Source organism: Pseudomonas sp. SJZ074, assembly GCF_007828215.1.
GTDB lineage: Bacteria > Pseudomonadota > Gammaproteobacteria > Pseudomonadales > Pseudomonadaceae > Aquipseudomonas.
The window spans coordinates 54,939-111,384 of record NZ_VIUE01000008.1 but is presented as its reverse complement, the minus strand read 5'-3'; the positions used below and the strand labels follow the sequence as shown (position 1 = coordinate 111,384).

At 60.6% G+C, this 56,446-nt stretch carries 51 protein-coding genes (1 of these 51 running past the window's edge); 27 read left to right on the top strand and 24 right to left on the bottom strand.

All coding sequences use genetic code 11. From position 1 onward, the window contains the following. Positions 1 to 96: 96 nt before the first annotated feature. The 3 genes from FBX99_RS11935 to FBX99_RS11925 all read right to left on the bottom strand — a co-directional run bounded on the left by FBX99_RS11935 (position 97) and on the right by FBX99_RS11925 (position 2,615). Complete coding sequence (locus FBX99_RS11935; RefSeq protein ID WP_144930016.1) at positions 97 to 867, bottom strand: MetQ/NlpA family ABC transporter substrate-binding protein; 771 nt, start codon at positions 865 to 867, stop codon at positions 97 to 99. Between the two features lie 78 nt (positions 868 to 945). Then, the gene (locus FBX99_RS11930) at positions 946 to 1,608 is read right to left on the bottom strand and encodes a methionine ABC transporter permease (RefSeq protein WP_053149304.1); all 663 of its coding nucleotides are present in this window, start codon (positions 1,606 to 1,608) and stop codon (positions 946 to 948) included. Continuing rightward, positions 1,608 to 2,615, bottom strand: a complete 1,008-nt coding sequence (locus tag FBX99_RS11925) for a methionine ABC transporter ATP-binding protein (RefSeq protein WP_144930014.1) — start codon at positions 2,613 to 2,615, stop codon at positions 1,608 to 1,610. Before FBX99_RS11925 ends, FBX99_RS11930 begins: the two co-directional genes overlap by 1 nt. A gap of 414 nt (positions 2,616 to 3,029) precedes the next feature. On the opposite strand from FBX99_RS11925, the gene FBX99_RS11920 reads away from it, so the two are divergent. Then, positions 3,030 to 4,916, top strand: a complete 1,887-nt coding sequence (locus FBX99_RS11920) for an RICIN domain-containing protein (RefSeq protein WP_145131684.1) — start codon at positions 3,030 to 3,032, stop codon at positions 4,914 to 4,916. Between the two features lie 204 nt (positions 4,917 to 5,120). After that, positions 5,121 to 7,259: a catalase HPII gene (gene katE, locus FBX99_RS11915; protein WP_144930012.1), complete on the top strand. Its 2,139-nt coding sequence runs from the start codon at positions 5,121 to 5,123 to the stop codon at positions 7,257 to 7,259. A gap of 252 nt (positions 7,260 to 7,511) precedes the next feature. Here katE and FBX99_RS11910 read toward each other — a convergent pair whose 3' ends face one another. From FBX99_RS11910 to zur, 4 genes are read right to left on the bottom strand one after another with little or no spacing between them, the layout of a single operon-like run. After that, the gene (locus FBX99_RS11910; protein ID WP_144930011.1) at positions 7,512 to 8,225 is read right to left on the bottom strand and encodes a PA5502 family lipoprotein; all 714 of its coding nucleotides are present in this window, start codon (positions 8,223 to 8,225) and stop codon (positions 7,512 to 7,514) included. Between the two features lie 37 nt (positions 8,226 to 8,262). Next, a complete protein-coding gene (gene znuB, locus FBX99_RS11905; protein WP_024778402.1) occupies positions 8,263 to 9,051 on the bottom strand; it encodes a zinc ABC transporter permease subunit ZnuB in 789 nt (262 codons plus the stop codon). After that, entirely contained in the window at positions 9,044 to 9,826 is a 783-nt protein-coding gene (gene znuC, locus FBX99_RS11900) for a zinc ABC transporter ATP-binding protein ZnuC (protein ID WP_144930010.1), read from the bottom strand. Before znuC ends, znuB begins: the two co-directional genes overlap by 8 nt. Beyond that, complete coding sequence (gene zur, locus FBX99_RS11895; RefSeq protein ID WP_144930009.1) at positions 9,826 to 10,308, bottom strand: zinc uptake transcriptional repressor Zur; 483 nt, start codon at positions 10,306 to 10,308, stop codon at positions 9,826 to 9,828. The genes znuC and zur overlap by 1 nt, the downstream gene beginning before the upstream one ends. A gap of 66 nt (positions 10,309 to 10,374) precedes the next feature. On the opposite strand from zur, the gene FBX99_RS11890 reads away from it, so the two are divergent. Continuing rightward, complete coding sequence (locus FBX99_RS11890) at positions 10,375 to 11,298, top strand: zinc ABC transporter substrate-binding protein (protein ID WP_144930008.1); 924 nt, start codon at positions 10,375 to 10,377, stop codon at positions 11,296 to 11,298. A 180-nt stretch (positions 11,299 to 11,478) separates the two neighbouring features. On the opposite strand, the gene FBX99_RS11885 is transcribed toward FBX99_RS11890, so the two are convergent. Together FBX99_RS11885 and FBX99_RS11880 are read right to left on the bottom strand one after the other, a co-directional pair. After that, complete coding sequence (locus FBX99_RS11885; protein ID WP_144930007.1) at positions 11,479 to 12,429, bottom strand: homoserine kinase; 951 nt, start codon at positions 12,427 to 12,429, stop codon at positions 11,479 to 11,481. Between the two features lie 55 nt (positions 12,430 to 12,484). Further along, positions 12,485 to 12,775 carry a DUF2782 domain-containing protein gene (locus tag FBX99_RS11880; protein ID WP_144930006.1) on the bottom strand — a complete coding sequence of 97 codons (291 nt, stop codon included), beginning with the start codon at positions 12,773 to 12,775 and terminating at the stop codon, positions 12,485 to 12,487. Between the two features lie 74 nt (positions 12,776 to 12,849). On the opposite strand from FBX99_RS11880, the gene polA reads away from it, so the two are divergent. Then, positions 12,850 to 15,618 carry a DNA polymerase I gene (gene polA, locus FBX99_RS11875; RefSeq protein ID WP_144930005.1) on the top strand — a complete coding sequence of 923 codons (2,769 nt, stop codon included), beginning with the start codon at positions 12,850 to 12,852 and terminating at the stop codon, positions 15,616 to 15,618. A gap of 305 nt (positions 15,619 to 15,923) precedes the next feature. Here polA and yihA read toward each other — a convergent pair whose 3' ends face one another. Continuing rightward, positions 15,924 to 16,565, bottom strand: a complete 642-nt coding sequence (gene yihA, locus FBX99_RS11870) for a ribosome biogenesis GTP-binding protein YihA/YsxC (RefSeq protein ID WP_144930004.1) — start codon at positions 16,563 to 16,565, stop codon at positions 15,924 to 15,926. Positions 16,566 to 16,756: 191 nt separating this feature from the next. Here yihA and FBX99_RS11865 point away from each other — a divergent pair, with 191 nt between their 5' ends. From FBX99_RS11865 to FBX99_RS11835, 7 genes are all read left to right on the top strand, one after another. Next, on the top strand, positions 16,757 to 17,047 hold the full coding sequence (locus FBX99_RS11865; protein WP_144930003.1) for a cytochrome c5 family protein: 291 nt from the start codon (positions 16,757 to 16,759) through the stop codon (positions 17,045 to 17,047). Positions 17,048 to 17,093: 46 nt separating this feature from the next. After that, positions 17,094 to 17,705: a cytochrome c gene (locus FBX99_RS11860; protein WP_144930002.1), complete on the top strand. Its 612-nt coding sequence runs from the start codon at positions 17,094 to 17,096 to the stop codon at positions 17,703 to 17,705. Positions 17,706 to 17,899: 194 nt separating this feature from the next. Beyond that, the gene (locus tag FBX99_RS11855) at positions 17,900 to 18,544 is read left to right on the top strand and encodes a thiol:disulfide interchange protein DsbA/DsbL (RefSeq protein WP_144930001.1); all 645 of its coding nucleotides are present in this window, start codon (positions 17,900 to 17,902) and stop codon (positions 18,542 to 18,544) included. A gap of 14 nt (positions 18,545 to 18,558) precedes the next feature. After that, positions 18,559 to 19,437, top strand: a complete 879-nt coding sequence (locus FBX99_RS11850; RefSeq protein ID WP_144930000.1) for an endonuclease/exonuclease/phosphatase family protein — start codon at positions 18,559 to 18,561, stop codon at positions 19,435 to 19,437. Then, positions 19,434 to 21,467 carry a diguanylate cyclase gene (locus tag FBX99_RS11845; RefSeq protein WP_145131682.1) on the top strand — a complete coding sequence of 678 codons (2,034 nt, stop codon included), beginning with the start codon at positions 19,434 to 19,436 and terminating at the stop codon, positions 21,465 to 21,467. Before FBX99_RS11850 ends, FBX99_RS11845 begins: the two co-directional genes overlap by 4 nt. Before the next feature lie 102 nt (positions 21,468 to 21,569). Then, positions 21,570 to 22,349 (top strand): N-acetylmuramoyl-L-alanine amidase, encoded by a 780-nt coding sequence (locus tag FBX99_RS11840; protein WP_144929998.1) that lies wholly within the window; start codon positions 21,570 to 21,572, stop codon positions 22,347 to 22,349. A 76-nt stretch (positions 22,350 to 22,425) separates the two neighbouring features. Then, complete coding sequence (locus FBX99_RS11835) at positions 22,426 to 24,039, top strand: EAL domain-containing protein (protein WP_145131680.1); 1,614 nt, start codon at positions 22,426 to 22,428, stop codon at positions 24,037 to 24,039. Positions 24,040 to 24,050: 11 nt separating this feature from the next. Here the strand turns inward: FBX99_RS11835 and FBX99_RS11830 are convergent, their stop codons facing one another. Both FBX99_RS11830 and algB read right to left on the bottom strand, forming a co-directional pair. Then, positions 24,051 to 25,841, bottom strand: coding sequence for an ATP-binding protein (locus tag FBX99_RS11830; RefSeq protein WP_145131678.1), 1,791 nt, complete (start codon positions 25,839 to 25,841; stop codon positions 24,051 to 24,053). A 10-nt stretch (positions 25,842 to 25,851) separates the two neighbouring features. Beyond that, on the bottom strand, positions 25,852 to 27,198 hold the full coding sequence (algB, locus tag FBX99_RS11825) for a sigma-54-dependent response regulator transcription factor AlgB (protein WP_144929995.1): 1,347 nt from the start codon (positions 27,196 to 27,198) through the stop codon (positions 25,852 to 25,854). Between the two features lie 436 nt (positions 27,199 to 27,634). On the opposite strand from algB, the gene FBX99_RS11820 reads away from it, so the two are divergent. From FBX99_RS11820 to FBX99_RS11800, 5 genes are all read left to right on the top strand, one after another. Continuing rightward, positions 27,635 to 27,922, top strand: coding sequence for a hypothetical protein (locus FBX99_RS11820; RefSeq protein ID WP_144929994.1), 288 nt, complete (start codon positions 27,635 to 27,637; stop codon positions 27,920 to 27,922). An 80-nt stretch (positions 27,923 to 28,002) separates the two neighbouring features. Continuing rightward, positions 28,003 to 28,167, top strand: coding sequence for a DUF1328 domain-containing protein (locus tag FBX99_RS11815; protein WP_003177151.1), 165 nt, complete (start codon positions 28,003 to 28,005; stop codon positions 28,165 to 28,167). Positions 28,168 to 28,169: 2 nt separating this feature from the next. Further along, on the top strand, positions 28,170 to 28,634 hold the full coding sequence (locus FBX99_RS11810; protein WP_144929993.1) for an inhibitor of vertebrate lysozyme family protein: 465 nt from the start codon (positions 28,170 to 28,172) through the stop codon (positions 28,632 to 28,634). 700 nt (positions 28,635 to 29,334) lie between these two features. Then, positions 29,335 to 30,666 (top strand): glutamate/aspartate:proton symporter GltP, encoded by a 1,332-nt coding sequence (gene gltP, locus FBX99_RS11805; RefSeq protein ID WP_144929992.1) that lies wholly within the window; start codon positions 29,335 to 29,337, stop codon positions 30,664 to 30,666. Between the two features lie 255 nt (positions 30,667 to 30,921). After that, on the top strand, positions 30,922 to 32,151 hold the full coding sequence (locus FBX99_RS11800; protein ID WP_144931025.1) for a nucleoside recognition domain-containing protein: 1,230 nt from the start codon (positions 30,922 to 30,924) through the stop codon (positions 32,149 to 32,151). A gap of 54 nt (positions 32,152 to 32,205) precedes the next feature. Here FBX99_RS11800 and FBX99_RS11795 read toward each other — a convergent pair whose 3' ends face one another. The 5 genes from FBX99_RS11795 to FBX99_RS11775 form a co-directional block, all read right to left on the bottom strand. Further along, a complete protein-coding gene (locus tag FBX99_RS11795; RefSeq protein ID WP_144931027.1) occupies positions 32,206 to 33,213 on the bottom strand; it encodes a DUF5924 family protein in 1,008 nt (335 codons plus the stop codon). Between the two features lie 92 nt (positions 33,214 to 33,305). After that, positions 33,306 to 34,682 (bottom strand): pitrilysin family protein, encoded by a 1,377-nt coding sequence (locus FBX99_RS11790; RefSeq protein WP_144931029.1) that lies wholly within the window; start codon positions 34,680 to 34,682, stop codon positions 33,306 to 33,308. A gap of 57 nt (positions 34,683 to 34,739) precedes the next feature. After that, the gene (locus FBX99_RS11785; protein ID WP_144931031.1) at positions 34,740 to 36,398 is read right to left on the bottom strand and encodes a Na/Pi cotransporter family protein; all 1,659 of its coding nucleotides are present in this window, start codon (positions 36,396 to 36,398) and stop codon (positions 34,740 to 34,742) included. Between the two features lie 328 nt (positions 36,399 to 36,726). After that, positions 36,727 to 37,494 (bottom strand): TerC family protein, encoded by a 768-nt coding sequence (locus FBX99_RS11780; RefSeq protein ID WP_024778426.1) that lies wholly within the window; start codon positions 37,492 to 37,494, stop codon positions 36,727 to 36,729. Positions 37,495 to 37,570: 76 nt separating this feature from the next. Beyond that, a complete protein-coding gene (locus FBX99_RS11775; RefSeq protein WP_144931033.1) occupies positions 37,571 to 38,878 on the bottom strand; it encodes a CitMHS family transporter in 1,308 nt (435 codons plus the stop codon). 412 nt (positions 38,879 to 39,290) lie between these two features. Between FBX99_RS11775 and FBX99_RS11770 the strand changes: the two genes are divergently transcribed. Together FBX99_RS11770 and FBX99_RS11765 are read left to right on the top strand one after the other, a co-directional pair. Next, positions 39,291 to 40,304 carry an AAA family ATPase gene (locus FBX99_RS11770; protein WP_144931035.1) on the top strand — a complete coding sequence of 338 codons (1,014 nt, stop codon included), beginning with the start codon at positions 39,291 to 39,293 and terminating at the stop codon, positions 40,302 to 40,304. Next, a complete protein-coding gene (locus FBX99_RS11765; RefSeq protein ID WP_144931036.1) occupies positions 40,301 to 40,807 on the top strand; it encodes a hypothetical protein in 507 nt (168 codons plus the stop codon). The genes FBX99_RS11770 and FBX99_RS11765 overlap by 4 nt, the downstream gene beginning before the upstream one ends. Positions 40,808 to 40,827: 20 nt before the next feature. Here the strand turns inward: FBX99_RS11765 and FBX99_RS11760 are convergent, their stop codons facing one another. Next, positions 40,828 to 41,154 carry a DOPA 4,5-dioxygenase family protein gene (locus FBX99_RS11760; protein WP_145131675.1) on the bottom strand — a complete coding sequence of 109 codons (327 nt, stop codon included), beginning with the start codon at positions 41,152 to 41,154 and terminating at the stop codon, positions 40,828 to 40,830. A gap of 74 nt (positions 41,155 to 41,228) precedes the next feature. Here FBX99_RS11760 and FBX99_RS11755 point away from each other — a divergent pair, with 74 nt between their 5' ends. Continuing rightward, entirely contained in the window at positions 41,229 to 41,888 is a 660-nt protein-coding gene (locus FBX99_RS11755; RefSeq protein ID WP_145131673.1) for an NAD(P)-dependent oxidoreductase, read from the top strand. A gap of 104 nt (positions 41,889 to 41,992) precedes the next feature. Here FBX99_RS11755 and FBX99_RS11750 read toward each other — a convergent pair whose 3' ends face one another. Next, positions 41,993 to 42,943: a LysR family transcriptional regulator gene (locus FBX99_RS11750; RefSeq protein ID WP_144931041.1), complete on the bottom strand. Its 951-nt coding sequence runs from the start codon at positions 42,941 to 42,943 to the stop codon at positions 41,993 to 41,995. A 114-nt stretch (positions 42,944 to 43,057) separates the two neighbouring features. Between FBX99_RS11750 and betC the strand changes: the two genes are divergently transcribed. From betC to FBX99_RS11735, 3 genes are all read left to right on the top strand, one after another. Beyond that, positions 43,058 to 44,572, top strand: a complete 1,515-nt coding sequence (betC, locus tag FBX99_RS11745; RefSeq protein WP_144931043.1) for a choline-sulfatase — start codon at positions 43,058 to 43,060, stop codon at positions 44,570 to 44,572. A 19-nt stretch (positions 44,573 to 44,591) separates the two neighbouring features. After that, on the top strand, positions 44,592 to 45,512 hold the full coding sequence (gene choX / locus FBX99_RS11740; protein ID WP_145131671.1) for a choline ABC transporter substrate-binding protein: 921 nt from the start codon (positions 44,592 to 44,594) through the stop codon (positions 45,510 to 45,512). A gap of 116 nt (positions 45,513 to 45,628) precedes the next feature. Continuing rightward, positions 45,629 to 47,197, top strand: a complete 1,569-nt coding sequence (locus FBX99_RS11735; protein ID WP_144931046.1) for a SulP family inorganic anion transporter — start codon at positions 45,629 to 45,631, stop codon at positions 47,195 to 47,197. Positions 47,198 to 47,270: 73 nt separating this feature from the next. Here FBX99_RS11735 and aroE read toward each other — a convergent pair whose 3' ends face one another. Continuing rightward, the gene (gene aroE / locus FBX99_RS11730; protein ID WP_144931047.1) at positions 47,271 to 48,092 is read right to left on the bottom strand and encodes a shikimate dehydrogenase; all 822 of its coding nucleotides are present in this window, start codon (positions 48,090 to 48,092) and stop codon (positions 47,271 to 47,273) included. Positions 48,093 to 48,101: 9 nt separating this feature from the next. Continuing rightward, a complete protein-coding gene (gene hemF / locus FBX99_RS11725) occupies positions 48,102 to 49,016 on the bottom strand; it encodes an oxygen-dependent coproporphyrinogen oxidase (RefSeq protein WP_144931049.1) in 915 nt (304 codons plus the stop codon). Between the two features lie 164 nt (positions 49,017 to 49,180). Between hemF and FBX99_RS11720 the strand changes: the two genes are divergently transcribed. Beyond that, positions 49,181 to 50,158, top strand: coding sequence for an NADPH:quinone reductase (locus tag FBX99_RS11720; protein WP_145131669.1), 978 nt, complete (start codon positions 49,181 to 49,183; stop codon positions 50,156 to 50,158). Positions 50,159 to 50,340: 182 nt separating this feature from the next. Here the strand turns inward: FBX99_RS11720 and FBX99_RS11715 are convergent, their stop codons facing one another. The 3 genes from FBX99_RS11715 to FBX99_RS11705 form a co-directional block, all read right to left on the bottom strand. Continuing rightward, complete coding sequence (locus FBX99_RS11715) at positions 50,341 to 50,898, bottom strand: L-threonylcarbamoyladenylate synthase (RefSeq protein ID WP_003196294.1); 558 nt, start codon at positions 50,896 to 50,898, stop codon at positions 50,341 to 50,343. A 61-nt stretch (positions 50,899 to 50,959) separates the two neighbouring features. Next, positions 50,960 to 52,060, bottom strand: a complete 1,101-nt coding sequence (gene dprA / locus FBX99_RS11710; protein WP_145131667.1) for a DNA-processing protein DprA — start codon at positions 52,058 to 52,060, stop codon at positions 50,960 to 50,962. Positions 52,061 to 52,141: 81 nt separating this feature from the next. Beyond that, positions 52,142 to 53,167 (bottom strand): LysM peptidoglycan-binding domain-containing protein, encoded by a 1,026-nt coding sequence (locus FBX99_RS11705; RefSeq protein WP_144931054.1) that lies wholly within the window; start codon positions 53,165 to 53,167, stop codon positions 52,142 to 52,144. Between the two features lie 180 nt (positions 53,168 to 53,347). Here FBX99_RS11705 and def point away from each other — a divergent pair, with 180 nt between their 5' ends. The 4 genes from def to trkA all read left to right on the top strand — a co-directional run. Then, positions 53,348 to 53,854, top strand: coding sequence for a peptide deformylase (def, locus tag FBX99_RS11700; RefSeq protein ID WP_144931056.1), 507 nt, complete (start codon positions 53,348 to 53,350; stop codon positions 53,852 to 53,854). A gap of 70 nt (positions 53,855 to 53,924) precedes the next feature. Next, positions 53,925 to 54,884: a methionyl-tRNA formyltransferase gene (gene fmt, locus FBX99_RS11695; protein ID WP_145131665.1), complete on the top strand. Its 960-nt coding sequence runs from the start codon at positions 53,925 to 53,927 to the stop codon at positions 54,882 to 54,884. Then, positions 54,881 to 56,191: a 16S rRNA (cytosine(967)-C(5))-methyltransferase RsmB gene (rsmB, locus tag FBX99_RS11690; protein ID WP_144931060.1), complete on the top strand. Its 1,311-nt coding sequence runs from the start codon at positions 54,881 to 54,883 to the stop codon at positions 56,189 to 56,191. Before fmt ends, rsmB begins: the two co-directional genes overlap by 4 nt. A gap of 24 nt (positions 56,192 to 56,215) precedes the next feature. Further along, positions 56,216 to 56,446 carry the 5' end (the start) of a Trk system potassium transporter TrkA gene (gene trkA / locus FBX99_RS11685; RefSeq protein ID WP_144931062.1) on the top strand. Its footprint extends 1,143 nt past the window's final position, so 231 of the gene's 1,374 nt are visible here — the first part of the coding sequence; it begins with the start codon at positions 56,216 to 56,218; its stop codon lies beyond the right edge, outside the window.

The window sequence follows — 56,446 nt, the reverse complement described above, 5'->3', positions numbered from 1 at the left end:
CTATTCATTAGAGGTCGCTGCGGGAATTTATCATGAGTGCAAAAAAAACGGGTCTGCATTCCCACGCAGTCCCGTTTTTTTCATCACCCGATCAGATCAAAACGCCGGCAATACTGCGCCTTTGTACTTCTCCAGAATAAACGCCTTCACTTCCGGGCTATGCAACGCAGCCGCCAGCTTCTTCATTGCCTCGCTGTCCTTGTCGTCCTCACGGGCCACCAGGATGTTCACGTAAGGCGAGTCGCTGCCCTCGATCTCCAGCGCATCCTTGGACGGATCCAGCTTGGCTTCCAGCGCGTAGTTGGTATTGATCAGCGCCAGGTCGACCTGGGTCAGCACGCGTGGAATGGTCGCGGCTTCCAGTTCACGGAATTTCAGGTCCTTCGTGTTCTCGGTGATGTCTTTGGTGGTCGACAGGATATTCTTCGGATCCTTCAGCTTGATCACCCCGGCCTTTGCCAGTAGCAACAGCGCACGGCCGCCGTTGGTGGCGTCGTTCGGGATCACTACGTTGGCGCCGCCAGGGAGTTCTTCGAGCTTCTTGTACTTGCTCGAATAAGCGCCCAGGGGTTCCAGGTGCACGCCAGTTACGGCTACCAGGTGGGTACCCTTGGCCTTGTTGAACTCATCCAGGTACGGCTGGTGCTGGAAGAAGTTGGCGTCCAGGCGCTTTTCGGCGACCTGTACGTTCGGCTGGATGTAGTCGGTGAAGACCTTGACCTTCAGGTCCACACCTTCCTTGGCCAGTGCCGGCTTGACGAATTCGAGGATTTCCGCGTGGGGCACCGGCGTTGCCGCGATGGTCAAGGTGTCGGCATGGGCGGAAAAGGCTGCGACGGCAGCGAAGGCAACCAGTAATTTCTTCATTCAGCTAACTCCTTGTGGGGCGCCCGCTCTCGGCGCCTGCCAGCGAATGGCTGGCTCATGGTTTATGGGCGCAAGGCCTTATTTTCTAGAAAAATGCACAACCAGTTTGTCGCCCACGGTTTGCAGGACCTGGACCAGCACCAGCAGCAATACCACGGTGACCACCATCACGTCGGTCTGGAAACGCTGGTAACCGAAACGGATCGCCAGGTCGCCCAAGCCACCGGCGCCGACCACACCGGCCATGGCCGTGTAGGACACCAGCGTAATCGCGGTCACCGTAATTGCGGCAAAGATGCCTGGGCGGGCTTCCGGCAGCAAGGCGTTGACGATGATCTGCCGGGTGGTCGCGCCCATGGCCTGGGTCGCTTCGATGATGCCACGGTCGACTTCGCGCAAGGCGGTTTCCACCAGACGGGCGAAGAACGGTGTGGCGCCGACCACCAGGGGTGGAATCGCCCCGGCTACGCCCAGCGAGGTGCCGGTGATCAACACCGTGAACGGGATCATCACGATCAACAGGATAATGAAAGGCAGCGAACGCAGGATGTTGACGATCAGCGACAGCAGCGCATAGACGCCCCGGGCTTCGAGCAACTGGCGCGGGCTGCACAGGAACAACAGCACCCCCAGTGGCAGGCCGAGCAGCACCGTGAACAACAGCGAACCGAACAGCATCAGGAAGGTGTCGCCGGTGGCCAGCCAGATCTCCAGCCAGTCGATGTTTGCAAAAAATTCCATCAGCGCAGCACCTCCATGTGGACATCGGCCGCGATGAAGCGGGCAAACGCCGCCTCCATGTCACCGCCGGTGATGGCGAGGGTCAGTTGCCCGTAGGGGGTGTCTTTGATGCGGTCGATACGACCGGCCAGGATGCTGTAGTCCACACCGGTTTCCCGGGCGACGGTGCCGAGCAGCGGCGCGTAGGTCGCATCGCCCTGGAATGTCAGACGCACGATGCGCCCCGGTACGTGGGCAAAATCGTCGCGCTGTTCGCTTTCGTCGATCTGCTCGTCTTCCTGGACGAAACGCTTGGTGGTCGGATGCTTGGGGTGCAGGAACACCTGGGCCACCGGGCCTTGTTCGACGATCACACCGGCATCCATCACACCGACTTCATCGCAGACCCGGCGGATCACGTCCATTTCATGGGTGATCAGCACGATGGTCAGCTTCAGCTCGCGGTTGATCTCTGCGAGCAGTTGCAGCACCGATGCGGTGGTCTGCGGGTCGAGGGCGCTGGTGGCCTCGTCGCACAGCAGAATCTTGGGCTTGGTCGCCAGGGCGCGGGCGATACCGACGCGCTGCTTCTGGCCGCCGGACAACTGCGCCGGGTACTTCCTGGCGTGGTCGGACAAGCCTACCCGTGCCAGCAACTCGGCCACTCGTTGGTCGATTTCGTTGCGGGACAATTCGCCCGCCAACGTCAGCGGCAAGGCGACGTTGTCGGCCACGGTCTTGGAGGCCAGCAGATTGAAGTGCTGGAAAATCATCCCGACCTGTTGACGGAAGCGTCGCAGGCCCGTGGCGTCCAGGGCGGTGACTTCTTCGCCGTCGACGATGATCTTGCCGCCGCTGGTGTCTTCCAGGCGATTGATCAGACGCAGCAGGGTACTTTTTCCTGCACCGGAATGGCCGATCAGACCGAAGACCTGACCGTTCTCGATCCTCAGACTGGTCGGGTGCAGCGCGGGGATATCCTTACCGGCGACGCGGTAGGTTTTATGGACGTTTTGAAACTCGATCACGTAGCGAACCTTGTGGGGCGCGTTGGAAAAGGGGCAGCGGTTAGCCGGGGGCGCATTTTAGCCTGTCTGTATAGAGGTCATTAGCATTTATTTCGCAATTTGGCCGCTATTTGGTAATAACGCGATCAAAGGCCGGTATGCCTGATTGTCCATTGCTGGGTACCCATCCGCGCCCCTTTCGGGGCAGCGGACGCCATGCAGCCGTCGCCAGGCCTGACAGGCAAAGGATCGTTCATCCGTCCTGCTCAAGAGCATTTAAAGTTAGCTGTTAAATATATCCACATACTCGGTTTCATTTCGAATAGTACTTTCGATTGTCCATGAACAAGTATCTGGTAGGTTACCGATCGTCGCTCGCTACAGCGAATTAAACCCGTCTCGTAACGGCGGGGAAACATTTAAAAGGAATGGAATGTGAAAAAGCATAAGGCTATTTTTGCAGGACTGTTTGCATTAAGCGTAATGGCAAATGCAGTGGCTGCAAGTTCGATGACCTCGGACACTTTAATGGTATTCGGAGAACTTCCTGAGGTGCAGATGTCGCTGCCTCAATATCAGGCTCTGTCGGTTGCTGCCATGCCCGAGGAAGAATTCAAGGCGCGACTCGCCGATGAAAAGTTTTCTTCCCTGGCCTATCTGGATATCGCCGCAGTCAAGGATGATGAAGCAGCCATCGAGAAGGTAACGGCGATTTTCCGCTCGGGGAAACCGGTGCTGTTGAAGATGGGCTACCAGACGACGGAACTGGCGAAAACAGTAAGTAGCATATTCGGAATTTCCAGCGCGTTTGACTATGCCTTGTTTCACCGGGTGAGCAATTCGGAGATCAATGTCTATCGCCTGGAAGGTTACCAGGATGAAGCTGTTCTGGAAGCGGTGGGGTTGTTGATCAAGGAACTGCAGGCACGGGCCGGGTACCCCCGGGAGGAAGGCGAGTTCATTGGCCTGCCGAAACTGACCTACAACATCAATCTTCAGAGCCCGAACCAGGAAATGACTTCGGTGGTGAATATCGATGTCGTCAGGAGTGCAGAGCGGAGCCAGGACAAGAAGTTCGTTTCCATAAAAACGTCGCCAACAACCGCGCGCTCCACGAAAAACGGCATCACCATCGGTGGGTTCGGACCGGGTGGCAGTGGAGAAAATCTCTGGGGCGCGTACTTGCCACATGCCTACCGGTTCACTCATCAACTGACCACTGAACAGATTGTTCCGATATTGGTCAATTCGGCGCCTGCTAGTGACACGAGGACAAATTTCAATTACAGCGAAACGAAAACCAATGGAATTTCCATTGGCGGAACATTAGGTAGCGAATTTGGTGGGACAAAAGCCGAAAATATTACCTATGCCGCTAAATCACCGTTCAATGTGAGTTTCGGTTTGAATTATTCACATTCCAAGACCATGAGTTACGCGTTCCAGGACTACTCGTTGATCGCATCGCGGAACGGTTCGAAGTTGACGTGGAACGCACCCATAGATCCCAAGCTGAAGGCGGTATTGGTTGAAAGGCTCACTGCCGGGCTGCCGGTTCTAACCGAAGCGCGTATGACGCCCATGATGCGCTCGGCATCGCTTGAGTCTTATACCTTGTGGGAGTTGCCCGGCAACTACACCGGTACGGCAACGGTGAGCATTGGCGGCGGCTATGACTTGAATCGGCGTGAATGGTGGTGGGATCGGAGCCAGGTCAAATCCCTTCACGTCACTGATACCTACGATGCCGCGGAACAATACATGCTGGACTTGAACAGTCCCTTCCTGACTCGCGAAATGACCGTGCTGATTCGTTCCGCCGACGGCGTCGGCAAGTGCATGGCCGAAAATGCCACCTCAAGTGTTTCCCTTGAATCCTGCGCGGCCTCGAACACCCATCAACTGTGGGGCCTGGATTCGGAGAATCGGTACGTCAACCGGGCCTCGAATCGATGCCTGAGTGTGCGCGAAACGGATGGCGCGCTGGTCACCGATAGCTGCGCCCTGGATAACCGGCAGCAGTGGGAGTGGCAAGCGGATCGGATTCATTCGCTGTACAACCGCGACTGGCGCCTTTATGCCGATGACAGCCGGTTGAAGGTCATTCCGGATGACTCCATGCACTTCCAGGACACGCCCAAGAACGTGTTCAACCCGCTGAACATTCCTTGGGCCAGCTATCCACGGGCACCGTCCATCCATGATGTGATGCCCAACCACTTGGGCCCATCGCCTCAGATCAGCCCGGAATGGGTCGACCGCTATCAAGGCGTGCATACGCGCCAGCGGTGGAGAATCGAGATCCTGCGCGATGGCATCTGACTGCTGAAGCTTCGCCAGCCCAACGGTGACACCCATCATCGCTGGGTTGGCGCTGGCCGGGAAAATCCAGGCGCGTTCCGAGGGAACGGCTCGAACCGTCATCAGTCACTACATAAGCCACTCCCAAATGCCTGGGCGCCACTGCCCGGCGCTTGTCCGCAAGCCCTGGGTGAAAAAGGGATCGAAACGAGGAGTTTATGTCTGATGAATACCAAGCAGCCTGCAACCGGTAAGAGCCAACTGGCCGGGACCGACACCCTGGATCGCGGCAACACCAACGCCAAGCTTGAGAGCCTGGAGCCGTTTCGCTCCGATGCCACCGAGCAGGCCTTGCGCACCAATCAGGGTGTGAAGATCGCCGACAACCAGAACACCCTCCGCGCCGGTGCCCGTGGGCCCTCGCTGCTGGAAGATTTCATCATGCGTGAAAAGATCACGCATTTTGACCATGAGCGCATTCCTGAGCGCATCGTGCACGCCCGCGGTACCGGGGCCCATGGTTACTTTCAGAGCTATGAAGCGCATTCGGCACTGACCAAGGCTGGTTTTCTACAGGACCCGAGCAAAAAGACCCCGGTGTTCGTGCGTTTTTCCACCGTGCAGGGGCCACGAGGTTCCGGTGACACAGTGCGTGACGTGCGCGGTTTTGCAGTGAAGTTCTTCACCGACGAAGGCAACTTCGACCTGGTGGGCAACAACATGCCGGTTTTTTTCATACAGGATGCGGTGAAGTTTCCAGACTTCGTCCACGCGGTAAAACCCGAACCCCACAACGAGATTCCTACCGGCGGCTCAGCCCACGACACCTTCTGGGATTTTGTCTCGCTGGTGCCGGAGTCGGCGCATATGGTGATCTGGGCGATGTCCGATCGGGCCATTCCAAAAAGCCTGCGCAGCATGCAAGGCTTCGGCGTGCATACCTTCCGCATGATCAACGCCGAAGGCCGCAGCAGTTTCGTCAAATTCCATTGGCGACCCAAGGTCGGCACGTGTTCATTGGTGTGGGACGAAGCCCAGAAGCTGGCCGGTAAAGATACGGACTACCACCGTCGCGATCTGTGGGAGGCGATCGAGATGGGGGATTACCCGGAATGGGAATTCGGTGTGCAGATCGTCGCCGAGGAAGACGAGCACACATTCGATTTCGACCTGCTCGACCCGACCAAGATCATTCCTGAAGAACTCGTGCCCATCACGCCGCTGGGCAAGATGGTGCTGAACCGTAACCCGGACAACTTCTTCGCCGAAGTCGAGCAAGTCGCGTTCTGCCCCGGGCATATCGTGCCGGGCATCGACTTTTCCAACGACCCGTTGCTGCAAGGCCGGCTCTTTTCCTACACAGATACGCAAATCAGCCGACTCGGTGGGCCGAATTTTCATGAGCTGCCGATCAACCGGGCGATCACCCCGGTGCACAACGGCCAGCGCGATGCCATGCACCGCACCACCATCGACAAGGGGCGGACCTCCTACGAGCCCAACTCCATCGACGGTGGTTGGCCGAAGGAAACCCCGCCCGGTCCGCAAGACGGTGGTTTTGAAAGCTATCCGGAGCGTATCGACGCCTACAAGATCCGCCAGCGCAGTGACTCGTTCAGCGACCATTTTTCCCAGGCGCGGCTGTTCTACAAGAGCATGAGCGCCCATGAGCAGGAGCACATCATCGCGGCCTACAGTTTCGAATTGGGTAAGGTCGAGCGGGAATACATCAGGGCGCGGCAGGTTAACGAAATTCTCGCCAACATCGATTTGGAGCTGGCGGCGCGGGTGGCGAAAAACCTTGGATTGCCGGCGCCCACCGCATGCACCGTGGACGTACCGACGCCTTCGCTGGAGCAATCCCCAGCCTTGAGCCAGGCGAACTTGTTATCTGGAGATATCAAGACACGCAAGGTTGCGGTGCTGGTGGCGAACGGGGTGGACGGGGCGATTATCGATGTGCTCAAACAGGCCTTGAAGGCCGAGGGCGCTCACGCCAAGGTGCTCGGTCCGACTTCCGCGCCGGTGACCACGGTCGATGGGCAGACGTTGCCGGTGGATGCGTCCATGGAAGGCTTGCCATCGATTGCCTTCGATGCGGTGTTTGTTCCGGGCGGCCCAGAGTCGATCAAGGCCTTGAGTCGGGACGGCGTGGCGTTGCATTACGTGCTGGAGGCCTACAAACATCTGAAGGCCATTGGGCTTCATGGCGAAGCTCGGCAGTTGCTGGTTGAGTTGAAGCTGGAGGTGGATGCGGGGCTGATAGAGGATGCGGAGGCGAGCGGCTTTTCGCGGTTTTTTGCGGCGATTGCCCAGCATCGGGTTTGGGCGCGTGAGCCCAAGGCCAAGGCGGTTCCGGCTTGATGAGAGGCGACCGTTAGGACGCTATCGCGAGCAGGCTCGCTCCCACAGTGGAACTGGTGTGCATTCAGATTCTATGTCCGCCAAGGAACCCTGTGGGAGCGGGTTTACCCGCGAAGGCGGCGGTACATGCAACATTTTCTTGGCTGACCCACCGCTTTCGCGAGCAAGCCCGTTCCCACAGTGGATGTGTTGTGAATACACATGTTGTATCTGCCACAAAACCCTGTGGGAGCGAGCCTGCTCGCGATGCCTTTAAGATTTACGCGGAGTCAGCACCACCTGCGCCGGCACGTTGCGCAGGATCTGCTTGCGAAGCTTCAGATCAAACCCCGGATCCAGCTTCTTGACCCGCTTGGCCAGCAGGTTCGCCAGCCACGGATAATCGTCGATGCGCGGCACCTGGACTGTGACATCACACTGAAAATTCACCACATCAGTGGCAATGGCATCCAGTTGCCGACGCATTTGCTGGATATCGTTGATATTGAGCTGGAGCGTGGTGCTCTCGGCGCTCGGATCGATCAACTTGGCGGCCGGTTTGGTTTCGGCAGCCTGGAGAGCGGCCTCGGCTTTATCCAGCTCGATCTTACGGGCCTGGGCTATGGCGCCATTGAATTCACCGGTCAGTGCTGGCGCCTTGGGCATCAGGGCGCGGGCACGGCTCAGGGCCGTAGCGGCGGCGTTTACATCGCCTTTTTGCAGATCGATCTGGCTGCGGCGCAGATACGCCTCGGCCAGTTGCCGCTGATAGGGCTCCAACGCCGGATCGTTGGGCGTCTGGGCCTGCAGCGTGGCCAATTGATCTTCAGCGGTGGCCAGTTCATTGCTGGCCAGGCTTTGTTCCAACTGCGCAATGGCCGGCCCCCGGGTGTCGGGTGCTTCGGTTACTGGCGGCGAACTCGTGCAAGCCCCCAGTAGCAAGGAAAATGCGACAAGGAGCAGATAACGGGAGGCGAACGGCTTCATTCCTGCGACTCTCTATTTGCGCAAAAAGCGAGCAAGTCTACACCCCTCGGCGGGGCAGGACAAAACTCAGCAGAAACAAGGCCGCGGCGCTGACCACGATCGACGGACCGGCCGGGGTGTCCTTGAACCACGACAAGGCCAGCCCGCCACACACCGCAAGCATGCCCAGCAGGCTCGCGCCCAGAGCCATCTGCTCCGGCGAACGGGCGTGACGTTGTGCCGCGGCGGCCGGGATGATCAGCAATGAGGTAATCAGCAATACTCCGACGATTTTCATCGCCACGGCAATGACCACGGCAATCAGCAGCATCAGCGCCAGCCGCAGACCCGTCACGGGCAGGCCTTCGACCCGGGCCAGTTCTTCGTGGACGGTGACGGCCAGCAAGGGTCGCCAGAGCGCCACCAGTAACAGCAGCACGGCGGCGCTGCCACCCAGGATCCACGCCAGGTCCGTCGGGCTGATGGCCAGCAAGTCTCCGAACAGGTAGGCCATCAAGTCGATCCGCACTTCACGCATGAAGCTCAGCACCACCAGCCCAAGGGACAGGGTACTGGGCGCGAGGATACCCAGCAGTGTGTCGGACGCCAGCGGCTGGCGCTGTTGCAAGGTCACCAGCACCACCGCCAGCAACAGGCAACCGACCGTCACCGCCACCGTCGGGCTGACGTCCAGCAGGAACCCCAGCGCTACACCCAGCAAGGCCGCGTGGGACAAGGTATCGCCAAAATAGGCCATGCGCCGCCAGACCACGAACGAGCCCAAGGGACCGGCCACCAGCGCGAGAGCCAAGCCTGCGAGCAGGGCATATACCAGAAAATCAGCCATGCTTGCAGCCATCTCCATGAACATGGGGGGTAACAGGGGCACCGATGACCACTGAACCGTGCAGGTCATGGGCGTGGTCATGGTGGTGGTGATAGATCGCCAGGCTGGGTGCGTTCTTGCCGAACAGCTCGACGAACGCCGGGTCGCCACTGACCTGCTCGGGATGCCCGGAACAGCAGACATGCCGATTGAGGCAGACCACCTGGTCGGTGGTACTCATGACCAGGTGAAGATCATGGGAGACCATCAGCACGCCGCAGCCATGACGGTCGCGCAGGCGGGTGATCAGGCTGTACAGCTCGGCCTGTCCCGCCACGTCGACCCCTTGTACCGGCTCGTCGAGCACCAGCAGTTCAGGCTCGCGCAGCAAGGCACGGGCCAGCAACACACGCTGCATTTCACCGCCGGAGATGCTTTGTACCGGGCTGTCGATCACATGCTCGGCGCCGACTTCGTTGAGTGCCGCCAGGGCCCGTCCGCGATCTACGCCAGGTACCAGGCGCAGGAAACGCAGGACCGACAGGGGCAGCGTCGGGTCTACATGGAGTTTCTGTGGCATGTAGCCGACCCGCAGCTTCGGTTTGCGCCAGACGCTGCCTCTGTCCGGTTTGAGCAAACCCAGCACGGCGCGCACCAGAGTGGTCTTGCCAGCGCCGTTGGGGCCGATCAGGGTGACGATCTGCCCAGGCTCGACGCTCAGGTGGATGTTATCCAGCACGTTCTGTCCGGCGAACGTCACGGCCACCTGCTCGAGGCGGATCAAGGCATTGCTCATCAGGCCCCCTGGCAACCGGAGCAGAGACCGACCACTTCGACGGTCTGGCTGTCGACCATGAAACCGACCTCCCTGGCGCTGGCGACGATGGCATCGCTGATGGACTTCTGTTCCAGCTCGATGGCCGCGTGGCAGTCGCGGCAGATCAGGAACTGGCCCTGGTGGGCGTGTTCGGGATGGTTGCAGCCGACGAAGGCGTTCAGGGAGGAAATACGATGCACCAGGCCGTTTTCCAGCAGGAAATCCAGCGCCCGATAGACCGTCGGCGGCGCAGCGCGGCGGCCATCCTGTTCGCTGAGCACCGCCAGGATGTCGTAGGCACCCAACGGCTTGTGGCTTTGCCAGACCAGTTCCAGCACGCGCCGCCGCAAGGCGGTCAGGCGCAGCCCCTGCCGGGCGCAGATGGCATCGGCCTCGGACAGCGCGCTGTGCACACAGTGGGAGTGATCGTGGGGGCGACTGGCGAGGGGCGTAATAGGCATGGGCAGCGACGAGTTCAGTGAGAGACGTTATTATGTTACCCGGTCTCGCCTCTTCGAGTGGTTATCGTGTCCCGATTTTTTTCGCTCTTTGTCGCTTTTGTCGCAACTTTTCTACTGATCGGTCCAACCCAGGCCGATGTCAAGGTCCTTACCAGCATCAAGCCGTTGCAGTTGATTGCCGCTGCGGTGCAGGACGGCGTGGCCGTTCCCGAGGTGCTGCTGCCTCCCGGTGCTTCGCCTCACCACTACGCTTTGCGCCCATCGGATGTACGCAAGGTGCAGTCGGTGGACCTGCTGTACTGGATCGGTCCGGACATGGAAGGTTTCCTGCCGAGGGTACTGAGCGGTCGTACGCTGCCTTCCGTCGCGGTACAGGATCTGCCGGGACTCAAGTTGCGGCATTTTACCGAGGACAGCCAATCCCATACCGACGAGGATGGCGACGAGCATGATCATGACCATCGTCCTGGCACGATCGATGCCCATTTGTGGCTTTCACCGATCAATGCGCGGGTGATTGCCGCCAAAATGGCCGCTGACCTGAGCGCTGCCGACCCGGCCAATGCCGAGCGCTATCAAAGCAATCTCAAGGGCTTCAACCAGCGTCTCGATGCGTTGGACGCGCGCCTGAAATCGCGTTTGGCCGGGGTCGCGGGCAAACCCTATTTCGTCTTCCACGAAGCATTCGATTATTTCGAAGACACCTACGGCCTCAAGCACGCCGGGGTCTTCGCCGTGGCTGCCGAAGTCCAGCCCGGCGCCCAGCATGTGGCGGCGATGCGCACGCGCTTGCAGGCGGTGGGCAAGACCTGCGTGTTCAGTGAACCGCCCCTGCGCCCACGCCTGGCCGAAACCCTGGTGGCCGGGTTGCCGGTGAAACTCGCGGAGCTGGATGCGCTAGGTGGCTACACCCCGGCGACGGCACAAGGGTATGAGCAGTTGCTGGAAAAGCTGGGCAATGATCTGGCGGGGTGCCTGGAGTCCCTATAACACCCGCGTGAAACCCGATTTCATCTGTGGCGAGGGGATTTATCCCCGCTGGGCTGCGAAGCAGCCCCCTGCTTTCCAGCTGACCCACCTGTTCTGTTGCAGCAGATATTTTTTGGGGACGCTTCGCGTCCCAGCGGGGATAAATCCCCTCGCCACAGGATTTTGTGTTCGGCAAGCAAGTTACAGGGCAAAAGGCAGCGGCGTATGAACGTCCTGCCGCTGCGCCAACCGCTGCTGGAACTCCATCGGATCGTGAATCAGCACATCCTGTCCGGCAAAGGATTCGGCGGCGATCAAGCGCGACAGCCAGAACCGCACGCACGCCACGCGCAGCATGGTCGGCCATAGCTCGGCCTCGGCGGCGGTGAAGGGTCGCAGGGCCGCATAAGCGCCCAGCAGCGCCCGCGCCCTCGGGCCGTCGAGCACACCATTGTCATCCGAACACCAGTCGTTCAGGGCAATGGCGACGTCATACAGCATTGGCCCGGAACAGGCGTTGTAGAAGTCGATCAACCCGGTCAGATGCGTGCCTTCGAACATGGCGTTATCACGAAACAGGTCCGCGTGGATGTTGGCGCGGGGCAGCGCGAGGATGCCGGTCTTCTGCAGCGAGATTTCATCCAGCGCCGCCTGCAGCAGCCGACGAGGTTCGGCTTCGAGGTGTGACAGCAGCTTTGCGCCCTCCTCTTGCATCCAGTCCAGGCCGCGATCGGTCTTGCGCTTGATCATGTTGTCCCGGGTGGCCAGGTGCAGGTGCGCCAGCAACTCGCCGACCTGGGCGCAGTGCTGGGCATTGGCCTGCTTGATATGTTTGCCGGCCAGGCGCGGTTGCAGCAACGCGGGTTTGCCGGCCAGCTCCCTGAGCGCAATGCCGTCGGTGGTGCGCAAGGCATAAGGCACCGGCAGATCGGCCTCGTGCAGCACGTCCAGCAGTTCGATGAAGAACGGCATTTCCTGCACCGGGCCGCGCTCCACCAGGGTCAGGACGAACTCGCCCTGCTCCAGGCTGATAAAGAAATTGGTGTTTTCGCTGCCAGCGGCGATCCCCTGGAAATCAAGCAGGCGGCCGAGCCCGTAAGGGGCAAGAAAGGTTTCCAGCTCGGGCCGAGCCAAGGGGGTGAACACAGACATGGTTAGAACTGCCATTGCGGGCGCCCTCGAGTGGGCGCCGGTTGAAATTAGGAAACTATTTCCACTCAAAGATCTTCCATGACGGGATCAGCATATCCGGTTGGTCCGAACGGATGAAGTTTGCATCAGTGCCATCGGCACGCACCAGGAAATAAGGCTTGCCGCCCTTGGGCGTGACCTTGATCGCATACAGGAAGCCGTTTTGCCGGTATTCCTGGATGGTTTTATCGCCTTCCGTGCGAATGGTGACGTCAGGGTCAGCTGAAGGTGCGTCGTCCGCCGCCATGACGGTCAGCGGGGTGATCGTAAACAAGCCAGCCAGTAACAGGCGATTTAGTGTACGCATGATAACCTTGTCCCTTTGTCGTCAACGGTCCCGCTATTCTAGCCCCGGACCCGCCGAAAAGGTTGATCCTGCTCATGAGCCAAGCCCCCCTCGTCCTGGTGGACGGTTCTTCTTATCTGTACCGTGCCTTTCACGCGCTGCCACCGCTGACCACGTCCAAAGGCCTGCCGACCGGCGCGGTCAAGGGCGTGCTGAACATGCTCAAGAGCCTGCGCAAGCAGTATCCGGACAGCCCGTTTGCCGTGGTGTTCGACGCCAAGGGTGGGACGTTTCGCGATGCACTGTACGCCGAGTACAAGGCCAACCGCCCGAGCATGCCCGATGACATGCGCGTGCAGATCGAGCCGCTGCACGCCAGCGTCAAGGCCCTGGGCTTCCCGCTGCTGTGCGTGGACAACGTCGAAGCCGACGACGTGATCGGCACCCTGGCCCGCAGCAGCGCCGCAGCCGACCGTCCGGTGGTGATCTCCACCGGTGACAAGGACATGGCTCAATTGGTCGACGGGCACATTACCTTGGTCAATACCATGACCGGTAGCTCGCTGGACGTGGCTGGCGTAAAGGAGAAATTTGGTGTCGCTCCGGAGCAGATCATCGATTATCTCGCACTGATGGGCGATTCTTCCGACAACATCCCGGGCGTTCCGGGGATCGGGCCAAAGACCGCCTCCGGCTTGTTGGTGGGGGTCAACGGCGGACTGACCGAGTTGTACGCGCAACTGGACATCGTCCCCACGTTGCCGATTCGCGGCGCCAAGACCCTGCCGGCCAAGCTCGAAGAACACAAGGAAATGGCGTTTCTTTCCTACGAACTGGCCACCATCAAGACTGACGTGCCGCTGGATATTGGCCTCGACGACCTGCAAATGGGCCCACCGGACCACGAGAAACTGGCCGAGCTGTACACCCTGCTGGAGTTCAAGAGCTGGTTCGAAGAAAACCAGCGGGACGCCAAGCGTGCCGGCCAAGAGATCGTCGAAGTGGCCGACGAACAACCCGGTGGCGCCGAGGCGAAGTACGAAGTCATCCTCGATCAGGCGCGCTTCGACACCTGGTTGGCCAAGCTCGAGCAAGCGCCGCTGTTTGCGTTCGTCACGGAAACCAGCGGTGACGATCCCCAGCATGCACAACTGGTCGGACTGTCGTTTGCCGTGGCGGCCCATGAAGCGGCCTACATCCCGCTAACCCATTCCTACATGGGGGTGCCGGAGCAGCTGGATCGCGACACGGTGCTCAAGGCCCTCAAGCCCCTGTTGGAAAATCCCGACAAACTCAAGGTTGGCCAGCATGCCAAGTTCGAGACCAACATCCTGGCCAACTGCGCCATTGGTGGTGATCAGGAGAACGGCATCCTGGTCCAGGGCATCGCCTTCGACACCATGCTCGAATCCTACGTGCTGGATTCCACCGCGACCCGTCACGACATGGACAGCCTGGCGCTCAAATACCTGGGGCAAAGCAAGACCGATTTCCAGGACATCGCGGGTAAAGGGGTCAAGCAACTGACCTTCGATCAGATCTCCCTGGAACTGGCCGGCCCGTACGCCGCTGAAGATGCCGACGTAACTTTCCGTCTGCACCAGGCCTTGCAGGAAAAACTGGCGACGGTCCCGAGCTTGAACAAGGTGCTCAATGAGATCGAGATGCCGCTGATGCCAGTGCTGGCGCGTATCGAGCGCCAGGGTGCATTGGTCGATGCCAACCTGTTGGGCGTGCAGAGCGTCGAGCTGGGCGAGAAGCTGGTGGCCTTGGAGCGTGAGGCGTTTGCCATCGCCGGAGAGGAATTCAACCTCGGCTCGCCGAAGCAATTGGGCGTGATCCTGTACGAAAAACTCGGTTTGCCAGTGCTCAGCAAAACCGCCAAGGGCCAGGCATCCACAGCCGAAGCGGTGCTCGCCGAACTGGCGGAGCAGGATTACCCGCTGCCCAAGGTGCTGATGCAGTACCGCTCGCTGAGCAAGCTCAAGAGTACCTACACCGATCGCCTGCCGGAGCAGATCAACAGCCGCACCGGCCGCGTTCACACCAATTACCAGCAAGCCGTTGCCGCGACCGGACGACTGTCGTCCATCGACCCGAACCTGCAGAACATTCCGATCCGTACCGCCGAAGGTCGACGGATCCGACAGGCGTTCGTGGCGCCGAAAGGCTACAAGCTGCTGGCGGCGGACTATTCGCAGATCGAGTTGAGGATCATGGCGCACCTGGCCAAGGATGAAGGTCTGCTCCACGCATTCCGCAACGACCTGGACGTGCACCGGGCCACCGCCGCCGAGGTTTTCGGCGTCGACCTGGAGGCCGTCAGCCATGATCAGCGCCGTAGCGCCAAGGCGATCAACTTCGGCCTGATCTACGGCATGAGTGCCTTTGGTCTCGCCAAACAGATCGGCGTCGACCGCAAGCAGTCCCAGGCCTACATCGACCGTTACTTCGCCCGCTACCCGGGTGTGCTGGAGTACATGGAGCGCACCCGCGCCCAGGCCGCCGAACAGGGGTTCGTCGAAACCATTTTCGGCCGCCGGCTGTACCTGCCGGACATCAATGCGAAGAATCCGGCACTGCGCAAGGGGGCTGAGCGCACGGCGATCAACGCACCGATGCAAGGCACCGCTGCCGACATCATCAAGAAAGCGATGGTGGCCGTGGATCGCTGGTTGTCGACCTCTGGGCTGGATGCCCGGGTCATCCTCCAGGTGCACGACGAACTGGTGCTGGAAGTTCGGGAGGATCTGGTCGAACAGGTCAGCAAGGACATTCGCCAGCACATGAGCGCCGCCGCCACGCTGGACGTGCCGCTGCTGGTGGAAGTGGGCGTGGGCAACAACTGGGATGAGGCGCACTGAGGCGTGACGACTTTCCGGGGGGCTGCTTTGCAGCCCAGCGGGGATAAATCCCCTCGCCACAGTGGAATCTCATTGGCCGCGAGGGGCGAGTCAGAAGTTTCCTAAGGGCATTTCAAAAAATAATCTGAACTAAACCCATGAAATGCCACTCAGAGATTCTGAATGGCTGGTGAAGCCCTTCAATGCTCCTATGTTGTGTTAAGTGTTGGCAGATATCTGGACCCCGCCCTAGCGGTCCGGAACTTGGACCCCGAACTTCCCCCTCCCCATACGAAGTCCGGGGTTTTTTTTGCCTGCGATTTGGTTTATTCGGCCTCTTCGCTGCCCTTGTCCGCCAGTTCCATCCAGTCGGCCAGGATCGTGTAGGCTTCTTCCAGGCCCATGCGCTTGGGGGCCGAGAACAACTGGATGGTGATCGCCTCGCCCCAGCCCTTGCGGATTTCCGATTGCACTTTGAGCAGCGTGTTCTTGGCCGCACCATAGGTGAGCTTGTCCGCCTTGGTCAGCAGAATGTGCATGGGCATGCCGCTGGCAACCGCCCAGTCGAGCATCAGCGTGTCGAAGTCGGTCATCGGATGGCGGATGTCCATCATCAGGATCAGCCCTTTCAAACTCTCGCGGCTACCCAGATAGGCTTCCAGGTGGCGCTGCCAGTGTTGCTTGAGCGGGATCGGCACCTTGGCGTAACCGTAGCCGGGCAGGTCGACCAAACGGCGTTCATCGTCTAGCTTGAAGAAGTTCAACAGCTGCGTGCGGCCCGGGGTTTTCGAGGTGCGTGCCAGGCTTGCGTGGGTCAAGGTGTTCAATGCGCTGGATTTACCGGCGTTGGAACGCCCGGCAAACGCCACTTCGTAGCCTTCGTCGTCGGGGCATTGATCGACTTTGGCGGCGCTGAGCATGAAGGTGGACTGTTGGCACAGGCCAAGGATGGGGTTCTTCAGTTGCATGGGATTTCCGATGTGGGCGGCGTCGGGAATGGACGCGGCAAGCTGTGTCGTTTCCGTTTCAGTGACGCCAGTATATAATGCCGCAGATTTTGTGTGCGCTTTGTCCCAGCGAAGGATGAGGCTCACGAGAGCGATCGACCTAAATTGCGCATCAGAACGCAGCTTGCTCTCAACCCTGAAAAGGTCGTTTTATGACGAAATGGCTGCTAGCTGCCGGCGTCCTGATGCCGCTTTACAGCGCTCAGGCTACACAGGATCCGGAAGCTGTGTACAACCGTGTTTGTGGTGCCTGTCATTCCGGCCAACTCCCAACGGCGCCCCGCAAGGGCGAACAGGAAGCTTGGACGCCGAGGTTGGCGAAAGGTATGGGGACGCTGGTGCAACACGTGACCCAGGGTTTCAAGGCGATGCCGCCGCGTGGTTTGTGCATGGACTGCAGTGCCGAGGATTACCAAGCCATCATCCAGTGGATGAGCGAGTGAACCCGGTCCATAACTCTTTAACCCTTAGCCGTAGTTGGATTAGCTGATGAACAAACTGATCGTGAGTCTGCTGTTGACCTTGGGGATATCCGGCGTAGCCCACGCCGCTGGCGATGCCGCCGCCGGCCAGGCGAAAGCCGCCGTATGCGGGGCCTGCCACGGCCCGGATGGCAACAGCGCAGCGCCAAACTTTCCGAAACTGGCGGGCCAGGGCGAACGCTACCTGACCAAGCAATTGCACGACATCAAGTCGGGCAAGCGTACCGTTCTGGAAATGACCGGCCTGCTGACCAACCTGAGCGATCAGGACCTGTCGGACATCGCCGCCTATTTCGCCAGCCAGAAGGGCAGCGTCGGCGCCGCCGACAAGAAACTCGTGGCTCGCGGCGAGAAGCTGTTCCGTGGTGGAGACCTGGACAAGGGCCTGCCGGCCTGCACCGGTTGCCATTCGCCGAACGGTGCCGGCAACGCCGCTGCCGGCTTCCCGCACTTGGGCGGCCAGCATGCCCAGTACGTGGCCAAGCAACTGACCGATTTCCGCAAAGAAGAAGGCGGTCGTGCCAATGACGGCGACGCGATGACCATGCGCACCATCGCTCGCAAGTTGAGCGACGAAGACATCGCCGCCGTCTCCAGCTACATCCAAGGCCTGCACTAAGGTCTTGAGCGGCGTTGCGAGAGGTGTACACCGCTTGTAACGTTAACGCTCGATTAATCTGTCGATGCAAGCATCAAAAGGGTGGCTTTGGCCGCCCTTTTTTGTGGCCGCTGCCGTTACACTAAGAACTTGAACCCGCCATGGTCTGTCTGAAGACACACCCGCGAGGCCACCTATTTGTCCAGGAGTAAAGCATGCGTAATCTGATCATCAGCGCCGCGCTCGTCGCCGCCAGCCTGTTCGGCATCGGCGCTCAAGCCAACGCCGAGGAATCGAAGGCCCCTTACGTCGAATTGAGCAACCCGGTTCCGGTGGCCGTGCCCGGCAAGATCGAAGTGGTGGAGTTGTTCTGGTATGGCTGCCCGCATTGCTACGCGTTCGAGCCGGTGATCAATCCATGGGTCGACAAGCTGCCTTCGGACGTGAACTTCGTCCGCATCCCTGCCATGTTCGGTGGCCCTTGGGATGCCCACGGCCAGATGTTCCTGACCCTCGAGGCCATGGGCGTCGAGCACAAGGTGCACGCGGCGGTATTCAACGCGATCCAGAAGGAAGGCAAGAAGTTGACCAAGAAAGAAGACATGGCCGACTTCCTCGCCACCCAGGGCGTTGATAAAGACAAGTTCCTGGCCACCTTCGACTCCTTCGCCATTCAAGGCCAGATAAAAAAGGCCCGCGATCTGGCGAAAAAGTACGATATCACTGGCGTACCGACCATGATCGTCAACGGCAAATACCGCTTTGATATCGGCTCTGCCGGCGGCGCGAACGAGGCGCTGCAACTGGCCGACAAGCTGATCGCCAAAGAGCGAGCGACCACCAAGGCTGCTGTCAACTAAGCGCCGCCCACGCCATGGCCCGCTGGAGCACCGAACGCATCGTTGGCCTGCATGAGCCGCGGGTCAACGAGCATCATGTCGCGTCCACGGGCCTGCCCGCCGACAGTCGCTTGCGATTGCTCAGTTTCAACATCCAGGTGGGCATCAGCACCGAACGCTACCGGCATTACCTGACCCGGGGTTGGCAACATCTGCTGCCCCACACCGGGCGTGCCGGCAACCTGAAGAAAATCGGTGAACTGCTGAAGGATTTCGATCTGGTGGCCTTGCAGGAGGCCGATGGCGGCAGCCTGAGGTCAGGCTACGTCAACCAGGTGGAGCATTTGGCCCAGCTGGGTGCATTCCCTTACTGGTATCAGCAACTCAATCGCAACCTCGGCCGTCTCGGCCAGCACAGCAATGGTGTGTTGAGTCGCCTGCGGCCCTGGGCGATAGAAGACCATCCGCTGCCAGGTCCCAAGGGGCGCGGGGCGATCCTGGCGCGCTTCGGCGAAGGCCCCGAGGCACTGGTTGTGGTCATGATGCACCTGGCTCTCGGGGCGCGTACCCGGACGATGCAACTGGCCTATATCCGTGAATTGATCGGCGGCTATAAACACCAGGTGCTGATGGGCGACATGAACACCCACGCCAACGACCTGCTGCAGACCTCGCCCCTGCGCGACCTCGGCCTGCTTGCGCCGCAACTCGAAGCGACATTCCCCAGCTGGCGCCCCCAGCGCTGCCTGGACCATATTCTGCTGAGCCCGACCCTGACCCTTGAGCGTGTCGAGGTCCTGGCCCAGCCCATTTCCGACCACCTGCCGGTTGCAGTCGAAATTCGTCTTCCGGGTTCGCTCACGGCGGATGCATTTCCTGCGCTGAGTTCTGCCCCTTGCGGACCCGATGAATGAGCGACGACGCCGAACGCTGGAGAGAGAAGTACCTCAAGAGCATTGAACAGCAGGAAAAGCTCGAGCGCCGCTGGGATGCGCGGCTCGACTTGCTGCGCCGTGGCCTGGTGCGTAGCACCCTGGCCGCCGAAGGCACGGACCGGGCTGTCGATCAATGCATGAAAGAGATGCGCGAAGTGGTGCGCACCGATGATATGGACGCCGCCCTCGCTGCGCTGTTGCCTCGCTTGGAAAAAGCCGTGCTGGATTCCGAGCAGCGCCGCGAGACCCGGGTCGAACAGATGAGCACCGCATTGACCGCGTTGGTCGCCCAGCTACAGACCTTGCCGCTGCCGAAAGAAGTCCGTCGGCCGCTGAAAAGGTTTGCCAAGCATCTGGAGACGCGGGTCGACCAGGCCCGGGAAATTCCTCTGCTACTCAGCGAGTTGAGCGATTTGCAGGGCAAGGCGCTGAGCGCACTGGAGACGCCTGCCGAAGCGAGTCGCCCCGGCCTGCTGCAACGGCTGTTTGGTGGCCATGGTCACGACGAGACCGCTCCTCAGCCCCACGACCCCGCTCCGAGCAATGTTGCGCCTGAGCTCCCGACGCCATCGACCGAAGCGCCACCGCCGGTACCGATGCAGGCGACAGCCATTTCCGACCCCGTCTTGCCGGTCACGGAGCAGGCCCGGCCTGTCGATGAAACGCTCGAACCGATTGCCTTCATTCCGCCCATGGTTGAATCCGCGCCGAAGTCACTGACCGACAGCCCGGCGCCGCTCCTCAAGCCCGAGGAAGCCGATGGGCCCGCCCCGACTGTTCCGGAACCTGCGGCCGCCGTCGCGCTGGAGAATCCCGACGAGCTGGTGCCCGAAGCGCCGTCACCCGTGCTGGAGCAAGCACCGTCTCTCGATATAGAACCTGATAAGCCTTCGACAACCGTCCAGCCACTGCCCGCCGATCCGGATGAGGCCCATTACGCCCTGCCCGACTCCCCGGAACCGTCCTACAGTTCGGTGGCGAAGCACATCGAAGACACTTTGCTGGGCCTGTTGGGTGACCTGACATTGCCTGAGCGGCATCGCCCCCAAGCCGAGGCCATGGGGGAGCGTCTGCGAAACGGTTTGAACTGGTACGAGTTACTGCCGATTCTCGATGACTTCGCGACGCTTATGTTGGCTATCACCGACAGTGGCCAGCTTGAATTCGAAGCGTATCTGCAACGCCTCAATGAACGGTTGGAGTCGTTCCAGAGCAGCTTGCGTGCTGCCAGTGAAGGCCACGCGGACCATCTTTCGGCCTCCAGGGAAATGGACACCCAGATTCGCGAGCAGGTCGATGGCCTGCAAAGCAGCGTGCAGGAAGCCGATGATCTGGAAGGTCTCAAGCAGGTGCTGGAGAACCATCTGGAAGGCCTGCTCGGTACGATGGACCAGCACCAGAAGCAGCGTGACCAGCGCGAGCAGGAGGTTTCGAGCCGCCTCAAGAGCCTGGCCGAGCGCGTCGCGGTGATGGAGCGGGAAGCCCAGGTCGTGCGTGAAAACCTCGAAGAGCAACGACAAAAGGCATTGATTGACCCGCTCACCGGGTTGCCCAACCGGGCTGCCTGGACCGAGCGGCTTGAACACGAGGTCGCTCAGTGGCAGCGACATGGCAACAGTTTGTTGATGGCGATGCTCGACCTCGATCACTTCAAGCGAATCAATGACAACTATGGTCACCTGGCCGGTGATCGGGTGCTGAAGATTATCGCCACCGTATTGCGCAAGCGTCTGCGCGGCAGCGACTTCATCGCTCGCTTTGGCGGCGAGGAGTTTGTCCTGCTGGTACCCGATACGCCCCTGGCCTCGGGCGCCAAATTGGCAGAGGGTCTGCGGGCGGCCATCGAAGCCTGTCCGTTTCACTTCAAGGGCGAGCCGGTGACGATTACCGTATCGGTGGGCATGACCGCATTCAAGCCGGGGGAATATAGCGATCTGGTGCTTAAAAGAGCCGATCAGGCGCTATATCGGGCCAAATCTGCCGGGCGCAACCGGGTGGAACTGGGTTGAGTCAATTGTTCCATTTTGTTTAGTATCGGAAGGCAAACCAGATCCATGCACAGTGATACGTTACACTGTTGCATTATTGGTCACCTTAAACGCGTTTGCGCCATGAAAATTATCTCCACCATTGTCTTTTTACTGGCCTTGGCCGGTTGCGCCAGCGGTCCCAGGCTCGATACCAGCCACCCCTCGGTCAATCAGGACAGCCGCATCCAGTTTGTCGTGGTGCATTACACCTCGGCGTCCCTGGAGCGCTCCCTGGCGCTGCTGACCCATGGCGAAGTCAGCGCCCATTACCTGATCGGCGACGACAAGGACGCTACTATCTACAAGCTGGTAGACGAAAGTCGGCGCGCTTGGCACGCCGGAGAAAGCGAATGGCTGGGTCGGACCTGGCTCAACTCCAGCTCCATTGGCATCGAGATCGTCAATCCGGGCTACGTCGACGGCCCTACCGGGCGTCTCTGGTACCCCTATAGCGAAGCCCAGGTCCAATCCTTGATCGCGTTGCTCAAGGACATCACCCGACGTAACGCGATCAACCCGATCAACATCATCGGACACAGCGACATTGCCCCCCTGCGCAAGCTTGATCCAGGGCCGTTGTTCCCCTGGAAGCGCCTGGCGGAGGCAGGCCTGGGCGTCTGGCCGGACGAACAGGCAGTGGCGCGCCAGCAGGCCTTATTCCTGGCGCAGCTGCCGAGTGCCACCTGGTTCCAGACTGAGTTGGCCCGCCTCGGCTACCCGACGCCCCGCACCGGCGAATGGGACGTGGCTACTCGCCATGTGCTGGCTGCCTTCCAGATGCGGTATCGACCGGCCCGGTTCGACGGTACGCCGGACGCGCAAAGTGCGGCCATCCTGCAAGTACTCAACCAGACAAAATAATGACGCCTGTCCGACGATAAAGGCTAAATCCAAATTTGCGGCTATAACTCATTGGTAACTTTCGGATTATCAATTGATGAAGGCTGCCCGAGAAACCCTGCATAGCTGGCTCCACCGCCCTCTATTCCTGGCGATGGTCGCGGCTGCCCTGAGTACGTTACTTCTGCTGGCGGGGAGCTTGTTCGTTGTCGTGCAACAGACCCAGCAGCGCGAAAGCGAGCAGATGAACGCCCAGGGTGAACGGTTCCTGCAGAGGCTGGAACAGCTTTTCGGGCAGTTGCGCGAAAGCCTCGATGATCTGCAGAACCAACCGCTGCGTGGATGCGACGAAGAGATGATCGCGACCTTGCAACAGGTCAGTTTCAACTACCGCTTCGTCTACGAAGCGGTGTATATCGACAGTCGCGGTACCTGCTCCAGCCGTCCACGCCAGAGCGGATTGTCCCTTGCCCGTGCGCCCGACTTACGGGGGCCAACCTACAGTTATTGGCTGAACACCACCACCGAGCCCGACGAAAACCGCGCTGCATTGATGTTGGGGCGTGGCAACTTTCGGGTCGCCACCTCCAGGGGGCATCTGACCGATGTGGTGGACCTGCCACCCGGCAGCAGCCTGCTGGTGATCCTGGACCATGGCGAGCGAGCCGTTCCCGTGCTGGGTACCGATCAATATTGGCCGCCCACCGAACCTTGGCCGCCGAACAACCGCAATGCCCTGCAAGTAACAGCGAACCGGCTGATCTATCGCATGCAGACCGACAGTCCGGAATATCAGCTGGTGCTGATTGCCCAGCGCAAAGGCTTTCATATTCCGGCCAATGCCTGGTGGATGTTGCCCACCAGCTTGATATTGGGCCTGGGAATCGGTTTTCTGGTGTTTCTCCTGGCGCGCCAGCGTCAATCCATGGATGTCGAGCTGCATGGGGCCATCCGGCGCGGCGAGTTCCAAGTGCTGTATCAACCCATTTTCGACCTGCGCAGCCGCAATTGTGTCGGTGCTGAAGCCTTGTTGCGCTGGCGGCGACCGGACGGCAGCTTGACCAGCCCGGAGCTGTTCATTCCGATGGCAGAAGATACCGGACAGATCCGCCAGATCACCGACTTCGTCTTACAGCGGTTGTTTGACCAGCTGGGCCAGCTGTTGCGGGCCAATCCGCAGCTTTATATTTCGGTGAACCTGGCGGCATGCGACGTGATGGTACCGCGCATCGGCGAAGTCATCGCCCGCTTGCTGGCGCGGCACCGGGTTTCGGCGCGGCAGATTGCTTTTGAGGTGACGGAGCGCGGGCTGATCGATGTATTGGTCGCCAGGGATAACCTGCAATCATTACGCGATGTGGGTCATCAGGTGCTGATTGACGACTTTGGCACCGGTTATTGCAGCCTGGCTTACCTGCAGACCCTGCCGGTGGACTGCCTTAAAATCGACAAGGCCTTTATCGATGCCCTCGGCCACGACGCCGCCAGCAGTGGCGTGGCACCGCACATCATTCGCATGGCCCATGCGTTGGAGCTCAAGGTGATTGCCGAAGGTATCGAGCACGAGGCCCAGGCATCATACCTGCGTAGCGAAGGCGTAACGTTCGGCCAGGGCTGGCTGTTTGCCCATGCCCTCAGTGCCGTGCAGTTCATCGAGCTGATTACCCGCGGGCGACGACGGCTTGGGCGGCGCCTGGACGACGAGGCTTAGACAATACCGCCTCAAACCGTCAGCGCCATGTAGAACTGGGTGCCCTGCCCTGGCCTTGAGTAGACACCCATGCGCCCTCCGTGGAGTTGAACGATTTCCTTGCACAGCGCCAACCCCAGGCCTGCGCCACCTTTCTTGCGTCCGACCTGGACGAAAGGTTCGAAGATCCGCCCCTGTTGGCCATAGGCGATACCTTCGCCGTTGTCTTCGACGCTGATGATCACCCGTTCGCCGTGGCGCCGGCCTTGCAGGCGGATCTGACCGTTGTCGCCGGTGTGGCGCATGGCATTGTCGATCAGGTTATCCAGCACCCGCTCCAGCTGCGCCGCATCGGCGTGCAGGCGTGGCAGCGGGCCCTGGATCGCCACGAGCAACTCGATGCCCTTGGCTTGGGCCTGGGCGGCGAATCGCAGGCGGGCCGCTTCCAGCAAGTCTTCGATGGAGCAAGGGGCCAGGGTCAGCTTCTGCAAACCGTTCTGGTAGCGCGAGAAGTTCAGCAGGTCATTGATGAGCTGCATCAACCGCTGCATTTCTTCATTGACGGTGTCGAGCAGGTCCGCTTCGCGGGATTCTTCAGGAAAATGGACGCGTTCGCGCAGCAGGCCGAACGCCATGTGCATGCCGGTCACCGGTGTGCGCAACTCATGGGAAGCCCGCAGCACGAACTCACTGCGTACCCGTTCGAAGGCGCGCTGTTCGGTGACGTCGTGCAGCACCATCACTGCCCCGAGGATATGCCCCTGGGTATGGCTGACAGGCGTAAGGCTGTAGGTCAGCAACCGGGATTCGCCATCCACCTCGATGCTCAGATCGTCCGGTGCCCGCTCCAACGTTCCGCCGCGCAGCACCAGGTGCAATTCCTCATCCAGATCGGGGCGTCCAAGCGCCTCTCCCAATCCCTGGCCCAAGCGTTCCTCGTCCCAGCCCAGTTGCCGTTGGGCGACTGGATTCAGGTGCTCCAGCCGGCCCTGGCGGTCGATCATCAGCAAGCCATCGTCGATGCTGTCGAGTACCGCTTGCAAGCGCTGCTGGCCGGCCAGCAACTCGTCGACATTGGTGGCCTGATGCTCACGCAGGGCCTGGGCCATGATTCCGAAACGACGCGTCAGCAAGTTCAGTTCAGGAGAAGTGGAAACCGGCAACGTCACTTCGAAATTACCCTGGCCGATGTCGTCCGCGGCTGAAACCAGTGCCTCTATGGGTGTCCCGAAGCGCCGCGCGATACCATGGGCCGTGACGAAACCGATGACCAGCACGGCCACCCCCACCAGGCCCAGCAGGCCGGAGATCAGCAACGCCCGGTCACGGGAGCGGGTCTGGGTGTCGCTGATGTTATTCAAGGCGTGCCGATACCCTTCGATCAGCCCGTTACGCAATACATTGAATTTCTCGGTGAGGTCCTGGATGCCCGTGAGTTGGGACGGCTGCTGGCGAGAAGCTGCAAAGGCCTCGAGGAATCCAAGGTAGTCGGCCTTGGCCTGGGTGAAGTTAGTCGCAGGCTCTTCCAGGCCCTGTTCGTGGGCAATGCCCTCCTCCAGCAGACCGAAATATTGCCGCTTGGAATCTTCCAGCGCAGCCAGGTCGGGCTTGTCATCGAGCATGATCATCAACTGGTCGCCCAGGGTCTGGCGCAGTTTGAGGCCCAGGTCCAGCAAGATGAAGTTGTCGCGCACCGATTGTTCCTGGGTATTGGCCATTTGCATCACGCTGACCAAGCCAAGCAGCAATCCCAGCAAAGCCACTGTGATCAGGGCCGAAATACTGAGAAACAGTCGAGTGCGCAGCTTCATCGCCAGTTTCATAAGGTGCCGCTCACAGGTTGTATTGCTTGCGTTTGCGATACAGCGTGGAGGCATCGATGCCCAGGGTCTTGGCCGCCTGGTCCAGTGTATCGGCCGTAGCCAGTACGGCGCCGATATGGGCCTTCTCCAGTTCGTCGAGGCTCAGCGCGGCGCCGATGCGCGGTGCGTTGTTGACCGGTTGCTCGGCCATGCCCAAATGACTGATCTCGACTTTTTCCTGGGGACAAATGATGCTGGCACGCTCCACCACGTTACGCAGCTCCCGGATGTTGCCCGGCCAGCGATAGCCTAGCAGCGCTTCACGGGCTTCATCACTGAATCCCCGGGCCGGACGTGCATACTCCTTGACGAAGCGGGCCAGGAAACGGTCCGCCAGGGTCAGGATGTCTTCGGCGCGCTCGCGCAGCGGTGGCAAGTGCAGGGTAATGACATTCAAGCGGTACAGCAGGTCCTCCCGAAAACGTCCGTCGCGGACCATGTCTTCAAGATTCAGGTTGGTCGCTGCGAGGATTCGCACATCGGCCCGGCGGGTGACCGGATCGCCGACCCGTTCGTATTCCTTGTCCTGGATGAAGCGCAACAACTTCGGCTGTAATGTCAGCGGAAAGTCGCCGATCTCGTCGAGAAAAAGCGTTCCGCCGTCCGCCTGGTTGACCCGTCCCAGCGTGCTTTCGCTGGCACCGGTGAACGCGCCACGACTGTGACCAAACAGCTCGCTTTCCATCAGCTCGGTAGTGAGGGATGGACAATTGATGGTGACACAGGATTTTTTCGCACGTTTGCTCCAGCCATGGATCGCCCGCGCGAGTTCTCCTTTACCGGTGCCGGACTCGCCAAGAATCAGGATATTGGCGTCGGTGCTGGCCACTTGACGGGCTGTTTCCAGTACCACCTTCATCGCCGGACTGTGGGAGTCGAGGCCGTCCTTGGGTTTGCGCATCTCGCCTTCCAGCGCCTCCAGCCTTGCCGATAACTGGCGGACTTCCAATTGCTTGGCGGTCGCCAGGCGCAACTGATCAGGGCTGCATGGCTTGACCAGATAGTCGGCGGCACCGGCCTGGATTGCGTCCACCGCAGTGTCGACAGCCGAATGGGCGGTGACGATCACCACGCGCATCCACGGCGCCTGGATGCGCATCTGTGCCAGCACATCAAGGCCGTTATCCTCCCCCAGGCGAAGGTCGAGAAAGCACAGGTCGAATACCTGGCGCTGCAACAAGGCATCGGCCTGGGCGGCGCTGTTGGCAGTGGCAACGGTATAGCCTTCGTCTTCCAGGCAATAGCGGAACGTACGCAGAATGGCGGACTCATCGTCTACCAGCAGAATGCGGCCTTGATGCTCCGTGGCTGATTCCATTTTTCCTACGCTCCTTTAATGAATGATGTTGGTTAGTGTCAGAAAAATCGGGCAAGTTGCATGGTCGATTCTGAGCGAATATTACCTATAGAAAGCGCCGCGGTGAGTTGTAGAGACCTAAAGAGCTGATTTACGTAAATTTTTTTCAGTTCATTCGCGATGAGCGGTCAGCCTGCTCATTCCGACCGCCGTTTTCCAACAGCAATTCAAAAAGAATCTGCTCGCCTTTCTCCCCCTCATTCGTGCAATACGCACGACCGCGTTCAGGGCCATCGTGCAGGATGCGATTTCGCTGTTTGATTGGGTGTATTTAACTGACTGATTATTAACGGTTTTTTATCCTGAAATTTCTGGCATGCCGTCTGCAATAGTCTGGTCATCGTGGCGTTTAGAGCGCCTAACCAGATCACCACCCGGGGTGGGGAGGAATTCCAGGATGAATTTGCAACGTGCCGCCCGATTACCTATCACTTCCCTGCACATTCAGCAGGGTTTGTGGGCTGTCCTGGCATTGCTGGTGACCCTCGTGGTGGGTCAGCAACTGCTCCTTTGGCATTACAGCCAGCAGCCCGAGCCAGCGCCGGTGTCGATTCATCGCGCTACCCAAACCCACTTCAGTGCCGTAAGCAGCGTAGCGGAAGCGTCCGCCTCCATGCGGATGATGGATGTCGATCAGGCTCAGCCGCTGACCGACGTGCCCCGCCAGGAGCGCTGGGTGTTTTAAAGCACTGACCGTGCGTCCGACGCGCTCGGAACCATTCCAACCAGTCCCTAACTAAATAGAAAAGCGTAAGGAGAATCACCATGTTGAGCTGGGCAATTACCTTCCTGATCATTGCCATCATCGCTGCAGTCCTGGGCTTCGGTGGTATCGCCGGCACCGCCACGGGCATCGCCAAGATTCTCTTTGTCGTGTTCCTGGTGATGTTCATTGCCTCCTTCTTCTTTGGCCGTCGCGGTCGAGGCTGACCATGAACGCTGCACTAAAAGGACTGGCCGCCGCCCTGCTACTGGGCGGCTGCACCACGGCAATGGCTGCCAATGACGGTCAGATGCGCGTTAATCAATTGCTTCAGGCTGACGCGCAATACCGTGAAACCTGGCAGCACGTCGTCAAGAAAGAAGAGCGTCTGCCGGAATGGGTCATGAATCTGACGGGTGATTCGGAACAGATGAACGCCGTCGAGGAAGATGGCGACAAATATCTGGTAGGCCCGCTGTGCGAAACCCATGCGACGTGCCGCAACGAGCGCCTGTTCGTCGCTTTCAGTTTTGACAAGGACGAGGCCTACGCGTTGCTGGTCGAGGTGCCCGCCGGGTTGCCCGCCGACAAGTCGCCGACCCGTCATGCCAATTACCGCTTCCTCGGCAATCCCGATGAAGGTATGCAAGAACTGTTAATGGAACAACTCAAGAAAGATCCCAACTGGTACTGAATCTGGATAACGGGAAAGACAACCCTGTTTTTCCCTTTGCACAGCCCGAGGAGGGCCGATGCATGACCAGGGGGCCGGGACGTTCTGACCATTCAGGGTCGGAGTGACCTACGGGCACAAGGGGTGCCTGCGAAAGGGCCGGGTCAGGAAAAAGCTGCGACGCAGGTTCGCGAAACCGCAAGGGCTTGGCGAACCTGCGTAGAGCTTGTTAAGCAAGAAGCCCATTCCAGAGCGGCTGGTTATTCAGGTTTGATGATCGCAGTCCCAATGCGGCATTTTGTCCTGTCTTGTCCTGTCACTTCGATTTTTTCCCTGACGTCTGACCGTATATCGGAGAGCTTTCCAGCCATCGCCGTTGCCTTCGGCTACCCGTTTCATCGGTTTCCCCGGCAGAAGACATTAAGCCAGGCTACGCTGAAACCGCCGGTTTACGGCATTTATGCCTGCTTAAATCCCGCATCTGAACGATTTGGAACGCGGGTTTTGTTTTGAAAATTTCATGCCGATTCGGCATAGGGTAGGCGTTTACGGCATTAGACGGTCCCCCCTCGCATCGCAATAGTTGCGCCTTTTTTCGCCCGCCAGTAAGCCGCCAGCGCGCGTTCGGGTGACCTTATACGGGGCGGGAGCACGATTCGCATCGCCATGAGCGGTCGGATTTGCGCTTCTGTCCGAGTCCAATCGAAGTAAGGGTAACGATATGAAGAAGGCAAGATTAAGCCTCGCCTGGCAGATCCTCATCGGTCTCGTGCTCGGTATTGCACTGGGCGCGCTGCTTAACCATTTCAGTGCCGAGAAAGCCTGGTGGATCAGCAACGTGCTGCAACCGGCAGGCGATATCTTTATTCGTCTGATCAAGATGATCGTGATCCCGATCGTGATTTCCTCGCTGATCGTCGGCATTGCCGGGGTCGGTGACGCGAAGAAGCTCGGGCGTATCGGCCTCAAGACGATCCTCTACTTTGAAATCGTCACCACCATCGCCATTGTCGTCGGTCTGCTGTTGGCGAATTTCTTCCATCCAGGCAGCGGCATCGACATGAGCACCCTGGGCACGGTGGATATCTCCAAGTACCAGGCCACGGCCGCCGAAGTGCAGCACGAGCATGCCTTTGTCCAGACCATTCTCAACCTGATTCCGTCGAATATCTTCGCGGCGTTGACCCGCGGCGAGATGCTGCCGATCATTTTCTTCTCCGTACTGTTCGGCCTGGGTCTCTCCAGCCTGCAATCGGACCTGCGCGAGCCGCTGGTGAAGATGTTCCAGGGCGTGTCCGAAAGCATGTTCAAAGTCACCCATATGATCATGCAGTACGCCCCGATTGGCGTTTTCGCGTTGATTGCGGTGACCGTGGCCAACTTCGGCTTCGCTTCCCTGCTGCCGCTGGCGAAACTGGTGATCCTGGTTTATGTCGCCATCGCTTTCTTCGCTTTCGTGGTCCTGGGCCTGATCGCTCGTCTGTTCGGCTTCTCGGTGATCAAGCTGATGCGCATCTTCAAGGACGAACTGGTGCTGGCCTATTCCACCGCCAGCTCCGAAACCGTGTTGCCACGCGTGATCGAGAAGATGGAAGCCTACGGTGCGCCGAAAGCCATCTGCAGCTTCGTGGTGCCGACCGGTTACTCGTTCAACCTCGACGGTTCGACGCTGTACCAGAGCATCGCGGCGATTTTCATCGCCCAGTTGTATGGCATCGACCTGTCCATCAGTCAGCAATTGCTACTGGTGCTGACGTTGATGGTTACTTCCAAAGGCATCGCCGGCGTGCCGGGCGTGTCCTTCGTGGTATTGCTGGCGACCCTGGGCAGTGTCGGTATCCCACTGGAAGGCCTGGCCTTCATCGCCGGTGTCGACCGTGTCATGGACATGGCACGTACCGCATTGAACGTGATCGGCAACGCCCTGGCCGTACTGGTAATCGCTCGCTGGGAAGGCATGTACGATGACGCCAAGGGCCAGCGCTACTGGAATTCTCTGCCGCACTGGCGCAGCAAGGAGCCGCTGCCGGCGGGGGAAACTTCCAGCCGTTGAGGCAGGCTTGAGACCGCTATCGCGAGCAGGCTCGCTCCCACAATGGATCTGAGTGATCGCGGCATTTGCGAATGATGCATGACCCCTGTGGGAGCCTGCTCGCGATGACGGAGTGTCAGCCGACGGTAATGCTGACTAATCCGACGCCATCGCGAGCAAGCTCGGGTCCCACAAGACAAACCCCTGGATAAATCCGGGGTTTGTCGTTTCTGCCGGTCCCGCTATCATTCGCCGCATCTTCCGGGGGGTTAACCGATGCTCAATGGCCTGTGGCTTGGCTTCTTTATCGTGGCGGCCGTCTCGGCGCTGATGCAGTGGCTGGTAGGTGGCAATGCCGGCATCTTCGCGGCGATGGTGGAAAGCATCTTCGCCATGGCCAAGCTGTCGGTGGAGGTGATGGTTCTGCTGTTCGGCACCCTGACCCTGTGGCTGGGATTCCTGCGGATCGCTGAAAGGGCCGGGATCGTCGACTGGCTGGCCAAGGCCCTCGGTCCGCTGTTCCTGCGGTTGATGCCGGAAGTGCCGCCGGGCCATCCAGCCATTGGCCTGATCACCCTCAACTTCGCCGCCAACGGCCTGGGCCTGGACAACGCCGCCACCCCCATCGGCCTGAAGGCCATGCGCGCCCTGCAGGACCTGAACCCCAGCCCGACCATTGCCAGCAATGCGCAGATCCTGTTCCTGGTGCTCAATGCCTCGTCGCTGACGCTGCTGCCGGTGACGATCTTCATGTACCGCGCCCAGCAAGGCGCGCCGGACCCGACCCTGGTGTTCCTGCCGATCCTGCTCGCCACCAGTTGTTCAACCCTGGTGGGGCTGCTGTCAGTGGCTCTCATGCAACGCCTGCGGTTGTGGGATCCGGTAGTGCTGGCTTACCTGATTCCCGGGGCGCTGGCGCTGGGCGGGTTCATGGCGTTGCTGGCCACGCTCTCGGCGACAGCCCTGGCGGGGTTGTCCTCGATCCTCGGCAACCTGACGTTGTTCGGCCTGATCATCCTGTTCCTGGTGGTGGGCGCCCTGCGCAAGGTCAAGGTGTACGAAGCATTCGTCGAAGGCGCTAAGGAAGGGTTCGACGTTGCCAAGGGCCTGCTGCCGTATCTGGTGGCGATGCTGTGTGCGGTCGGCGTGTTACGGGCTTCGGGCGCACTGGATTTCGGTCTGGACGGTATCCGGCACCTGGTGCAGTGGGCCGGCTGGGACACGCGCTTCGTCGACGCCTTGCCGACGGCGATGGTCAAGCCGTTCTCCGGCAGTGCCGCCCGGGCGATGCTGATCGAAACCATGAAGACGTCCGGCGTGGACAGTTTCCCGGCCCTGGTGGCGGCGACCATCCAGGGCAGTACCGAGACCACGTTCTATGTACTGGCGGTGTACTTCGGCGCCGTGGGCATCCAGCGGGCGCGGCACGCGGTGGGCTGTGCGTTGCTGGCGGAGCTGGCCGGCGTGCTGGGGGCCATCGGGGTCTGCTACTGGTTCTTCGGTTAAAGACAGGCCTTGTGGGAGCGGGCCTGCTCCCACAGGTTCAAAGCTTGCCCTGCCTCAGTCCGTTACGCTGAACCGCAGCACCCCGATCATCTGCCCGTTCTCCGTCAGTACCCTTACCTGCCATTTACCCGCCGGCTTGTCCGGGAAGTTCTGCTTGTGGGTCCAGGCGCGGTAGCCTTCCTTGCGTCCGCCATGAATGTCCAGGGCGATACGGTCCACTTCTTTGCCGTTGAACTGCCAGACGTGATAGATCCGCTCGTCGAGCCCGCGCGGCGCATTGATGGCGGTATAGGCATACAGACCATTGCCGCGGATCTGCGCGGCGCTGACTTCCTTGAAGCTGTCACCGGGTGTGCGGTCCTCCAGCTGGGTGCTGATCGCCACTTCGGTCATCCACAGTGTGGCCGGTGGTACCCAGGAGCGCAGCACCCATCCGGCGGCGCCAATGCCCAGGGTGATGCATAGAATCGCCAGGGCGTTGCGCACGGTGCGGATCGGAAAGATCGAGGCCAGGCTCGGGAACGACAGCAGCATGGCGATGCCCAGTGCCAGCTTGAAACTCTGGTCGGTGGTCAGGTGCATGATGATCGGCAGCGCCGTGAGCAGGGCAGCGAACAGCGTCAGCGTGTGCAACGCCAGGAACGCCCAGCGCCGGGGCGCCAGCCATTTGTAATACAGCGGATCGGTGATCGAAATCAGCCCTGAGGCCCCCAGCAACCCGGTGAAAATCAGCTGGCTGCTGTTCCAGGTGGTGGTGATCAGGAAAAACGGCAGGACAAAAAACAGGCTTTCCTGGTGAATCATCTGCGTGGCGTAGCGCAGCAACGGCTGCGGTATTTCCCGCTTGAAGATCCGCGTGAACAGTCGGGTCAGGCTGTTTTCCAGCATCAGCCAGAGCCAGCTCACCAGCATCAGGACGGCGATCCAGGTCGCCAGGCCTTGCTGGCGGTCCACCAGTACGAAACTGCCGGCGCCGGAGATGAAACCGCCGAGCGCGATGACCCCTGGGTAGCGCTTCATCAATTCAAGGATGCGCTGGATGTAATGGGTCAGGGTCTGCATTAGGCGGTTTCACAGTAAGTCGTAGGAAATATCCCCGACAGAGTATCGTTCTGACACCTGTATGGCGAGGCTCGCCACAAGAACCCAGCAGGTCAGGTCTTGAGACGCAGCCTCCACACCACCAATCCCAACAGCAACAACCCCAGCAGACCGCCCACTCCCCAGACCAGTTCATCGTCACTGAGCAGCGGCTTCTCGATGCGCAGGTAGCCCGGGTCCTTGAGCAGTTCGCGCAGGGCCTGGTTGGCCTGTTCCAGGCTCACCGCCTGCAGGCGTACGGCTGGGTTGGCGAAGCGACCGTCTTCGTAGTCGCCCAGGGCGCCCCAGTAGTAATCCGCCAGGGCACTGTTGCCTTGAACCGCCCAGGTCTGGTGGGCAATGGCTGCGCGTTTGAGGCGCATGAAGCTGTCGGGGTCCAGCCCGTCCTTGAGCAATGTTATGCGCAATTCTTCGAGGGCCTGTTCGGCTTGTGGCAGATCTTCGCGGGCCAGGTCTGCGTTCAGGCTGAGGAAGCCGACGCCGCCGAACACCTCCCGCTCCACCCATGGCCCATAGGACAGGCCGCGGGCCAGGCGCAGCTGGCGATAGAGGGCCCAGTCCAGATAGTTCTTGAGCAGGTCGAAGGTCTCGTCGTGTTGCTGTTCCAATACCGGTTCGGGGAACAACCAGTGCAGCTTGGCGCCATCGCCCACCAGGCTGCGGATCAGGTTGCGCTTGGTCACGGCGCTGTAGCGGATCTGTGGCAGTGCCTCGTGGGCGGTGGGCTCGACCGGTTTGAGCTTGCCGTAGGTGCGTTCCAGGTAGGCCGGCAGCAAGCGATCGAGGTCGCCGACCACGATCAGCGTCATGTTGTTCGGTGCATACCAGGCTTTGCGAACCTGTTCGAGGCGGGCGAGGGTGTGCTGCTCGACTTCGGCCCGTTCCGCGCAACGCAAGCCCAGCTCCACCGCCAACTGGTTGCTGGCCTTGTGCCCCAGGTCCTGGCGGTCGAGCCAGCGTTGCAGGTGGGTGTAGTGGCCGCCGTCCTCGCGTTCGACCACCCGTTTCGCTGCCTCCAGGGCCTTTTCATCGATGCGGGTGCGGGTCAGCACCGCCAGCAGCAGGTCGAGGATCTTGCGCTGGTTACTTGCCGGTGCCTCGATGACAAAGGTGGTGTCGGCATTGCTGGTGAACGCGTTCCACTCGCCGCCCAGCGCCTGCATCCGCTCTTCCAAGGCGCCTTCGCCACCTTCATCGATCCCGCTGAACAGCGCATGCTCAAGCAGGTGCGGCAGCTCTTTTTCGGCGCAGCTGAAGTCGTCCAGGCCCACGCCGATCACCAGCCGGATGGCGACGTGACCGCGTTCGCTGCCGGGCTTGAGCAGCAGCTGCATGCCGTTGGGCAGCGTGTAGCCTTCGACCTGGAACCGGTCCAGGGCTACCGCGGGCAGCGAACCGAACAAGAAAAGAGCGAATAACAGACCACGCATAACGGCTTCCTGGCGACTGACAGTCCAACCCTACTGACTGAACAATGTGCCAGATGTTCAAGGCGAGTGGGTGATGTCGGATATTTCATCCGCCGCCAGGGCACCGATTTCGGCGGTTTCCAGCACCACATAGGCGCTGCCGCAGAACAGCGAGTTGAGGCGCCGCATGTCGGCAATCAGTTCCAGGTGCAGGGAACTGGTCTCCAGGCTTTGTACGATCTTGCGCTGCAAGCGGCTGACATGGGCATGGGCCATCCGTCTTTCCTGGGCACGAAAGCGCCGTTTCTCGCGCAGTAACTGACGGGCGCTTTCCCGATCGCCACTGAGGAACACCGACAAGCCCAGCCGCAGGTTGGCGATCAAATGGCTGTGCAGCCCCGCCAGCTCCTCCAGGCCTACGTCGGAAAAGGACAGGCGCTGCGAGGTCTTCTGCTGCTGGACCTTGCGTAGCATGCGTTCGATGAGGTCGCTGCCGAGCTTCAGGTTGATCGCCAGCTCGATGATCTCCGCCCATCGACGACTGTCCTGCTCACTGAGGTCTTCGCGGGGCATCTGGGCCATGTACAACTTGATGGCGCTGCACAGTATCTCGACGTCATCGCTCACGCGCCGCACCTCCTGGGTGAGCGCCGTCTGCTGGCCGCGCAGCACGTCGAGCATGGCTTCGAGCATGTTTTCGATCAGGTCGCCGATGCGCAGTGTCTCCCGGGCCGCATTGGCCAGGGCCAGGCTCGGCGTGACGAGGGCCGTGGGATCCAGGTGTCGGGGCTTGGCGGTGCCGTTGGTTTCCGCGCGCTCCGGCAGCAGCCACGCGCAGAGCCTGGCCATCGGCGCGACGCTGGGCAGCAGCACCAGGCAGCGTACGGAGTTATAGAGCAGGTGAAAGCCGATGACGGTTTCCTGGGGGCTGAAATCCAGGCTGTCCAGCCACCCCACCAGGGGGTCGAGCGCTGGAATGATCAGCAACAATCCGATCAGCTTGTACAACAGGCTCCCCAGTGCCACCTGCCTTCCGGCAGCGTTCTGCATACTGGTGCTGAGGAACGCCAGCACGCCGCTGCCGATGTTGGCGCCGATCACCAGGCCAATGGCTACCGGCAGACTGATCACCGCCGCGCCGGCCAGGGTTGCCGTCAGCAGCACGGCGGCCAGGCTCGAATAGGAGATCATGGCGAACAGCGCTCCCACCAACGCATCGAGCAGGATGTCGCCGGTCAGCGAGGCGAAGATCACCTTCACGCCTTGGGCCTGGGTGATGGGCGCGGCGGCTTCGACGATCAATTGCAGCGCGAGGATGATCAGCCCCAGGCCGATGGAGACACGGCCCATTTGCCCGACGCGGGTCTGTTTGCGCGACAGGAAAAAAATCACCCCGAGGAAAATCAGCAACGGCGACAGCCACGACAAGTCGAGGGTCAGCACCCGGGCCATCAACGCCGTGCCGACGTCGGCGCCGAGCATGGTCGCCAGGGCAGGGGTCAGCGCCATCAACCCCTGGCCGACGAACGAGGTGACCAGCATGGCCGTGGCGTTGCTGCTCTGGACCATGGCGGTGACCATGATGCCGGCGACAAATGCCAGCCAGCGCCGGGACATGTTCTGGCCGATGACGTGGCGCAGGTTGGAGCCATAGACCCGCAGGATGCCGGTACGGACGATATGCGTGCCCCAGATCAGCAGGGCTACGGCAGAGAGTAGATTCAGCAGGGTCAGCATGAGAGGCCCCCTGTTAGCGTCTCAAAGAGACAAGTTGACGATGCCACATCGTTCTTCGTTGTACTTAAGCTGTAGTTGGCGAACGGTTAGGGCGCCAGCATTGCACAGCTAAAGAGTCGTTTGAAACAAAACTGTCACAAAAAAGCCACCGCAAATCCCGGTGGGAGCGGGCTTGCTCGCGAAGGCGGTGGATCAGTTTGCAACTATGTGGCTGATATGACGCATTCGCGAGCAAGCCCGCTCCCACAGGAGTTTTGCGTTGGGGCCACTTTACTGCGGGCATGAAAAAGGGGCTCCCAAGAGCCCCTTCGTTCATTGCTCCGTTCCGTTACTGACCCGGAACGTCCTTGCGCAGTTTCACCGGATCCTGCTGTTTGCGCTTGCGCGCAATCGCGGTGCGCATCTTGATGTTGATCGCCTCCACGGCCAGGGAGAACGCCATGGCGAAGTAGACATAGCCTTTGGGTACATGGACGTCGAACGACTCGGCGATCAGTACGGTACCGACCACCAGCAGGAACGACAGCGCCAGCATCTTCAGCGATGGATGCTTGTCGATGAACTCGCTGATGGTGCCCGAGGCCAGCATCATCACCAGCACGGCCACGATGATCGCCGCCACCATCACTGGCACATGGGAGACCATGCCGACGGCAGTGATGACCGAGTCCAGGGAGAACACGATGTCAATGATCGCGATCTGGATGATGGTGTAGAGGAAGTTGCCACCCTTGCCCGACGGTTGATCGTCGCTTTCGTCGTCGCCTTCCAGCGCGTGGTACATCTCCTGGGAGCTTTTCCACAGCAGGAACAGGCCACCGAAGAACAGGATCAGGTCGCGACCGGAGATGCCCTGGCCGAACACTTCGAACAAATCGGCGGTCAGGCGCATGACCCAGGTGATGGACAGCAGCAACAGGATCCGCGTGATCATGGCCAGGGCCAGACCAAAGATCCGGGTGCGCGCCTGCATGTGCTTGGGCATGCGGCTGACCAGGATCGAGATCATGATGATGTTATCGATGCCCAGGACGATTTCCAGGGCGGTCAGGGTAAAGAAGGCAACCCAGATTTCCGGGTTGGTCAGCCATTCCATGTGAGTTCCTTTGAACGAGTGTTAGGCCGCGCCGCGTTTCGGGATAACCAGAAGCGCGGCGCCGCGGATATTGCTTTTATAGAGTGCTGAACAGCGGAAAGATCCCCATCAGCAAGGCGGCAAACATTATGCACAGGCAAACCAGCACTGCCCACTTCAGGGTGAAACGCTGGTGATCACCGAACTCGATTCCGGCCAGCGCTACCAGCAGGTAAGTGGACGGAACCAGCGGACTCAACAGGTGGACGGGCTGGCCGACGATCGAGGCACGGGCCATTTCCACCGCCGAGATGCCGTAATGGCTGGCGGCTTCGGCGAGAACCGGTAACACCCCGTAATAAAATGCATCGTTAGACATGAAAAATGTGAACGGCATGCTCGCCAGCGCGGTAATCACCGCCAGGTACGGGCCGAGGAAATCCGGGATCACCGCCAGCAAACTCTTGGACATGGCGTCGACCATGCCGGTGCCGGACAGGATGCCGGTGAAGATACCCGCCGCGAAAATCAACCCGACCACCGCCAATACGCTGCCGGCATGCGCCGCGACACGATCTTTCTGCTGTTGCAGGCATGGGTAGTTGACGATCATTGCGATACTGAAGGCCACCATGAACAGCACCGGCAGTGGCAACAGGCCGGCGATCAGGGTGCACATCAGGGCCAGGGTCAGGGCGCCGTTGAACCAGATCAACTTTGGACGGCGGGCGTCGGGGAACTGGGACACGCTGATTTCGCTGTGGTCGATTTCATCGTGGGCCAGGTGCAATTCACCCAGGCGCGCACGCTCGCGTTTGCCGTACATGTAGGCAATCGCCAGGATCGCCACCACACCGAACGCCATTGCAGGAATCATCGGCACGAAGATGTCGGACGGGTCCACATGCAAGGCACTGGCCGCACGAGCTGTCGGGCCGCCCCAGGGGGTCATGTTCATCACGCCACCGGCGAGGATGATCAGGCCGGCCATGATCCGCGGGCTCATGCCGATGCGGCTGTAGAGCGGCAGCATCGCGGCCACGCAGATCATGTAAGTGGTCGCGCCGTCACCATCGAGGGAAACGACGAGCGCCAGAACGGCGGTACCGACCGAAACTTTCAGCGGGTCACCCTTGACCAGCTTGAGGATCTTGCGCACGGCCGGGTCGAACAGGCCGGAGTCGATCATCAGGGCAAAATAGAGGATCGCGAACATCAGCATCACCCCGGTCGGAGCGAGCTTGGTGATGCCTTCGAGCATCATCGGGCCGATCTTCGGCGCAAAGCCGCCGAACAGGGCGAACAGGATCGGGATGATGATCAGGGCGATCAGTGCGGACAGGCGCTTGGTCATGATCAGGAACATGAACGTGATGACCATGGCGAAGCCAAGGAAAGTCAGCATGGGAAATACTCCAGGCGTGGCGCGGCGAGGCTAAGGCGAACCGGGCAGGTCAGCGCAGAACGTGAGACACGGGACGGACGGATGGAGTGGGCGCAGCGGGACGGGTAGCAGCGGACATCAGAATCACCATTGTTGTTGTTAAAAAGGCCAAACGGTCGTGGAAATCCGTTTCTGGCCACCGGTCTTTTGCCGGTAGTGAGGCGATCCTAATCGCGCAAGCTTTCAGCCAGCTTTCGCGAATGGAAAGGTCTGACAGAGGGCAGATATCTATCCTTCACTCAGATACCCGACTCTGAAGGTGTGTTGTCGGTCATTTCCGATCTTGACGTGGGGGCTCGTTGCTCGCTGTATCCACAGGAATCGTAATGGTAGGCTTGCCGCCAACTGCAAGGTTTAAACGGAGCTCCAGCCAATGCTCAACAGTGTTGAATTAGATAATTTCGGTCCGCTGCGGCACATTCGTTGGGGCAAGCTTTCAAACATCAACTTGATCATTGGCGCCAACAGCAGCGGCAAGACATTTTTGCTCAAGTCCCTGTATTGCAGCATGCGGACGCTTGAGGAATATCAGCGCGGAAATGATCAGCGTTCAGCTGCCGAAATATTGGCTGATAAGCTCTATTGGACTTTCCAGGCGGACAAGATTGGCGACTTGGTGACAAAAAATTCCGACGGCCCGCTGTCATCCAGGGTCATGGTTGACTCCAGGGAGTTTCGTTACAGCTTCGGCAGGGATACCACCAAAAATATAGCTTCCCTGGAAAATCATGTTCCCCCGAGGGAGAGCAACTCCATTTTCCTGCCGCCCAAGGAAGTGCTTTCTCTTCAAAGCATCATTTTGAAAAGTCGTGACGTAGATAAGGAATTCGGCTTTGACGACACCTACTACGATTTAGCCCGGGCACTGCGCATCACTCCGACCAAGGGAAAAAATCACGCACACTTTGCAAAAGCCAGAGAAAGTCTGGAGGACATGTTCGATGGCAAGGTTGAATTCGACAGCAAGACCAGCCGCTGGCAGTTCAAGAAGGGCAACCAGAAATTCCCGATAGGCGCGACCGCTGAAGGTGTGAAAAAAATCGCGATCCTGGACACCTTGCTGGGTAATCGTTACCTCTCCAAGGATTCGGTTGTCTTTATCGATGAACCGGAATCGGCTCTGCATCCCGTTGCTATCTCTCGGCTGATCGAGATCATCGTATCGCTCGCAGCCAGCGGTATTCAGTTCTTCATTGCCAGCCATTCGTACTTTGTTGTGAAAGCGTTGTACGTGGCGGCGCAAAAACAGCAGATGCCGGTACCAGTGCTGTCCTTCATCAAGGATCATTGGGTGGCGAATGATCTTTTATCGGGAATGCCTGATAACCCGATCATTGACGAGTCTATCCGGCTTTATGAAGAGGAAGTGGAGTTGGCTCTGGGATGAGTATTTCCTTCGTTGAATCAGGTATGAGCTTTGGCCCCTATGCCGAAGATGAGATTTTTCCGATAGAGAAGAGTCCCCTCTATAAGGATTTAGGCCAGGGGCTGATGATTGCCGAGTTCGTACTCATTCGGCCCGGCGTGAATGGGTCAGAAGAAGTTTGGGTCATTGAAGCCAAGTCAAGCGCACCCAAGAGCTTCGCTAATTACATTGAAGAAATACGGCAAAAACTGACTAATTCCGTCCAGTTGACTTTGGCCTCTTGCTTGAGGCGCCATCAACAAGCGGCCGAGCTGTTGCCTGCTCGCTTCCTGCGTCTGGATCTGGGTGCCTGCACATTCAAGTGCATACTCGTCATTAATGGATTTCGCAAAGATTGGTTGCCGCCTCTTCAAAGCGCTCTGGCCAAGGAAATGAATTCACTGGTTAAAACCATGGGCCTCAAGCCGGGCTCCGTTAGTGTCATCAACGATGACAAAGCGCGTGAGCTGAAGCTGATTCACTGACACTGAGCTACCGGCAATACTCAAAACACCGAAAGATCCAACTGCCGCATCGCTCCCATCCAGATCGCATGGTCGGTGTGGTCTACCAGTTCATCGCCGGTGTTCGGATGGAGAAAGATCACCAGCCCTTTGCGATAGAGCGCCAGCCACGGCAGCACCACGCCGATGTATTGCGGATCGAACGACAGCTGGCAGCTCCAGTCCGGATGGGGGCCGACCGGGCGCTCATGGACACGGCCCATTTCCAGCGGAAACAGGCGCGACGCTTCCTCACACAATGCCCGTGCCTGGTCGATGGTGCTGGCATCGAAGTAAACATGGGCGTGGTAACCCTTGATCCGTTGCATTGTCACTCCTTGCGAACCCTCGCCGTTTCCCGCAGGTCAGAGCCTTATACGCGGTAAAAAAGGGAAAAACAGCCATGAAAAACGCCGAAACCCCGGTGATCAAAATGGTGCTCTATGGTGCCATGAGCAGCCTCGGCAGTGCGTTGATGGCTGAGATGCTGCGACGCCAGCATGAAGTCATTGCCGTTCTCGATGATCTCACGGCCTTGGCGCCGCGTCCGGGCCTGCGGACCAAGACGGGGGACCTCTATGACCCCGAGCGGGTCAAGCAAAGCGTCGCCGGTGCCGATGCGGTGGTGTGTCTGCTGAACGCGCCGGGGCTGCCGATGAACAGCGAGCACGTGGAACGCACGTTGATTCCAGGCCCGGTGGAGCAGGTCCTGGCGGTGGATGCGTTGATCGCCGGCATGCAGGTGGTGAACATTACCCGACTGTTTCTGGTAGGGGATTTCGCCGTACTTGACGAGGAAGAGGGCGACGACGACTTGCAGCATCATGCCGCCGAGGAAATCCTTGATGCTCTGCGCAACAGCACATTGCAATGGACCCTCGTCAACTCGCCTTATGCTGTTGCCGGGTTGAGCATCGAGCATTTCACCCAGGTCAGCACCAGTCTGGAACCGGGTATGGCCGAATCCCTGGAACGGCTCAACCGGGTGGCGGTCGGCATTGCCGATGAGCTGCGCTTGAACCTGCATGTGGGCCAGCATGTGAGTTTCGTAGCCGCTACCTGACGACCACATAACTTTGCGGCAAGAATCTCTATGGTGGCGAGGGGATAAACCTCCTCGCCACAATGGTTTTTCTTTGATTATGAAAGTGCCTTTCCCCGCAAATCTCAAACAGCAATGGACGGCAACGGCAACCCCGTGAGCGACTCACCGCTGTTGGCCTGTTCCTCCATCAGCCAGTCCACAAACTGCCGGATCAATGCCCCGCGCCGTTTACGCTGGGGCAGGACCACGTAATACCCCAGGCGCGACAGCACCGTCTCGGCGATTGGACGACAGAGCAGGCCCTGGGCCAACAAGTTATCCACAAGGTGACGCCAGCCGATGGCAACCCCCTGGCCGCCAATAGCCGCCTGGATCAGCAAGGTGTAGTTGTCGAAACGCAGTTGCCCCGGTGCCGGAGGCGAGGTGATGCCCAGTTCGCGGAAGACGCCATTCCAATCGAACCAGTGGCTGCTGTTGCCGCCACGCAAGTGCAGGAGCGGGAACTCCGACAAGGCCTGGGCGGGCAAGGGCAGGGGACGTTCCTTGAGCAGCAACGGGCTGCACACCGGAAAGACTTCTTCGCTGAACAGCCAGCGACCTTCGCCCTGTTTGAAGCGACCGTCGCCGAACAGCACGGCAACGTCGATATCGGTGCGCAACATGTTGTGGTTGCGCTCGCTGGTCACCAGGCTGACGTCCACTTGCGGGTTGGCGGCGTGAAAACGATGCAGGCGCGGCATCAACCAGTAGGCAGCGAAAGCGAAATCGGTGGCGACCTGCAACACCTCATGCTGGTGTTGCGCAGTGATCGCGCTCACGCCTGCGTCGATGTTCTGCAATCCGGCCTGGACTTGTTCGAAGAGGGTGGTCCCTGCCTCGGTCAGTTCGATGCCGCGGTAAATGCGATCGAACAACCGCGTGCCGAGCTGCTCCTCCAGGCGTTTGATCTGCTGGCTGATGGCCGGTTGCGTGGTGCCCAGCTCAATCGCCGCTGCCGTAAAGCTTCGTTGCCTGGCCGCTGCTTCGAAGGCTCGAAACAGATCCAGGGACAGGTCACCCAAGGCGTCATACATAAGCTGTGCTTATCCTAGTCATTATCTTGCATGGGCTTTACCCCAATAGTTTGGGGGAACATGCTCAATCGCAGCAATTTCGCATAACCGCTCACTATGGAATGCCGCGATTACATGAAGCGCAAGAATATTCTTTTCATCATGGCCGATCAGATGGCCGCGCCAATGTTGCCGATCTACGGTCCTTCGCCGATCAAGCTGCCGAATCTGTCGCGCCTGGCCGACCAGGGCGTGGTGTTCGACGCCGCGTATTGCAACAGCCCGCTGTGTGCGCCGTCGCGCTTTACCCTGGTGAGCGGCCAATTGCCCAGCAAGATCGGCGCCTATGACAACGCCGCGGATTTTCCGGCCGACGTCCCGACGTACGCCCATTACCTGCGGCGCCTCGGCTACCGCACGGCGCTCTCCGGCAAGATGCACTTCTGTGGGCCGGACCAGCTGCACGGCTACGAAGAGCGCCTGACCAGTGACATTTACCCGGCCGACTATGGCTGGGCCGTGAACTGGGATGAGCCGGACGTGCGGCCGAGCTGGTACCACAACATGTCGTCGGTGCTGCAGGCCGGGCCTTGTGTGCGTACCAATCAGTTGGATTTCGATGAGGAAGTGGTGTTCAAGGCTCAGCAGTACCTGTTCGACCACATCCGCGAGGACGGTGACCAACCGTTCTGCCTGACCGTGTCGATGACTCACCCACACGACCCGTACACGATTCCCAAGGCTTTCTGGGATCTGTATGACGACAACGACATCCCGCTGCCGCAAACGCCAGCGCAGACCGAGCTCGACCCTCACTCCCAGCGTCTGTTGAAGGTCTATGATCTGTGGGACAAGCCATTGCCTGTGGATAAGATCCGCGACGCGCGCCGTGCCTATTTTGGCGCGTGCAGCTATATCGATAGCAATGTTGGCAAGCTACTGCAGACCCTTGAGGACACCGGCTTGATGGAGGACACGATCATTGTGTTCTCCGGTGATCATGGCGACATGCTCGGTGAAAAAGGGCTCTGGTACAAAATGCACTGGTTCGAGATGTCCGCACGGGTGCCGCTGCTGGTCAGCGCTCCGGGTCAATTCGCCAGCGGCCGGGTCAGCGCGGCGGTGTCCACCGCCGACTTGTTGCCTACCCTGGTGGAATTGGCCGGCGGCACGCTGGAGCCTGGTTTGCCGCTGGACGGCCGCTCGCTGGTGCCGCATCTGCAAGGGCAGGGCGGGCACGATGAGGTCTTTGGTGAATACATGGCCGAGGGCACCATCAGCCCGTTGATGATGATTCGCCGCGGCCAATGGAAATTCATCTACAGCGAAGATGATCCGTGCCTGCTGTTTGATGTACGTAACGACCCCAAGGAACTGGAAGATCTCAGCCAGTCACCGGAGCATCAGACCCTGTTCGCCGAGTTTCTCCTCGAAGCCAGGGCCAAGTGGGACATTCCGACCATTCATCGACAGGTGCTCGCCAGCCAGCGTCGCCGTCGTTTCGTCGCCCAGGCACTGACCCTGGGCAAACTCAAGAGCTGGGATCACCAGCCGCTGGTGGATGCCAGTCAGCAATACATGCGCAATCACATCGATCTCGACGATCTGGAGCGCAAGGCCCGTTATCCACAACCCTGCCAAAACCAATAACGAACGTAAGGGGAAGCACATGCAAAAGTTATCCACAGTACTGGCCGCTGGGCTGTTGGCGTTGAGCAGTGCCTCGGCGTGGGCCGAGCAGAGCTGCGAGATGGTAAAGATGGCTGACCCGGGTTGGAGCGATATCGCGGCGACCAATGCCATCACCGGTTTCCTGTTGGAAGGCATGGGCTACAAGCCCAAGGTCGACACGCTTGCGGTGCCGATCACGTTCGGCGGCCTCAAGGATGGCCAGGTCGATGTATTCCTGGGCAACTGGATGCCGGCGCAGCAGGGGTTCTATGACAAATTCGTGGCGAACGGGGATGTCACCCAATTGGCCAAGAACCTGGACGGCACCGAGTTCACCCTGGCTGTCCCGGACTACGTCTGGGACGCCGGTGTGCATAACTTTGCCGACTTGAACAAATTCGCCGACAAGTTCGAGAAGAAAATCTACGGCATCGGTTCCGGCGCGCCGGCGAACCTCTCCCTGAAGGAAATCATCAAGACCAATGATTTCGGTATGGGCGACTGGAAACTGGTGGAGTCCAGCGAGCAGGCGATGCTGGCGGAAGTGTCCCGGGCGGTGAAGAAACAGAAATTCGTGACCTTCCTCGGCTGGACCCCGCATCCGATGAACGTGCAACTGAAAATGCACTACCTCAAGGGCGGCGAGAAGTACTTCGGCGATACGGGCAGCGTCTATACCCTGACCCGCAAGGGTTATGCACAGGCCTGTCCGAACGTGGGCAAGTTATTGACCAACCTGAGCTTCACCCAGGAAATGGAAAACAGCATCATGGCCGACGTAGCGAACAAGAAGCTCAGCAATGCCGAGGCGGCCAAGGCCTGGATCAAGGCCAATCCGGCGGTGTTGGACAAGTGGCTGGATGGTGTGAAGACCGTGGATGGCCAGGAGGCGTTGGCGGCGGTGAAGGCCAAGCTCTGATGACCCTGGGTCTCCGCGCACACCCTGGACGGTGGCGCGGAGCACTTTCTGTGGCGAGGGGATCGGTAGGCGTCTTGTCCTGATACCCTGACCGCAAAATCTCATATTGAGGCCCCATGGCAATCCCCACTCGCCATTCACTGTTCCCTTTCCTGAGCTGGCTGCCCCGGCAGACCCGGGCCAGCGTCGGCCGTGATCTGGTCGTGGGTTTGAGCGGCGCGATTCTCGCGTTGCCGCAGTCCATCGCCTATGCCCTGATTGCCGGTCTGCCCCCGGAGTACGGCTTGTACGCCGCCATCGTGCCAGTGCTGATTGCCTGCCTGTGGGGTTCGTCATGGCACCTGATCTGCGGTCCTACGGCAGCGATCTCCATTGTCCTGTACGCCAGCGTCAGTCCCCTGGCTGTGCCCGCGACGCAGGACTACATCACCTTGATCCTGCTGCTGACGGTACTGGCGGGCATTTTCCAATGGTTGTTGGGCCTGTTACGTTTCGGCGCGCTGGTGAACTTCGTCTCGCACTCGGTGGTGCTCGGCTTCACCCTGGGCGCGGCGGTGGTGATCGCACTGGGGCAGTTGCCGAATCTCATGGGGCTCGATCTGCCGAACGAGGCCACGGCCTTGAAGGGCTTGCTGATGTTGCTCAGTCACCTCGGGGCTGTGGATAAACCTTCGTTGCTGTTGGGGCTGGGGACACTGGCCCTGGGGGTTCTACTCAAGCGGCTGCTGCCGCGCTGGCCGAGCCTGTTGATAACCCTGGTCATCAGCAGTCTGGTGGTCTGGTGGTGGCCGGCCATGTTCGGGCATGTGGCGCTGGTCAGCGCCTTTACCGGGCGCCTGCCGCCGTTCACTGCGCTGCCATTGGACCTCGACCTGATCCTGCGCCTGCTTCCCGGCGCCGTTGCGGTGGGCATGCTCGGGCTGGTCACCAGCCTGTCCATTGCCCGCTCGTTATCGGTGCGCTCCGGGCAACTGCTCGATGCCAACCAGGAGGTCAGGGCGCAGGGGCTTTCCAACATCGTGGGCGGATTCTTCTCCGGCTCCCTGTCGGCCGGGTCCTTTACCCGTTCCGGCCTCAGTTACGACGCGGGGGCCTGTTCGCCCCTGGCCGGGGTGTTCTCCGCCTTGTGGGTGGCCTTGTTTGCGGTCGCCGGTGCGAAACTGATCTCGCATATCCCGATTCCGGCGATGGCCGGCAGCATCTTGCTGATCGCCTGGGGGCTGGTGGATCACCGTGGCATCCGGGCGTTGTACCGGGTGAGCCGCTCAGAATTCATGGTGATGGGCCTGACTTGCCTGGCGACCTTGCTGCTGGAGCTGCAAACCGCGATCTACGCGGGGGTGCTGGCGTCGCTGTTTTTCTACCTCAAGCGCACGTCACAGCCGCGGGTGCAGCATGCCCACGAAGGCGAGGCGGAAGTCCTGCGGGTTGGCGGTTCGATCTTCTTCGGCGCCAGCCATTACCTACAAGTGCGCCTGCAACGCTTGCAAGGGCAACGGGTGGTGATCGATGCCCAGCAGATCAACTTCATCGATTATTCCGGAGTGGAAATGCTGCACCAGGAAGCCCGCCGCCTGGGCGCCCAGGGGCGCAGCCTGACGTTGCGCAGGGCCAGGCCGCAGGTAGTGGAGGAGTTGAAGAAGCTTGAAGGGCCGCAGAGATGCCCGATTCACTTCGAGGATTGAAAAGCAGCGCAGAGCTCCTCTGTGGCGAGGGGATTTAGCGAGACGTCGCCACAATAGTCCGCTCCAAACATGGTCAGAGCGCCAGCTGGCGACGCAACTCAGCCAGCACCGGCGCGGTGTCCGGGCGCACGCCGCGCCACAGGTAGAACGCTTCGCCTGCCTGTTCCGCCAGCATCCCCAGGCCATCCATCGCCACCGCGGCGCCCTGCTCGCTGGCCCAGCGGCAGAACGAAGTAGGCTCCTTGCCATACATCATGTCGTAGCACACTGTCTTGCCGGGCTCGATCAGGCTGCCTGCAATCGGCGGTACATCCCCCGACAGGCTCGCGGACGTGGCGTTGATGATCAGGTCCACCGGCTCGCGCAGCCAATCGAAACCACTGGCCGAGACCGGGCCCAGGTCGGCGAACAGCTCGGCCAGCAACTCGGCTTTTTCCACCGTACGGTTGGCGATGATCACCGAAGCCGGTGCCTCGCCCAGCAATGGTTCCAGGGCGCCGCGCACCGCGCCGCCAGCTCCCAGCACCAGGATACGTCTACCCTTGAGGCTGAAGCCGGCATTGACGGTCAGGTCCCGCACCAGCCCGGCACCGTCGGTGTTGTCGCCCAACAGGCTGCCGTCGGCCAGCTTGCTCAAGGTGTTGACCGCCCCGGCCCGCTGCGCCCGTTCGGTCAAGCTGTCAGCCAATCGGAAAGCGTCCTCCTTGAACGGTACGGTGACATTCGCCCCACGTCCCTCGCGGAAAAATTCCCGCGCGCAACCGGCGAAATCATCCAGGGGAGCCAGAAGGGTGCTGTAGTCCAGTGTCTGCCCGGTCTGTTCGGCAAACAGACGATGGATCAACGGCGACTTGCTGTGGCCGATGGGGTTGCCCATTACAACGTAGCGGTCCATGGTCATAGGTCAGGCCTTCACCAGCCAATCGCGATCCTGCAGGAAATACTCGGTCAGGCGCGCTTCTTCGCTGCCCGGCTCGGCTTTCCAGTCGTAGCCCCAGCGTACCTGCGGCGGCAACGACATCAGGATCGACTCGGTGCGTCCGCCCGATTGCAGCCCGAACAGAGTGCCGCGGTCGTAGACCAGGTTGAATTCCACGTAGCGCCCACGGCGGAACTCCTGGAACTCCCGTTGTTTGGCGGTGAACGGCTCGTGTTTGCGCCGGCGCACGATGGGCAGGTAGGCCTCGATGTAGGCATCGCCGATCGCACGGATGAAGGCGAAGCAGGTGTCGAACCCCCACTCGTTCAGGTCATCGAAAAACAGGCCGCCGATACCCCGGGGTTCGTTTCGATGCTTGAGGTGGAAATAGCTGTCGCACCAGGCCTTGTAGCGCGGATACACCTCCGGGCCGAACGGTGCACAGGCCTGCTCGGCCACGCGGTGCCAATGCACGCAGTCTTCGGCGACGCCGTAGTAAGGCGTCAGGTCGAAGCCGCCACCGAACCACCAGACCGGTTCTTCGCCTTCCTTTTCCGCGATGAAAAAGCGCACGTTGGCGTGGGAGGTCGGAACGTGGGGGTTGTGCGGATGGATCACCAGCGACACGCCCAGGGCTTCGAAGCCACGCCCGGCCAATTCCGGCCGATGAGCACTGGCCGACGGTGGGAGACCGCTGCCGAAGACGTGGGAAAAGTTGACGCCGCCCTTTTCAATGACCGTACCGTTTTCCAGCACCCGGGTGCGACCGCCACCGCCGGCCGGCCGGGTCCAGGCGTCTTCGACGAAGCGAGTGCCGCCGTCCTCGGCTTCCAGAGCAGCGCAGATGCGGTCTTGCAGGTCGAGCAGATAGGCTTTCACGGCCTCGGTGCGAGTGGTCATGACACCCCCTTTGATCAGGACTGGGCTACGCGGCGTACAGCGGGCCGGTGGCCAATGGGCGCACAGGATACCACCGCACTTGCTCACGCCACAGTTGACGAAGGTCAAGCTTAGGAGTCCGATGTCAGGCTTGGTAAAAGTCCTGCGACAAGGAGAGAGTGAAGATGGCCAAACGTATCCAGTTCAGTTCCCACGGCGGCCCCGAAGTGCTTGAGTACGTGGATTATCAACCTGCCGAACCGGGCCCGCAGCAGGTGCGCGTGAGTAACCGGGCCATCGGCCTGAATTTCATCGACACCTATTACCGCAGTGGTCTTTATCCACCGCCGGCCCTGCCTTCGGGCCTGGGCGCCGAAGGGGCGGGCGTGGTCGAGGCGGTCGGCTCGGGCGTCACCCGGTTCAAGGTGGGCGATCGGGTGGCCTATGGCAGCGGTCCGCTGGGCGCCTATAGCGATGCGCATGTGTTGCCCGAGGCCAACCTGGTGCACCTGCCGGAATCGATCAGTTTCGAACAGGCTGCCGGCGTCATGCTCAAGGGCCTGACTGTGCAATATCTGCTGCGCCAGACCTATGAGCTCAAAGGGGGCGAAACCATACTGTTCCATGCTGCTGCCGGTGGCGTGGGTTCCCTGGCCTGCCAATGGGCCAAGGCCCTGGGCGTGAAGCTGATCGGTACGGTGAGCTCGGCGGAAAAAGCGGCCGTCGCCAAAGCCCATGGCGCCTGGGAAACCATCGATTACAGCAAGGAAAACGTCGCACAGCGGGTGCTGGAGTTGACGGACGGTAAGAAAGTGCCGGTGGTGTACGACGGGGTCGGCAAGGACACTTGGTTGACCTCGCTCGATTGCGTTGCGCCTCGTGGCCTGCTGGTGAGCTTCGGCAATGCCTCGGGTGCGGTGGACGGCGTGAACCTGGGGATTCTGTCAGCGAAGGGTTCGTTGTACGTAACCCGCCCGACCCTGGCGACCTACGCCAACAATGCCGAAAACCTGCAACGCATGGCCGACGAACTGTTCGGGATGATCAGCAGCGGTAAGCTCACGGTGGATATCAATCAGCGCTATCCGTTGGCGGAAGCGGCCAAGGCCCAGGCCGAATTGTCGGCGCGGCGCACGACGGGGTCGACCATTCTGTTGCCTTGAGGCTCGCTCCCACATTGGACAGTGCTGTGCATAAGTTCTGTGTTCAACACGAACCCTTGTGGGAGCGGGCTTGCTCGCGAAAGCGGTGGGTCAGCAACGTGAATATAGGCTGATCCGACGCCTTCGCGAGCAAGCCCGCTCCCACAGGGAGTCTTTGTTGAAGTCAGAGATTGTGACCGGGCTCAGTCCGGCCGGACCACTTTTCCGGTGGCCAGGTCGCGAATCACGCTGGGATTCTTGCGCCCGCCCAGGTTGCCGCCGAGTACCAGGTCGATCTGCCCGCGGAAGTACTGCTCGACGCGAATCCGCGTGCGTGCCGCCGGGCGGCCCTGGGGGTTGGCCGAGGTGGACACCAGCGGCCCGACCAGCGAGCACAAGTCACGCACGGTGGGGTGATCGCTGACCCGCAGCGCCACCGTGTCGTGCACCCCGGTGATCCATTCCGGCAGCAGATTCTGGTGCGGCACCAGCCAGGTATTGGGCCCCGGCCAGGTGCTGGCCATGCGGTCCATCCAGGTGTCGGGGAAGTCTTCGAACAGGAAGTCGAACTGGTGAATGTTGTCCGCCACCAGGATCAACCCCTTGTCGGGCAACCGCGATTTGATCGCCAACAGGCGCTCCACCGCCTCCTCGTTCCACGGATCGCAACCCAGGCCCCAGACCGCTTCGGTTGGGTAGGCAATCACCGCCCCGGCGCGAATTTCTCGCGCGGCTTGTTGCACACGCCAACTGTTGACCATGAAAGATTCTCCGCAACACAAGATAAGGCTGTGCGCAGTTTACCGATCTTCCCCATAAAACCTAGCGCGTGCGCGCAAACCAGCGGCCATTGTCAGACGTGGCGCGCCCCTCCATTTCCAGTTCGGTCAGCGCCGCCAGCACTTTGGGCAACCCCCAGCCACTGGCATCGGCCAAGGCTTCACTGGTCAGCGGCGCGGCATGGAGCAGGCGCAGCAGCGGGTGTGTCACCGGCACAGGCTCGTCAGTCAACGATAACCGGTGCCAACCGCGCAAGGCTTCGAGGATGTGCTCGACGGTTTCCACCAGTGCCGCACCGTCGCGGATCAATTGATGGCAACCCCGGGCACCGGGATGGTGGATCGATCCCGGAATGGCATACACCTCGCGCCCCTGTTCCGCCGCCAGCCGTGCCGTGATCAGCGAGCCGCTGGCGACGCTGGCTTCGACCACCAGGACGCCAAGGGACAAGCCGCTGATGATCCGGTTGCGGCGCGGAAAGTTGCTGGCGTGGGGCGGCGCGTCCAACGCAAACTCCGAGAGCACCGCGCTGCCTTGGGTAATCATGGCGTCCGCCAGGCGACGATTGCGCTGTGGATAAAAGTTTTCCAGGCCGGTGCCCAGAACCCCGATGGTTTGCCCGCCGACATCCAGTGCCGCCTGATGAGCAGCCGCGTCGATGCCCAGGGCCAAGCCGCTGGTGATGACAAAACCGGCGCTGGCCAGGCTACGGGAAAACGCCGCGGCCGTGTCCATTCCCGGACGCGAGGCCCGGCGACTGCCCACCATCGCCAACTGCGGTTTTTCCAGAATGGTGGGATCGCCAGCGGCGAATAATAGCGGTGGCGGGTCGCTGATCTGCGCCAGCAGCGCCGGGTAGTCCGGCTGGTCCCACATCAGCAAATGCTGGCCCGAACCCTCCAGCCAGGCCAATGCGTGGGCGGCGCCGTCGCGCACATCCGGGTTGCGTCGGGCTTCGGCGCTCGCCGCGGGCAACCCCAGCGCCCGCCATGCGCTGGCCGGTGCGCTGATGGCTTTGGAGGCCGAGCCGAAGGCTTCCATCAGGGTCATGAAGCGTTTGGGTCCCAGCTCCGGCAAGCGGTGCAGGCGCAAGCGGGCCTCCAGTTCCGCCGGGGAAACCGAAGGGCATTCAGGCAATGTCATGTGATCAATCCTTGATCGTCATACGTCCCGTTCGAACGGGAACAAGCTGTGGATAACTCTGTTGGTAAGTTGTGAGACCCGTTATGGATTGCGCACCTTGTCGAGCACCGCCAATGAACGCGAGGCGTACAGCACCAAGCCGTAGCTGAGCTTGTCGTAGGTGCGGAACACCATCAGCAGGCCGGCGCGTTCGTCGGGGATCTTCACCGGTTCGCCGGTGACGCGGTCGCGCACGGTTTCACCGGTCTTCATCACCGCCAGGACATTGCCCTCGGCCAGCCCGTCGCGGCGGCCCTTGTTCAGTGTGACCACATCCAGCGCGCCGATCTGGGTCACGCCCCGTGGCACATCGAGGATCAGCCCGTTGATGTCCGTTTTCGGCGCACTGGGCATGAACGTCGAATTGATCGAGCGTTCTTCGCCACTGAACAGCCGGTCGCCGAGACGTACTTCCTGGGTAGTGCGTTGCAGGGTAAGGGTGGTGACATCGCCCTCTGCGGTCACGACCTCGGCGCTGCCGATGTCGTCGGCGTTGATGCCCAGTAATTCCTTGGTCTGCGGATCGGTGTAGACCTTGCCTTGGCGGAAGATGCCGTAGCTCGACTGGTCTGTGGCGAATGCGCCGCGGGCGAAGATCTGGTCCCCGGCGCCGCTGAGCACCCGTTCGGCATTGCCGGCGACGACGTAGGGCGCCTTGTTGAAATCCTCGGCCGTGTCGACGATGCGGTTGCTCAGCAGGAAGCTGTTGATGGCTTGCAGCGGGATACTCGGAATGGCATCGGCCACCGGTGAGCTGCGGATACGCGGCGACAGCTTGATGGTACCCCGCGAGGCGCCGCGGTTGAGGGTCAGCCGTGGTTGGCCATTGACGTAGACCAGTGACAGGGTATCGCCGGGATAAATCAGGTTCGGGTTCTCGATCTGCGGGTTGGCCTGCCAGAGTTCGGGCCATTTCCACGGCTCGCGCAGGTATTTGCCGGAAATGTCCCACAGTGTGTCGCCAGCGACCACGGTGTATTGCTGTGGGAAACCTTCCCGAAGTTGCACTTGCCCGTGCGCGATCCCGGCCGAGGCCAGGAGCAGCAGGGCGAGTAGTGATTTCCTCATGCGGTGAATCCCTTTATCATGTGCGTTCGCGTAAAACGCCAGAGCCCCCATGGCTCGCTCCGCAAGGCGCTATGCTTTAAGAAGCAGCGTTCAGAGCAACGTTTTACAACGGTAGCCTGCATCCCGAGACACGCCAGGCCAGCCACCCGACTTTACCTCACACGTGCATTTATCAAGCTTATGGCCATTTTGAACATTCTCGAATTTCCGGACCCGCGCCTGCGCACGATTGCCAAACCGGTGGCCGTAGTGGACGACGAAGTGCGTCAGTTGGTCGATGACATGTTTGAAACAATGTATGAAGCGCCAGGCATCGGCCTCGCCGCGACCCAGGTCAACGTGCACAAGCGTATCGTCGTCATGGACCTCTCCGAAGACCGCAGCGAGCCACGGGTGTTCATCAACCCCGAGTTCGAAACCCTCACCGACGAGATGGAGCAATACCAGGAAGGCTGCCTCTCGGTACCGGGTTTCTACGAGAACGTCGACCGTCCGCAGAAGGTCAAGATCAAGGCTTTGGACCGTGACGGCCAGCCTTACGAACTGATCGCCGAAGGATTGCTGGCGGTGTGCATCCAGCATGAGTGTGACCACCTCAACGGCAAGTTGTTCGTGGATTACCTATCGACCCTCAAGCGCGACCGGATCAAGAAGAAACTGGAAAAGATTCACCGCCAGAATGCTTGATGCCCCCTTTCAAAGGCTTGCCGCGGCAAGCCTTTTTTCTTTATGCGACTGCTGTTAATTGAGAGCTTCCATGACTGAGCCACTGCGCATCGTCTTTGCCGGCACTCCCGAGTTTGCCGCCGAACACCTCAAGGCCCTGCTGGCCAGCCCCCATGAAATCATCGCGGTCTACACCCAGCCGGACCGGCCGGCCGGCCGTGGGCAAAAACTGATGCCCAGCCCGGTCAAGCAACTGGCCCTGGAAAACGGTTTGCAGGTGTTGCAGCCGCCGACCCTGCGCGATGGGCAAGCCCAGGCCGAACTGGCCGCGCTGAAACCGGACCTGATGGTGGTGGTCGCCTATGGCCTGATCCTGCCTCAAGTGGTGTTGGACATCCCACGCCTGGGTTGCATCAACAGTCACGCCTCGCTGCTGCCGCGCTGGCGTGGTGCGGCGCCGATCCAGCGCGCTGTGGAAGCGGGCGATGCCGAGAGCGGCGTGACCGTGATGCGCATGGAGGCGGGCCTGGACACCGGGCCGATGCTGCTCAAGGTCACCACTCCTATCAGCGCCGAAGACACCGGCGGCAGCCTGCACGACCGCCTCGCGCTGATCGGCCCGCCGGCCGTGGTCGAGGCCATTGCCGGTCTGGCTGCCGGTACCCTGGAAGGCCAAGTGCAGGATGACAGCCTCGCCACCTACGCGCACAAATTGAACAAGGATGAGGCCCGCATCGACTGGCGTCGTCCGGCGGTCGAACTGGAGCGGCTGGTACGCGCCTTCAACCCGTGGCCGATCTGCCACAGCACCTTGAACGGCGAAGCGGTCAAGGTACTGGCCGCCAGGTGCGCCGATGGTAAGGGGGCTGCGGGGCAGATTCTCGAAGCCAGCAAGGACGGTCTTGTCGTGGCCTGTGGCGAACAGGCGCTGTGCCTGACCCGTCTGCAACTGCCCGGCGGCAAGGCGCTGAACTTCAGCGACTTGTTCAACAGCCGGCGTGAGAAATTTGCCGTCGGCAGCATCCTCGGCCAAGCGGTGGAGGCTTCATGAACCCGCGTCTGGCCGCCGCCAAGGCGCTTGCCGCCGTGCTCAGCGGCAAAGCATCGCTCAACAGCTCCTTGCCGACCCAGTTGGACAAGGTCGAAGACCGTGATCGCGGTTTCACCCAGGACCTGGCGTTCGGCACCGCTCGCTGGCAACCACGGCTCTCAGCCCTGGCGGCCAAGCTGTTGCAAAAACCGTTCAAGGCCGCCGACGCCGACGTCGAAGCGTTGCTGCTGGTGGGGCTTTATCAACTGCTCTACACCCGCGTGCCTGCCCACGCCGCCATCGGCGAAACCGTGGGCTGCGCCGACAAACTGAAAAAACCCTGGGCCAAGGCCTTGCTCAACGCCGTGTTGCGCCGCGCCCAACGGGAAAGCGAAAGTCTGCTGGCGGAGCTGGAACACGACCCGGTGGTGCGCACCGCTCACCCGCGCTGGTTGCAGAAGGCCTTGAAGGCGTTCTGGCCCGAGCAATGGGAAGCCATCTGCGCGGCCAACAATGCCCATCCGCCGATGATCCTGCGGGTCAACCGTCGCCACCATAGCCGCGATGCCTATCTGGCCTTGCTAGGCGAGGCCGGCATCCCGGCCCGGCCATGCGTGTACAGCCGCGATGGCATCCTGCTGGAAACCCCGGGCGATGTACGTGCCCTGCCGGGCTTCGTCGACGGCTGGATCAGCGTCCAGGACGAAGCCGCGCAACTGGCCGCCGACCTGCTGGAGCTGGCGCCTGGGCAACGGGTGCTGGACGCCTGCTGCGCACCGGGGGGCAAGACCTGCCACATCCTCGAAGCCGAGCCCAAGCTGGCCGGCGTGGTGGCGGTGGACCTGGAAGCCAAGCGCCTGGTGCGGGTGAAGGAAAACCTCGAGCGCCTGGGCCTGGACGCCGAGCTGATCGCCGCCGACGGTCGCGACACCGCGGCCTGGTGGGACGGCAAGCCGTTCCAGCGCATCCTGCTGGACGCCCCATGCTCAGCCACCGGCGTGATCCGCCGTCACCCGGACATCAAGCTCACCCGCCAGCCGGACGACATCGCCGCATTGGCCCTGCTGCAGGGCGAGCTGCTCGACGCCCTGTGGCAGACTCTCGACGTGGGCGGCATCCTACTCTATGCCACCTGCTCGACCTTGCCGACCGAGAACACCGAAGTGATCGAAGCCTTCCTCGCCCGCACCCCCGGTGCCCGGGAACTGGACATCGCCACCCAGGCCGGCCTGAAGCAGCCCCACGGTCGCCAACTGCTGGCCCAGGAGGGTGGTCACGACGGGTTCTACTACGCCAAGCTGATCAAGATCGCCGCCGCACGCGGTTAAGACCGATTCGATAGGAGTGAACGGATGAAAATCATCATCCTCGGTGCAGGGCAGGTCGGTGGTTCGCTAGCGGAACATCTGGCCAGCGAGGCCAACGACATCACCGTGGTCGACACCGATGGCGAACGCCTGCGCGACCTCGGTGATCGTCTCGACATCCGTACCGTGCAAGGACGCGGTTCCCTGCCGACCGTGCTGCGTCAGGCCGGCGCGGACGATGCCGATATGCTGGTGGCCGTCACCAACAGCGACGAG

What these genes read in the sequence shown, in the direction of transcription:
- FBX99_RS11820 (WP_144929994.1), top strand. Translation starts at nt 27,635, where the DNA reads ATGAATTTGCAACGTGCCGCCCGATTACCTATCACTTCCCTGCACATT.
- FBX99_RS11880 (WP_144930006.1), bottom strand. Translation starts at nt 12,775, where the DNA reads ATGCGTACACTAAATCGCCTGTTACTGGCTGGCTTGTTTACGATCACC.
- FBX99_RS11770 (WP_144931035.1), top strand. Translation starts at nt 39,291, where the DNA reads ATGCTCAACAGTGTTGAATTAGATAATTTCGGTCCGCTGCGGCACATT.
- FBX99_RS11810 (WP_144929993.1), top strand. Translation starts at nt 28,170, where the DNA reads ATGAACGCTGCACTAAAAGGACTGGCCGCCGCCCTGCTACTGGGCGGC.
- FBX99_RS11705 (WP_144931054.1), bottom strand. Translation starts at nt 53,167, where the DNA reads ATGAGGAAATCACTACTCGCCCTGCTGCTCCTGGCCTCGGCCGGGATC.
- FBX99_RS11790 (WP_144931029.1), bottom strand. Translation starts at nt 34,682, where the DNA reads ATGCGTGGTCTGTTATTCGCTCTTTTCTTGTTCGGTTCGCTGCCCGCG.
- dprA (WP_145131667.1), bottom strand. Translation starts at nt 52,060, where the DNA reads ATGACATTGCCTGAATGCCCTTCGGTTTCCCCGGCGGAACTGGAGGCC.
- FBX99_RS11845 (WP_145131682.1), top strand. Translation starts at nt 19,434, where the DNA reads ATGAGCGACGACGCCGAACGCTGGAGAGAGAAGTACCTCAAGAGCATT.
- FBX99_RS11800 (WP_144931025.1), top strand. Translation starts at nt 30,922, where the DNA reads ATGCTCAATGGCCTGTGGCTTGGCTTCTTTATCGTGGCGGCCGTCTCG.
- katE (WP_144930012.1), top strand. Translation starts at nt 5,121, where the DNA reads ATGAATACCAAGCAGCCTGCAACCGGTAAGAGCCAACTGGCCGGGACC.
- FBX99_RS11860 (WP_144930002.1), top strand. Translation starts at nt 17,094, where the DNA reads ATGAACAAACTGATCGTGAGTCTGCTGTTGACCTTGGGGATATCCGGC.
- FBX99_RS11780 (WP_024778426.1), bottom strand. Translation starts at nt 37,494, where the DNA reads ATGGAATGGCTGACCAACCCGGAAATCTGGGTTGCCTTCTTTACCCTG.
- choX (WP_145131671.1), top strand. Translation starts at nt 44,592, where the DNA reads ATGCAAAAGTTATCCACAGTACTGGCCGCTGGGCTGTTGGCGTTGAGC.
- FBX99_RS11840 (WP_144929998.1), top strand. Translation starts at nt 21,570, where the DNA reads ATGAAAATTATCTCCACCATTGTCTTTTTACTGGCCTTGGCCGGTTGC.
- hemF (WP_144931049.1), bottom strand. Translation starts at nt 49,016, where the DNA reads ATGACCACTCGCACCGAGGCCGTGAAAGCCTATCTGCTCGACCTGCAA.
- FBX99_RS11865 (WP_144930003.1), top strand. Translation starts at nt 16,757, where the DNA reads ATGACGAAATGGCTGCTAGCTGCCGGCGTCCTGATGCCGCTTTACAGC.
- FBX99_RS11930 (WP_053149304.1), bottom strand. Translation starts at nt 1,608, where the DNA reads ATGGAATTTTTTGCAAACATCGACTGGCTGGAGATCTGGCTGGCCACC.
- rsmB (WP_144931060.1), top strand. Translation starts at nt 54,881, where the DNA reads ATGAACCCGCGTCTGGCCGCCGCCAAGGCGCTTGCCGCCGTGCTCAGC.
- FBX99_RS11910 (WP_144930011.1), bottom strand. Translation starts at nt 8,225, where the DNA reads ATGAAGCCGTTCGCCTCCCGTTATCTGCTCCTTGTCGCATTTTCCTTG.
- FBX99_RS11835 (WP_145131680.1), top strand. Translation starts at nt 22,426, where the DNA reads ATGAAGGCTGCCCGAGAAACCCTGCATAGCTGGCTCCACCGCCCTCTA.
- FBX99_RS11735 (WP_144931046.1), top strand. Translation starts at nt 45,629, where the DNA reads ATGGCAATCCCCACTCGCCATTCACTGTTCCCTTTCCTGAGCTGGCTG.
- FBX99_RS11795 (WP_144931027.1), bottom strand. Translation starts at nt 33,213, where the DNA reads ATGCAGACCCTGACCCATTACATCCAGCGCATCCTTGAATTGATGAAG.
- FBX99_RS11815 (WP_003177151.1), top strand. Translation starts at nt 28,003, where the DNA reads ATGTTGAGCTGGGCAATTACCTTCCTGATCATTGCCATCATCGCTGCA.
- znuB (WP_024778402.1), bottom strand. Translation starts at nt 9,051, where the DNA reads ATGGCTGATTTTCTGGTATATGCCCTGCTCGCAGGCTTGGCTCTCGCG.
- aroE (WP_144931047.1), bottom strand. Translation starts at nt 48,092, where the DNA reads ATGGACCGCTACGTTGTAATGGGCAACCCCATCGGCCACAGCAAGTCG.
- gltP (WP_144929992.1), top strand. Translation starts at nt 29,335, where the DNA reads ATGAAGAAGGCAAGATTAAGCCTCGCCTGGCAGATCCTCATCGGTCTC.
- FBX99_RS11755 (WP_145131673.1), top strand. Translation starts at nt 41,229, where the DNA reads ATGAAAAACGCCGAAACCCCGGTGATCAAAATGGTGCTCTATGGTGCC.
- zur (WP_144930009.1), bottom strand. Translation starts at nt 10,308, where the DNA reads ATGCCTATTACGCCCCTCGCCAGTCGCCCCCACGATCACTCCCACTGT.
- FBX99_RS11720 (WP_145131669.1), top strand. Translation starts at nt 49,181, where the DNA reads ATGGCCAAACGTATCCAGTTCAGTTCCCACGGCGGCCCCGAAGTGCTT.
- FBX99_RS11785 (WP_144931031.1), bottom strand. Translation starts at nt 36,398, where the DNA reads ATGCTGACCCTGCTGAATCTACTCTCTGCCGTAGCCCTGCTGATCTGG.
- FBX99_RS11760 (WP_145131675.1), bottom strand. Translation starts at nt 41,154, where the DNA reads ATGCAACGGATCAAGGGTTACCACGCCCATGTTTACTTCGATGCCAGC.
- def (WP_144931056.1), top strand. Translation starts at nt 53,348, where the DNA reads ATGGCCATTTTGAACATTCTCGAATTTCCGGACCCGCGCCTGCGCACG.
- polA (WP_144930005.1), top strand. Translation starts at nt 12,850, where the DNA reads ATGAGCCAAGCCCCCCTCGTCCTGGTGGACGGTTCTTCTTATCTGTAC.
- FBX99_RS11775 (WP_144931033.1), bottom strand. Translation starts at nt 38,878, where the DNA reads ATGCTGACTTTCCTTGGCTTCGCCATGGTCATCACGTTCATGTTCCTG.
- FBX99_RS11855 (WP_144930001.1), top strand. Translation starts at nt 17,900, where the DNA reads ATGCGTAATCTGATCATCAGCGCCGCGCTCGTCGCCGCCAGCCTGTTC.
- algB (WP_144929995.1), bottom strand. Translation starts at nt 27,198, where the DNA reads ATGGAATCAGCCACGGAGCATCAAGGCCGCATTCTGCTGGTAGACGAT.
- betC (WP_144931043.1), top strand. Translation starts at nt 43,058, where the DNA reads ATGAAGCGCAAGAATATTCTTTTCATCATGGCCGATCAGATGGCCGCG.
- FBX99_RS11715 (WP_003196294.1), bottom strand. Translation starts at nt 50,898, where the DNA reads ATGGTCAACAGTTGGCGTGTGCAACAAGCCGCGCGAGAAATTCGCGCC.
- fmt (WP_145131665.1), top strand. Translation starts at nt 53,925, where the DNA reads ATGACTGAGCCACTGCGCATCGTCTTTGCCGGCACTCCCGAGTTTGCC.
- FBX99_RS11765 (WP_144931036.1), top strand. Translation starts at nt 40,301, where the DNA reads ATGAGTATTTCCTTCGTTGAATCAGGTATGAGCTTTGGCCCCTATGCC.
- FBX99_RS11850 (WP_144930000.1), top strand. Translation starts at nt 18,559, where the DNA reads ATGGCCCGCTGGAGCACCGAACGCATCGTTGGCCTGCATGAGCCGCGG.
- yihA (WP_144930004.1), bottom strand. Translation starts at nt 16,565, where the DNA reads ATGCAACTGAAGAACCCCATCCTTGGCCTGTGCCAACAGTCCACCTTC.
- FBX99_RS11750 (WP_144931041.1), bottom strand. Translation starts at nt 42,943, where the DNA reads ATGTATGACGCCTTGGGTGACCTGTCCCTGGATCTGTTTCGAGCCTTC.
- FBX99_RS11885 (WP_144930007.1), bottom strand. Translation starts at nt 12,429, where the DNA reads ATGTCTGTGTTCACCCCCTTGGCTCGGCCCGAGCTGGAAACCTTTCTT.
- FBX99_RS11935 (WP_144930016.1), bottom strand. Translation starts at nt 867, where the DNA reads ATGAAGAAATTACTGGTTGCCTTCGCTGCCGTCGCAGCCTTTTCCGCC.
- znuC (WP_144930010.1), bottom strand. Translation starts at nt 9,826, where the DNA reads ATGAGCAATGCCTTGATCCGCCTCGAGCAGGTGGCCGTGACGTTCGCC.
- FBX99_RS11830 (WP_145131678.1), bottom strand. Translation starts at nt 25,841, where the DNA reads ATGAAACTGGCGATGAAGCTGCGCACTCGACTGTTTCTCAGTATTTCG.